This is a genomic window from Pseudomonas sp. zfem005 (genome assembly GCF_032621735.1).
Classification (GTDB): domain Bacteria; phylum Pseudomonadota; class Gammaproteobacteria; order Pseudomonadales; family Pseudomonadaceae; genus Metapseudomonas; species Metapseudomonas solani.
In genome coordinates this window covers 54,834-110,599 of the sequence record NZ_JAVYJE010000018.1, presented here as the reverse complement: position 1 = coordinate 110,599, position 55,766 = coordinate 54,834, and the positions used below count along the sequence as shown (strand labels likewise).

At 67.6% G+C, this 55,766-nt stretch carries 49 protein-coding genes (2 of these 49 cut by a window edge); 18 read left to right on the top strand and 31 right to left on the bottom strand.

Annotated elements, in window-relative coordinates; genetic code table 11:
• On the bottom strand, positions 1 to 566 hold the 5' portion of the coding sequence (locus RTW82_RS30035; protein ID WP_316927370.1) for a hypothetical protein. The gene continues 67 nt to the left of window position 1, outside the view; 566 of the gene's 633 nt are visible here — the first part of the coding sequence; its start codon is at positions 564 to 566; its stop codon lies beyond the left edge, outside the window.
• A 154-nt stretch (positions 567 to 720) separates the two neighbouring features.
• Here RTW82_RS30035 and RTW82_RS30030 point away from each other — a divergent pair, with 154 nt between their 5' ends.
• Together RTW82_RS30030 and RTW82_RS30025 are read left to right on the top strand one after the other, a co-directional pair.
• Entirely contained in the window at positions 721 to 1,332 is a 612-nt protein-coding gene (locus tag RTW82_RS30030; protein ID WP_316927369.1) for a LysE family translocator, read from the top strand.
• On the top strand, positions 1,332 to 2,543 hold the full coding sequence (locus RTW82_RS30025; RefSeq protein ID WP_316927368.1) for a benzoate/H(+) symporter BenE family transporter: 1,212 nt from the start codon (positions 1,332 to 1,334) through the stop codon (positions 2,541 to 2,543). The genes RTW82_RS30030 and RTW82_RS30025 overlap by 1 nt, the downstream gene beginning before the upstream one ends.
• 299 nt (positions 2,544 to 2,842) lie before the next feature.
• On the opposite strand, the gene RTW82_RS30020 is transcribed toward RTW82_RS30025, so the two are convergent.
• The gene (locus tag RTW82_RS30020) at positions 2,843 to 3,727 is read right to left on the bottom strand and encodes a bile acid:sodium symporter family protein (protein WP_316927367.1); all 885 of its coding nucleotides are present in this window, start codon (positions 3,725 to 3,727) and stop codon (positions 2,843 to 2,845) included.
• Positions 3,728 to 3,868: 141 nt separating this feature from the next.
• Positions 3,869 to 4,633 carry an SDR family oxidoreductase gene (locus RTW82_RS30015; RefSeq protein ID WP_021220670.1) on the bottom strand — a complete coding sequence of 255 codons (765 nt, stop codon included), beginning with the start codon at positions 4,631 to 4,633 and terminating at the stop codon, positions 3,869 to 3,871.
• Between the two features lie 228 nt (positions 4,634 to 4,861).
• Between RTW82_RS30015 and RTW82_RS30010 the strand changes: the two genes are divergently transcribed.
• Positions 4,862 to 5,866: an NADP-dependent oxidoreductase gene (locus RTW82_RS30010; RefSeq protein ID WP_021220671.1), complete on the top strand. Its 1,005-nt coding sequence runs from the start codon at positions 4,862 to 4,864 to the stop codon at positions 5,864 to 5,866.
• A 128-nt stretch (positions 5,867 to 5,994) separates the two neighbouring features.
• Here RTW82_RS30010 and pyrF read toward each other — a convergent pair whose 3' ends face one another.
• Both pyrF and RTW82_RS30000 read right to left on the bottom strand, forming a co-directional pair.
• Positions 5,995 to 6,693 (bottom strand): orotidine-5'-phosphate decarboxylase, encoded by a 699-nt coding sequence (pyrF, locus tag RTW82_RS30005; protein ID WP_316927366.1) that lies wholly within the window; start codon positions 6,691 to 6,693, stop codon positions 5,995 to 5,997.
• 82 nt (positions 6,694 to 6,775) lie between these two features.
• Entirely contained in the window at positions 6,776 to 7,516 is a 741-nt protein-coding gene (locus RTW82_RS30000; RefSeq protein ID WP_316927365.1) for a hypothetical protein, read from the bottom strand.
• A gap of 307 nt (positions 7,517 to 7,823) precedes the next feature.
• Here RTW82_RS30000 and RTW82_RS29995 point away from each other — a divergent pair, with 307 nt between their 5' ends.
• The 3 genes from RTW82_RS29995 to RTW82_RS29985 all read left to right on the top strand — a co-directional run bounded on the left by RTW82_RS29995 (position 7,824) and on the right by RTW82_RS29985 (position 10,530).
• Positions 7,824 to 8,588, top strand: coding sequence for a response regulator (locus tag RTW82_RS29995; protein WP_410478878.1), 765 nt, complete (start codon positions 7,824 to 7,826; stop codon positions 8,586 to 8,588).
• Positions 8,585 to 9,616 carry an ATP-binding protein gene (locus RTW82_RS29990; protein WP_316927381.1) on the top strand — a complete coding sequence of 344 codons (1,032 nt, stop codon included), beginning with the start codon at positions 8,585 to 8,587 and terminating at the stop codon, positions 9,614 to 9,616. Before RTW82_RS29995 ends, RTW82_RS29990 begins: the two co-directional genes overlap by 4 nt.
• Before the next feature lie 113 nt (positions 9,617 to 9,729).
• The gene (locus RTW82_RS29985; protein ID WP_316927363.1) at positions 9,730 to 10,530 is read left to right on the top strand and encodes an EF-hand domain-containing protein; all 801 of its coding nucleotides are present in this window, start codon (positions 9,730 to 9,732) and stop codon (positions 10,528 to 10,530) included.
• A gap of 577 nt (positions 10,531 to 11,107) precedes the next feature.
• On the opposite strand, the gene RTW82_RS29980 is transcribed toward RTW82_RS29985, so the two are convergent.
• The 13 genes from RTW82_RS29980 to RTW82_RS29920 all read right to left on the bottom strand — a co-directional run bounded on the left by RTW82_RS29980 (position 11,108) and on the right by RTW82_RS29920 (position 23,006).
• Complete coding sequence (locus RTW82_RS29980) at positions 11,108 to 12,640, bottom strand: YdgA family protein (protein ID WP_316927362.1); 1,533 nt, start codon at positions 12,638 to 12,640, stop codon at positions 11,108 to 11,110.
• Positions 12,641 to 12,804: 164 nt separating this feature from the next.
• Positions 12,805 to 13,878: an AI-2E family transporter gene (locus tag RTW82_RS29975; RefSeq protein WP_021220678.1), complete on the bottom strand. Its 1,074-nt coding sequence runs from the start codon at positions 13,876 to 13,878 to the stop codon at positions 12,805 to 12,807.
• Positions 13,879 to 13,953: 75 nt separating this feature from the next.
• On the bottom strand, positions 13,954 to 14,778 hold the full coding sequence (locus RTW82_RS29970) for a DUF4892 domain-containing protein (RefSeq protein WP_081672290.1): 825 nt from the start codon (positions 14,776 to 14,778) through the stop codon (positions 13,954 to 13,956).
• Between the two features lie 2 nt (positions 14,779 to 14,780).
• The gene (locus RTW82_RS29965; protein ID WP_184490849.1) at positions 14,781 to 15,443 is read right to left on the bottom strand and encodes a glutathione S-transferase family protein; all 663 of its coding nucleotides are present in this window, start codon (positions 15,441 to 15,443) and stop codon (positions 14,781 to 14,783) included.
• Between the two features lie 50 nt (positions 15,444 to 15,493).
• Complete coding sequence (locus tag RTW82_RS29960) at positions 15,494 to 16,357, bottom strand: alpha/beta fold hydrolase (RefSeq protein ID WP_263403550.1); 864 nt, start codon at positions 16,355 to 16,357, stop codon at positions 15,494 to 15,496.
• A complete protein-coding gene (locus tag RTW82_RS29955; protein ID WP_184490847.1) occupies positions 16,354 to 17,163 on the bottom strand; it encodes an alpha/beta fold hydrolase in 810 nt (269 codons plus the stop codon). Before RTW82_RS29955 ends, RTW82_RS29960 begins: the two co-directional genes overlap by 4 nt.
• Positions 17,164 to 17,272: 109 nt before the next feature.
• Entirely contained in the window at positions 17,273 to 18,082 is an 810-nt protein-coding gene (locus RTW82_RS29950; RefSeq protein ID WP_316927361.1) for an AraC family transcriptional regulator, read from the bottom strand.
• 61 nt (positions 18,083 to 18,143) lie between these two features.
• Positions 18,144 to 18,587: a hotdog fold thioesterase gene (locus RTW82_RS29945; RefSeq protein WP_021220684.1), complete on the bottom strand. Its 444-nt coding sequence runs from the start codon at positions 18,585 to 18,587 to the stop codon at positions 18,144 to 18,146.
• 55 nt (positions 18,588 to 18,642) lie between these two features.
• On the bottom strand, positions 18,643 to 20,310 hold the full coding sequence (locus RTW82_RS29940; RefSeq protein ID WP_316927360.1) for an AMP-binding protein: 1,668 nt from the start codon (positions 20,308 to 20,310) through the stop codon (positions 18,643 to 18,645).
• 376 nt (positions 20,311 to 20,686) lie between these two features.
• The gene (locus tag RTW82_RS29935; protein ID WP_263403554.1) at positions 20,687 to 21,121 is read right to left on the bottom strand and encodes a hypothetical protein; all 435 of its coding nucleotides are present in this window, start codon (positions 21,119 to 21,121) and stop codon (positions 20,687 to 20,689) included.
• A gap of 23 nt (positions 21,122 to 21,144) precedes the next feature.
• Positions 21,145 to 21,609 (bottom strand): phosphohistidine phosphatase SixA, encoded by a 465-nt coding sequence (gene sixA, locus RTW82_RS29930; protein ID WP_316927359.1) that lies wholly within the window; start codon positions 21,607 to 21,609, stop codon positions 21,145 to 21,147.
• Positions 21,606 to 21,953 (bottom strand): DUF4389 domain-containing protein, encoded by a 348-nt coding sequence (locus RTW82_RS29925; RefSeq protein WP_021220688.1) that lies wholly within the window; start codon positions 21,951 to 21,953, stop codon positions 21,606 to 21,608. Before RTW82_RS29925 ends, sixA begins: the two co-directional genes overlap by 4 nt.
• Before the next feature lie 30 nt (positions 21,954 to 21,983).
• Complete coding sequence (locus tag RTW82_RS29920) at positions 21,984 to 23,006, bottom strand: NAD(P)H-dependent glycerol-3-phosphate dehydrogenase (RefSeq protein ID WP_043246165.1); 1,023 nt, start codon at positions 23,004 to 23,006, stop codon at positions 21,984 to 21,986.
• A gap of 320 nt (positions 23,007 to 23,326) precedes the next feature.
• Between RTW82_RS29920 and RTW82_RS29915 the strand changes: the two genes are divergently transcribed.
• From RTW82_RS29915 to RTW82_RS29900, 4 genes are all read left to right on the top strand, one after another.
• Entirely contained in the window at positions 23,327 to 25,255 is a 1,929-nt protein-coding gene (locus RTW82_RS29915; protein WP_021220690.1) for an ATP-binding protein, read from the top strand.
• A 209-nt stretch (positions 25,256 to 25,464) separates the two neighbouring features.
• Positions 25,465 to 25,980 carry a 3-hydroxyacyl-[acyl-carrier-protein] dehydratase FabA gene (gene fabA, locus RTW82_RS29910; RefSeq protein WP_021220691.1) on the top strand — a complete coding sequence of 172 codons (516 nt, stop codon included), beginning with the start codon at positions 25,465 to 25,467 and terminating at the stop codon, positions 25,978 to 25,980.
• 11 nt (positions 25,981 to 25,991) lie between these two features.
• Positions 25,992 to 27,209, top strand: coding sequence for a beta-ketoacyl-ACP synthase I (fabB, locus tag RTW82_RS29905; protein ID WP_316927358.1), 1,218 nt, complete (start codon positions 25,992 to 25,994; stop codon positions 27,207 to 27,209).
• Between the two features lie 33 nt (positions 27,210 to 27,242).
• Positions 27,243 to 29,045, top strand: a complete 1,803-nt coding sequence (locus RTW82_RS29900; RefSeq protein WP_410478877.1) for a methyl-accepting chemotaxis protein — start codon at positions 27,243 to 27,245, stop codon at positions 29,043 to 29,045.
• Positions 29,046 to 29,191: 146 nt separating this feature from the next.
• Here RTW82_RS29900 and RTW82_RS29895 read toward each other — a convergent pair whose 3' ends face one another.
• The 6 genes from RTW82_RS29895 to RTW82_RS29870 all read right to left on the bottom strand — a co-directional run bounded on the left by RTW82_RS29895 (position 29,192) and on the right by RTW82_RS29870 (position 38,248).
• Positions 29,192 to 29,923 (bottom strand): hypothetical protein, encoded by a 732-nt coding sequence (locus RTW82_RS29895; RefSeq protein WP_316927356.1) that lies wholly within the window; start codon positions 29,921 to 29,923, stop codon positions 29,192 to 29,194.
• Positions 29,924 to 30,014: 91 nt separating this feature from the next.
• Complete coding sequence (locus tag RTW82_RS29890) at positions 30,015 to 32,840, bottom strand: PAS domain S-box protein (RefSeq protein ID WP_316927355.1); 2,826 nt, start codon at positions 32,838 to 32,840, stop codon at positions 30,015 to 30,017.
• 190 nt (positions 32,841 to 33,030) lie between these two features.
• Positions 33,031 to 33,765 carry a response regulator gene (locus tag RTW82_RS29885; RefSeq protein ID WP_316927354.1) on the bottom strand — a complete coding sequence of 245 codons (735 nt, stop codon included), beginning with the start codon at positions 33,763 to 33,765 and terminating at the stop codon, positions 33,031 to 33,033.
• Positions 33,766 to 33,921: 156 nt separating this feature from the next.
• Entirely contained in the window at positions 33,922 to 35,292 is a 1,371-nt protein-coding gene (locus RTW82_RS29880; RefSeq protein WP_316927353.1) for a DUF1329 domain-containing protein, read from the bottom strand.
• A gap of 55 nt (positions 35,293 to 35,347) precedes the next feature.
• Positions 35,348 to 37,303, bottom strand: coding sequence for a DUF1302 domain-containing protein (locus tag RTW82_RS29875; RefSeq protein ID WP_316927352.1), 1,956 nt, complete (start codon positions 37,301 to 37,303; stop codon positions 35,348 to 35,350).
• Positions 37,304 to 37,783: 480 nt separating this feature from the next.
• A complete protein-coding gene (locus RTW82_RS29870) occupies positions 37,784 to 38,248 on the bottom strand; it encodes a DUF3859 domain-containing protein (protein ID WP_111263454.1) in 465 nt (154 codons plus the stop codon).
• A 614-nt stretch (positions 38,249 to 38,862) separates the two neighbouring features.
• On the opposite strand from RTW82_RS29870, the gene RTW82_RS29865 reads away from it, so the two are divergent.
• Positions 38,863 to 39,204, top strand: a complete 342-nt coding sequence (locus RTW82_RS29865; RefSeq protein WP_316927351.1) for a hypothetical protein — start codon at positions 38,863 to 38,865, stop codon at positions 39,202 to 39,204.
• 187 nt (positions 39,205 to 39,391) lie between these two features.
• Here RTW82_RS29865 and RTW82_RS29860 read toward each other — a convergent pair whose 3' ends face one another.
• The gene (locus RTW82_RS29860; RefSeq protein WP_316927350.1) at positions 39,392 to 40,423 is read right to left on the bottom strand and encodes an amidohydrolase family protein; all 1,032 of its coding nucleotides are present in this window, start codon (positions 40,421 to 40,423) and stop codon (positions 39,392 to 39,394) included.
• Positions 40,424 to 40,514: 91 nt separating this feature from the next.
• Between RTW82_RS29860 and RTW82_RS29855 the strand changes: the two genes are divergently transcribed.
• The 4 genes from RTW82_RS29855 (at position 40,515) to RTW82_RS29840 (ending at position 44,352) form a co-directional block, all read left to right on the top strand.
• The gene (locus RTW82_RS29855; RefSeq protein ID WP_316927349.1) at positions 40,515 to 41,405 is read left to right on the top strand and encodes an ABC transporter substrate-binding protein; all 891 of its coding nucleotides are present in this window, start codon (positions 40,515 to 40,517) and stop codon (positions 41,403 to 41,405) included.
• Between the two features lie 129 nt (positions 41,406 to 41,534).
• Positions 41,535 to 42,923, top strand: coding sequence for a methyl-accepting chemotaxis protein (locus RTW82_RS29850; RefSeq protein ID WP_021216873.1), 1,389 nt, complete (start codon positions 41,535 to 41,537; stop codon positions 42,921 to 42,923).
• 78 nt (positions 42,924 to 43,001) lie between these two features.
• Positions 43,002 to 43,421, top strand: a complete 420-nt coding sequence (locus RTW82_RS29845; RefSeq protein ID WP_021216872.1) for an OsmC family protein — start codon at positions 43,002 to 43,004, stop codon at positions 43,419 to 43,421.
• 67 nt (positions 43,422 to 43,488) lie between these two features.
• Positions 43,489 to 44,352: a pirin family protein gene (locus tag RTW82_RS29840; protein ID WP_316927348.1), complete on the top strand. Its 864-nt coding sequence runs from the start codon at positions 43,489 to 43,491 to the stop codon at positions 44,350 to 44,352.
• Here RTW82_RS29840 and RTW82_RS29835 read toward each other — a convergent pair.
• Complete coding sequence (locus tag RTW82_RS29835; RefSeq protein ID WP_031286840.1) at positions 44,349 to 45,149, bottom strand: AraC family transcriptional regulator; 801 nt, start codon at positions 45,147 to 45,149, stop codon at positions 44,349 to 44,351. The genes RTW82_RS29840 and RTW82_RS29835 overlap by 4 nt on opposite strands.
• An 85-nt stretch (positions 45,150 to 45,234) precedes the next feature.
• Here RTW82_RS29835 and panB point away from each other — a divergent pair, with 85 nt between their 5' ends.
• Positions 45,235 to 46,065, top strand: a complete 831-nt coding sequence (gene panB, locus RTW82_RS29830; RefSeq protein WP_316927347.1) for a 3-methyl-2-oxobutanoate hydroxymethyltransferase — start codon at positions 45,235 to 45,237, stop codon at positions 46,063 to 46,065.
• A 64-nt stretch (positions 46,066 to 46,129) separates the two neighbouring features.
• On the opposite strand, the gene RTW82_RS29825 is transcribed toward panB, so the two are convergent.
• The 3 genes from RTW82_RS29825 to RTW82_RS29815 form a co-directional block, all read right to left on the bottom strand.
• Positions 46,130 to 47,137, bottom strand: coding sequence for a two-component system response regulator (locus tag RTW82_RS29825; protein WP_316927346.1), 1,008 nt, complete (start codon positions 47,135 to 47,137; stop codon positions 46,130 to 46,132).
• Complete coding sequence (locus tag RTW82_RS29820; protein WP_316927345.1) at positions 47,134 to 50,832, bottom strand: PAS domain S-box protein; 3,699 nt, start codon at positions 50,830 to 50,832, stop codon at positions 47,134 to 47,136. The genes RTW82_RS29825 and RTW82_RS29820 overlap by 4 nt, the downstream gene beginning before the upstream one ends.
• A gap of 150 nt (positions 50,833 to 50,982) precedes the next feature.
• A complete protein-coding gene (locus RTW82_RS29815; protein WP_316927344.1) occupies positions 50,983 to 51,708 on the bottom strand; it encodes a dienelactone hydrolase family protein in 726 nt (241 codons plus the stop codon).
• A gap of 264 nt (positions 51,709 to 51,972) precedes the next feature.
• Between RTW82_RS29815 and RTW82_RS29810 the strand changes: the two genes are divergently transcribed.
• Together RTW82_RS29810 and RTW82_RS29805 are read left to right on the top strand one after the other, a co-directional pair.
• Positions 51,973 to 52,575 carry a hypothetical protein gene (locus RTW82_RS29810; RefSeq protein ID WP_316927343.1) on the top strand — a complete coding sequence of 201 codons (603 nt, stop codon included), beginning with the start codon at positions 51,973 to 51,975 and terminating at the stop codon, positions 52,573 to 52,575.
• Positions 52,572 to 53,159, top strand: coding sequence for a hypothetical protein (locus RTW82_RS29805; protein WP_184490811.1), 588 nt, complete (start codon positions 52,572 to 52,574; stop codon positions 53,157 to 53,159). Before RTW82_RS29810 ends, RTW82_RS29805 begins: the two co-directional genes overlap by 4 nt.
• A gap of 200 nt (positions 53,160 to 53,359) precedes the next feature.
• On the opposite strand, the gene htpG is transcribed toward RTW82_RS29805, so the two are convergent.
• Entirely contained in the window at positions 53,360 to 55,258 is a 1,899-nt protein-coding gene (gene htpG / locus RTW82_RS29800; RefSeq protein WP_316927342.1) for a molecular chaperone HtpG, read from the bottom strand.
• 134 nt (positions 55,259 to 55,392) lie between these two features.
• Positions 55,393 to 55,766, bottom strand: partial view of an MFS transporter gene (locus RTW82_RS29795; protein WP_316927341.1) — the final stretch only. 868 nt of this gene lie beyond the right edge of the window; 374 of the gene's 1,242 nt are visible here — the last part of the coding sequence; its start codon lies beyond the right edge, outside the window; it ends in the stop codon at positions 55,393 to 55,395.

Here is a 55,766-nt window from a genome sequence, read left to right as displayed (position 1 = left end):
AGCAGCGGCAGCAGGGAAACCAGCACCAGCAATACCGTCGCCATCATCACCCCGCCCACCAGCAGCAACCAGGCCATGACGCGGAACGGCGGATAGACGTTCTGCACCTTGAGCAGGCGCACCGCCAGCCAGATGACCACGGCGCCATAGCCGACCATCAGCCCCAGGTACGCCCCCAGCTGCCAGCCCAGGCGCGCCATGGCCGCGTCGTCCACCAGCATCATCATCACCTGGGACACCACGCCCGCCAGGATCACCAGCCAGGTCGGCCAGGCCAGCCCGGTGGCGGCGAAGCGCGCCTCGGCGAAGCCCTTCAGGCGCAGGCTCAGGTAGCTGCCCAGGAGCATCACCGCCAGGCCCAGCCAGTCGGCGACCAGCGAGGCGCTGTGGATGCCGATGAAATCCCCCAGGAAGATGAACACCAGCACCGCCACCGACCCCAGGGCCGAGATCAGGCACAGCCAGCCCAGCAGGTTGAGCAGCCCCGGGCTCCAGTCCGGCAGTTCGTGAGGGGCTTGTGCGCCCACCAGATCAGTCTGGGGTGCGGCGTAGGGGTTTTCGTCCATGTGGCGGGGCTCCTGGGGAAACTCGAAACCGGAACAGTACTGGCTGTATCCACGCGCGTCACGCGACTGTATCGCTTTTTGCGCGCTTCGCTGTACGGGGCGCGGCAACGCGCCACGCCGTAGGCTTCCAGCATTCCAACAAGAGTGCCCCGCCATGAGCCCGGAACTGCTGCTCGCCTTCGCCCTGTTCGCCTTCGTCACCTCGATCACACCGGGCCCCAACAACATGATGCTGCTCGCCTCCGGGGTGAACTTCGGCGTGCGCCGCAGCCTGCCGCACATGCTCGGCATCAGCCTGGGCTTCATGGTCCTGGTGATCGCGGTCGGCCTCGGCCTGCACCAGGTCTTCGAGCAGGTGCCGGTGCTCTACACCACCCTGCGCTACCTGGGCGCGGCCTACCTCCTTTACCTGGCCTGGAAGGTCGCCGGCTCCGGCGCCCCCGACAGTCGCGACAGCGGCGCGCGGCCCTTCACCTTCCTCCAGGCGGCGGCCTTCCAGTGGGTCAACCCGAAGGCCTGGGTCATGGCGATCGGCGCCATCACCACCTATACCCCCCAGGAGAACTTCGTCACCAATGCCCTGCTGATCGCCGCGCTGTTCGCCCTGATCAACTGCCCCAGCGTCGGGCTCTGGACCGTGGCCGGCAGCCTGCTGCGCCGCTGGCTGTCCTCGCCACGGGTGCTGCGCGCGTTCAATATCGGCATGGCCCTGCTGCTGGTGGCCTCGCTCTATCCGATCCTCGTCGACTTCAAGGGAACCGTCTGATGACCCAGGCTTCCGACTCCAGCGCCGCCCTGCCCCGCCTGCGCCCGCTGGCCGACTCCTCGCCCTCGGCGGTGGTGGCGGGCTTCATCGCCATGCTCACCGGCTACACCAGCTCCCTGGTGCTGATGTTCCAGGCCGGCCAGGCCGCCGGGCTCAGCGCCGGGCAGATTTCCTCGTGGATCTGGGCCCTGTCCATCGGCATGGCGGCCTGCAGCATCGGTTTGTCGCTGCGCTACCGCACGCCCATCACCGTGGCCTGGTCGACCCCCGGCGCGGCGCTGCTGATCACCAGCCTGCCGGGTGTCTCCTACAACGAGGCCATCGGCGCCTTCATCGTCTGCGCCGTGCTGCTCACACTGGTCGGCCTCACCGGCGGCTTCGAACGCCTGATGCGCCGCCTGCCCGGGTCCCTGGCCGCCGCACTGCTAGCGGGCATCCTGTTCAAGATCGGCAGCGAAATCTTCGTCGCCGCGCAGCACCGCACCGCACTGGTGCTGGCGATGTTCTTCAGCTACCTCCTGCTCAAGCGCCTGCAACCGCGCTACGCGGTGCTGGTGGCGCTGCTGGTGGGGTGCGCCATGTCGGCGGCGCTGGGGCTGCTGGACTTCAGCGGCTTCGACTTCGCCCTGGCGCAGCCGGTGTGGACCACGCCGAGCTTCTCCTTCACCGCCATCATCAGCATCGGCATCCCGCTGCTCATCGTCGCCATGGCCTCGCAGAACATCCCCGGCATCGCCGTGCTGCGCGCCGACGGCTACCAGGTACCGGCCTCGCCGCTGATCTCGGTCACCGGCTTCGCCTCGCTGCTGCTGGCACCCTTCGGTTCCCACGGCATCAACCTGGCGGCCATCAGCGCCGCCATCTGCACTGGCCCCCACGCCCACGAAGACCGCAACAAGCGCTACACCGCCGCCGTCTGGTGCGGCATCTTCTACGGCATCGCCGGCACCTTCGCCGCCACCCTCGCCGCGCTGTTCGCCGCCTTCCCCAAGGAACTGGTGCTCTCGGTGGCCGCCCTGGCGCTGTTCGGCTCCATCAGCAACGGCCTCACCGTGGCGATGAACGAACCCAAGGAACGCGAAGCGGCGCTGATCACCTTCATGGTCACTGCCTCGGGCATGAGCCTGCTGTCCATCGGCTCGGCCTTCTGGGGCCTGGTGGCCGGGGTGCTGACCCTGGTGATCCTCAACTGGAATACCGGCAAGAACTGAAGCACGGGCGGCCTGGCATCGGTGCAACGACCTGCACCGCCGGTGGATGAAAAGAGCGCCATCCACCCTACACATCGATCAGCTTCATAGGTTGGCGCCGAGCGCAGCGAGGCCCAACGGTGCGATGTCCGGCCTCGCGACGTTGGGCTTCGTACCTCAGCCCAACCTACGGTGTCTCCTGTTCCCCGGCCGGCACCGCTTGGGAATGTAGGGTGGACCACGCTTCATCGGTCCACCGCAGCGGAGCCCGGACCCGCACCGTAGCCCGGGCCTCAGCCCGGGACACTGGCACGCACCCTTCAGGCCTCCGACGTCAGCTCGCGCCCGTGCACGCGGTTGACCCACCAGCCGAAGGCGGCGGCGGTGAAGAACATGATGATGCTGTAGATGGCCGCCGGGATGGCCATGGTCGGGTTGTTAAGCAGCATCGGGCTCAGCGCCAGGGCGATGGCCAGGGTGCCGTTGTGGATGCCGATCTCCATGCCGATGGCCACCGCCTGGCGTTGGCTGAGGCGGCACAAGCGCGGCACGAAGTAGCCCACCGCCAGGCTGATGAGGTTGAACGCCAGCGCCGCCAAGCCCACCACCGGGGCGTAGTCGACGAAGGTGCGCCAGTCCTTGGCCACCGCCAGCACGATGATCAGCAGCAGGAACAGCGCCGAGATGATCTTCACCGGCGTCTCCATGCGCGCGGCGAAGCCGGGGAAGCGGCTGCGCAGGAACATGCCGATGGCCACCGGGCCGAGGACGATGGCGAACACCTGCACCACCTTGGCGAATTGCAGCGGGATGGCCTGGTCGCCGGTCATGAAGTGGGCCAGGGACAGGTTGACGATGAAAGGCATGGTGAGGATGGCGATCACCGAATTCACCGCCGTCAGGGTGATGTTCAGCGCCACGTCGCCGTGGGCCAGGTGGCTATAGAGGTTGGCCGAGGTGCCTCCGGGGGATGCCGCCAGCAACATCATGCCCACCGCCAGCGCCGCTTCCAGCTGGAAGCCCTTGGCGAGCAGGAAGCAGGCCAGCGGCAGCAGGAGGATCTGGCAGCCGAGGCCAATCAGCACCGGTTTGGGGAATTTCACCACCCGGGCGAAGTCCGCCAGGGTCAGGGACAGCCCGAGGCCAAGCATGATGATGCCCAGTGCCAGGGGCAGGAAGAGGGTTACCAGGGGGCTTGCGGTCATGTTGTTCTCCTTGTCGGACCTTGGCGGATTCTGCGCACGCGACGCGTGGCTGGATAGTGGCCCCGCAGGCCAGCCCCGGCCCGACCTGTAACAGAATGCAAAAAGGCGCCCGAAGGCGCCTCTGCATGACCGCGTAACGGGTCAGATGGCGGTGGCGCCACCGTCCACGGCCAGGGAATGGCCGGTGGTGAAGCCCGCAGCGTCGCTGCACAGGTAGAGCACCGCGCCGGCGATCTCCTCGACCTTGCCGATGCGACCCACCGGGTGCATGGCGGCGGCGAACTCGCCCTTCTTCGGGTCCGCCTCGTAGGCGCGGCGGAACATGTCGGTGTCGATCACCGCCGGGCACACCGCGTTGACGCGGATCTTCTTCTTCGCGTACTCGACGGCCGCCGATTTGGTCAGGCCGATCACCGCGTGCTTGGAGGCGGCGTAGATGCTCATCTTCGGCGCGGCGCCGAGGCCGGCGACGGAGGCGGTGTTGACGATGGCGCCGGCGCTGCCCTGGGCCAGCATCTGCGGGATCTGGTACTTCATGCACAGCCAGACGCCCTTGACGTTGACGCCCATGATGGCGTCGAACTCGGCCTCGGAACCCTCGGCCAGCTTGCCCTTCTCGATCTCGATGCCGGCGTTGTTGAAGGCGTAGTCGAGGCGACCATAGGCGGCGACGGTGCCTTCTACCAGGGCCTTCACCTCGGCATCGACGGTGACGTTGCAGCGGATGAAGGTGGCGTCGCCACCGGCATCGCGGATCAGTTGCACAGTGCCTTCGCCACCGGCGGCGTCGACATCGGACACCACCACCTTCAGGCCTTCGGCGGCGAATGCCTGGGCGGTCGCGCGGCCGATACCATTGGCGGCGCCAGTCACCAGGGCGACCTGGCCGGAGAAAGTCATGCTCATCTATGCAACCTCGGTTGGAATGGGGGAACCGGGCTGGAGTCTAGTCACTGGAGGGGACTCGGCGTCAGCATCATCAGGTCCGTGGTGGGTGCTGCATCCAATCTGCTGATGAAGCACCCCCGCAATGATCATTGCCATTCATGGCCGGACATTCCTTGCCGCGACTAAGCTTGCCCTCCACCGCCGTGCAGACTAAACCGGTGGTTTCCCTATTCGGAGTGCCCTGCCATGTCCCAGCTCAACCGCCAGTTCCTGCTCGCCAAGCGTCCGGTCGGCGCGGCCACCCGCGACACCTTCTCCTATGTCGAGAAGCCGGTGGCCGAGCCCGGGCCGAACCAGATAGTCGTGGAAAACCTCTACCTGTCCCTCGACCCAGCCATGCGCGGCTGGATGAACGACGCCAAGTCCTACATCCCGCCGGTGGGCCTGGGCGAAGTGATGCGCGCCCTGGGCGTGGGCAAGGTGATCGCCTCCAACCACCCGGACTTCGCGGTGGGTGACCACGTCAACGGCGCCCTGGGCGTGCAGGACTACTTCGTCGGCGAGCCCCGTGGCTTCTACAAGGTCGACCCGAGCCGCGCACCGCTGCCGCTCTACCTCTCCGCCCTGGGCATGACCGGCATGACCGCCTACTTCGCCCTGCTCGACGTCGGTGCACCCAAGGCCGGTGACACCGTGGTGCTCTCCGGCGCCGCCGGCGCGGTCGGCAGCATCGCCGGGCAGATCGCCAAGATCAAAGGCTGCCGCGTGGTCGGCATCGCCGGTGGCGCCGACAAGTGCCGCTTCCTGATCGACGAACTCGGCTTCGACGCCGCCATCGACTACAAGAACGAAGACGTCGCCGCCGGCCTCAAGCGCGAGTGCCCGAAAGGCGTGGACGTGTACTTCGACAACGTCGGCGGCGACATCCTCGACGCCGTGCTCACCCGCCTGGCCCCGCGCGCGCGCATCGTCATCTGCGGCGCCATCAGCCAGTACAACAACAAGGAAGCGGTGAAGGGCCCGGCCAACTACCTGTCGCTGCTGGTCAACCGCGCGCGCATGGAAGGCTTCGTGGTCATGGACCACGCCGCCAACTTCGCCAGCGCCGCCCAGGAAATGGGCGGCTGGATGGCCGCCGGCAAGCTGAAGAGCAAGGAAGACATCGTCGAAGGCCTGGAAACCTTCCCGGAAACCCTCGGCAAGCTGTTCAGCGGCGAGAACTTCGGCAAGCTGGTGCTGAAGGTCAAGTAACCCTTCCGCGCCAATAGAAATGGCCCGGGCTGCAGTGCAGTCCGGGCCATTTTATTTGGGGCTCATGTAGGTCAGGTGCAACCCGACCAACCATCGCGCGACACCAAATGGGGCGCGCCGATCGAGCCTCAGGCGAGTTCAGCGACCACGGCGGCCAGGGCCTTGGCCGGGTCGGCGGCCTGGCTGATGGGGCGGCCGATCACCAGGTAGTCGGAGCCGGCGTCCAGGGCCTGGCGCGGGGTGAGGATGCGGCGCTGGTCGTCCTGGGCGCTGCCCGCCGGGCGGATGCCGGGGGTGACCAGTTGCAGGCTCGGGTGCGCCGCCTTCAGTGCGGTGGCTTCCTGCGCCGAGCACACCAGGCCGTCCATGCCGGCCTTCTGCGCCAGGGCGGCCAGGCGCAGCACCTGCTCCTGGGGCTCGATGTCCAGGCCGATGCCGGCCAGGTCCTCGCGCTCCATGCTGGTGAGCACGGTCACGCCGATCAGCAGCGGCTTGGGCCCGTTGAACTGCTCCAGGGTCTCGCGGCAGGCCGCCATCATGCGCAGGCCGCCGGAGCAGTGCACGTTGACCATCCATACGCCCATCTCCGCCGCCGCCTTCACCGCCATCGCGGTGGTGTTGGGGATATCGTGGAATTTCAGGTCGAGGAACACCTCGAAGCCGCGGTCACGCAGAGTGGTGACGATGTCCGATGCGCAGCTGGTGAACAGCTCCTTGCCCACTTTCACCCGGCACAGCTTTGGGTCCAGCTGGTCGGCCAGCTTCAGCGCGGCTTCGCGGGTGGGAAAATCGAGGGCGACGATGATGGGCGTCTGGCAGGCGGACATGGGCGGGCTCTCTGGCAAGTCGAAAACGGCGCGCATTGTAGCGGAAGCCCGCGCCCGCCGCTGCCCCGGTGATCGCCCGCGCTCACGCCAGGTGATCGAGGACGAAGGCGGTCATGAAGCCGGCCAGGGTGATCAGCCCGGTCCAGGCATGGGTGCTTTCGAAGGCCTCGGGGATCAGCGTATCCACCAGCATGCACAGCACCGCACCGGCGGAGAACGCCAGGGCGAAGCCCAGCCAGGCCGGCGGCAGGTCGCTCATCAGCCCCGGGCCGGCCATGGCCGCCAGGCCCGAGAGCAGCACGATGACACCCCACAGGCCGAACACGAACAGGCCGCTGCGCTTCTCCTCGCGCAGCCCGGCGGCGCTGGCCAGGCCCTCCGGCAGGTTGGAGAGGAAGATCGCCACCAGCATCAGCAGGCTCACCTCACCGCCATCCAGCAGCCCCAGGCCGAGCCCCAGGGACTCGGGAATGCCATCGAGGAAGGCACCGACGGCGATCAGCAGCGCCACCATGGAGCCCACGCCGCCGCTGCGCTGGCGATGATGCGCCTCCCAGCGGTCCAGCAGTTGGCTGGCGAGGACGAACAGCGCACCGCCAGCGAGCATGCCCGCCAGGGTCGGCCCCAGCCCGCCGAGGCGCTCGGCCTCGGGGATCTGGCCGAAGCACAGCGCGGCGATCAGCACCCCGCTGCCATAGGCCATCACCGAGGCGGTGACCGCCTTGGGCAGGGACACCCAGAAGCCGATGGCGGCACCGAGCAACAGGCTGCTGGCGGCCAGCCAGCCCCAGAAACCGGCGAGCAGGGTGGTGGAAATCTGCATGACAACTCCTGTGGGGGAAGCGCATCCGAGCGCGGCGCGACATAAGTAACCCATCCAGCCCGGGAAAGCAGCCATGGCCTTTCCCCGGGTTGCGAGCGCCCTTTCCGAGATGAACGCCGCGCCTTTGTATCGAGTCCGATACAAAGCCGACACGCTGGCGACACCGCCATCGGCGAGCCTCTCGCCGCGATGGCCGGCAGCAGGACGGCGGAGTAGCATGCGCCCGATGGATGCCGACGGCCCGCCGCTCGACGCCCCGCCGCCAGACGCGAAGCACAGTGGTCCACCGGCCCGGTGAACCCGCCAGATGGCAAGAACACCCATGCACAACCAAGCCCCCGCCCCCGCCGACAACCGCCGCTGGAACACCCGCGCCCTGCTGGTGGACGACGACGTGCCGATCCGCGACCTGCTCTGCGACTACCTCGCCCGCTTCAATATCGAGGCCGTGGGCGTCGACGATGGCGAGGCGATGCGCGAGGCACTGGCCAATGCCCCCTTCGACGTGGTGGTGCTGGACCTGATGCTGCCAGGCGAAGACGGCCTCTCCCTGTGCCGCTGGCTGCGCGGCGAGTCCGATATCCCGATCCTCATGCTCACCGCCCGCTGCGAGCCCACCGACCGCATCATCGGCCTGGAACTGGGCGCCGACGACTACATGGCCAAGCCCTTCGAGCCCCGTGAGCTGGTGGCGCGCATCCAGACCATCCTGCGCCGCGTGCGCGACGACCGCGAAGGCCTGCGGGCCGACCAGCGCGCCAGCATCCGCTTCGACGCCTGGCGCCTGAACGGCGTGCTGCGCCAGCTGCAATCCCCCGAAGGCCTGGTGGTACCGCTGTCCAATGCCGAGTTCCGCCTGCTCTGGGTGTTCCTCGAACGCCCGCGCCGGGTGCTCAGCCGCGAACAACTGCTCGACGCCGCCCGGGGCCGCTCCATCGAAGCCTTCGACCGCAGCATCGACCTGCTCGTCTCGCGCCTGCGGCAGAAGCTCGGCGATGACCCCAAATCCCCACGCCTGATCAAGACCGTACGCGGCGAGGGCTACCTGTTCGACGCGAGGGAGATTGGCTGATGCGCCAGGCCGACACGCTGTTCGCACGCCTGTTCGGCATATTCCTGGCCGCCATCGTCCTCGCCCACCTGCTGGCCTTCCTCTGGTTCCAGCAATACGGCAACCCGCCACCGCCCCAACCCATGCCGCCCCATGCAACAGACGGCCCGCGCGCCGGCCAGCCGCCGCCCCCGCGCCCGCTGTTCGGTGGCCCGCTGGTGCCGCTGACCTTCCAGCTGCTGACCCTGATCGTTGCCGCCTGGTACGGCGCCCGTGTGCTGTCGCGGCCCATCCAGCGCCTGGCCAGCGCCGCCGACCGCCTCAGCGAAAACCTCCAGGCCCCGCCCCTGGATGAACGCGGCCCGCGCGAGGTGCGCCAGGCCGCCCATGCCTTCAATCTGATGCAGCAGCGCATCCGCGAGCAGGTGGCCCAGCGCAGCCGCATGCTCGCCGCCGTCTCCCACGACCTGCGCACCCCCATCGCCCGGGTCAAGCTGCGCGTGGAGCAGGTGCCGGACGCCCAGCTGCGCAGCCGCATGGACCAGGACCTGGGGGAAATGGTCGCCATGCTCGACGCCACCCTCAACTACCTGCACCAGCAGCGCGCCGACGAGGCGCTGCAGCTGTTCGACCTCCAGGCCCTGGTGGAATCCATGGCCGAAGACGCCCAGGACCGTGGCGCCGATGTGCGTGCCGAAGGCCAATGTGCGCCGCTGCGGGCCCAACCCATGGCGCTGCGCTCCTGCGTCAGCAACCTCGTGGAAAACGCCCTGCGCTACGCCGGCCATGCGCGGGTCCGCCTCGAAGACGGCCCCACCGAGGTGCGCATCCACGTCAGCGACCGTGGCCCCGGCATAGCCCCCGAGCAACGCGAAGCGGTGTTCGAACCCTTCTTCCGCCTCGAAGGCTCGCGCAACCGCAGCTCCGGCGGCGTCGGCCTGGGCCTGACCATCGCCCGCGAAGCCGCCCGACGCCAGGGCGGCGACCTGGTGCTGGGCGACAACCCCGGCGGCGGCCTGCTGGCCACCCTGACCATCCCCCGCGCCTGAGCCCCGTCTCCACGCTGATACAAAGCGCATAAACCCCCGACACGCTTGCGCCTGAACCTGCGAGAACCGGAGAACCCACTCCGGCCTTGCCATCACGCACAGGAGTGACTCCCATGATCAGTGGCGTCAGTGGTTACTCGGGCTATAGCAGCTACAGCAGCTACAGCTCGGCGCTCTCCTCGAAAAGCACCGCCAGCAGCAGTAGCAGCAGTGGCGGCTGCGCTTCGGGGCAATCGAAACTGCAGGAAAAGCTGTTCAGCCTGCTGGACAGCAACGGCGACGGCAGCGTCGCCAAGGACGAACTGAGCACCGCGCTGGCCAACGCCAAGGAAAGCGACAGCGGCATCACCCTCGATATCGACGAGCTGTTCGCCCAGCTGGATGCCAACAGCGACGGCTCCATCGACCTCGACGAAACCGCCGCCCTCACCCCGCCTCCACCGCCCCCTCGCGGCGGCCCCAACCCCGAGGACCTGTTCGCCGAACTGGATGCCGACGGCAATGGCGCCATCGACCAGAGCGAGCTGACCAGCGCCCTGGGCGACGACAGCGGCATCGACAGCAGCGAGCTGTTCGCCAGCCTCGATGCCAACGGTGACGGCAGCCTCAGCGTCGACGAAACCGCTGCCCTAGCCCCCCCGCCTCCCCCGCCGCCGGGCGCGGGCTTCGGTGGCGACAGCGACGAGCTGTTCAGCTCCCTGGATGCCGATGGCAACGGCAGCATCAGCCAGGACGAGTTGAGCAGCCTGTTCGGCCAGAGCGGCAGCCAAAGCGACACCAGCAGCACCAGCAGCACCAGCGCCAGCAGCGATGACGTCTACGCGCGCCTGGCCGCCGCCCTGCTCAAGCAGTACGAAAGCAGCGCCGGCACCTACGAGGCCCGCGTCGGCAGCCAGCTCAGCATCGCCGCCTGAGCCCGTCCCGCGAAAAGAAAACCGGCCGCTGCGTGAGTGCGCAGCGGCCGGTTTTTTGTTTCGGCGATCAGCCCGATGGTGGGTTTGAATCGATGGGTTTCGCTGCGCTCTACGCCATCCTACGGAAGTGGTTCCACGGAGTTCGTAGGATGGGTAGAGCCGTGCGCAACCCATGCTGTGTCAGCCGGCGTACACGATGGGACTGGAGGCTTCGAATCGATGGGTTTCGCTGCGCTCTACACCATCCTACGGAAGTGGTTCCACGGAGCTCGTAGGATGGGTAGAGCCGTGCGAAACCCATGCTGTGTCAGCCGGCGTACACGATGGGACTGGAGGCTTCGAATCGATGGGTTTCGCTGCGCTCTACRCCATCCTACGGAAGTGGTTCCACGGAGCTCGTAGGATGGGTAGAGCCGTGCGAAACCCATGCTGTGTTGGCCGACGCTCGCGGTGTGGCTGAAGCATTCGAATCGATGGGTTTCGCTGCGCTCTACGCCATCCTACGGGGCGGTATTCCAGCCATGAAAAAGGGCCGGCGCCTGGTGGCGGCCGGCCCTCTGGGAATACCGAGGGAGGGTTATTCCTCGATCGGCATCGGGGTTTCTTCGTCCGGGAAGGCCGGCTGCTCGCCGCCCATGGCGCCGCCCAGGCCACCGGCGCTGGCCATGACCAGGCCGGCGAATTCCTCGACCGTCATCTTCTTGCCGTTGAAGTCCACCTGGCCGTCGGCGTAGTGCAGGCGGGCGCGGATGTCGTTGCCTTCCAGGGCCACGAGCTGGGTGGACAGCAGCATGCCGCTGGCCATCTCGGTGGTCATGGAGGCCTGCTGGGCGATGGCTTCCTGGTCGTCCTGGCCCTGAAGCACGGCCTGCACGCTGACCAGGTCGCTGATCATCGGTTTGGACAGGCTCAGGTCCAGGTCGAGGCTGGTGATGGCTTCACGGGCGATCTGGTCCGGCGGCAGGTCGAAGGACGCCGGCTTGGCCAGTTGCATGGCCAGGCTGAAGCGGCTCTCGCCATTGGCGGTCTTCAGGCTCAGGCGCTCGAGGGCGAACTGCGGCCTGCCTTCCAGCAGCTTGATGAGGTCGGCCTTGGCCTGCTCCTGCTGGGCTTCGGTCAGGTCCTCGAGGGTCGATTCGCCGGCCTGGCCCACCTGGCCGACCTGCTGGTACAGCGCGCCGTAGAAGTCAGCCAGGGACTTCAGCGCCACCGAGTCGAGGCTCTTCATGGTCCAGACCATCTGCGCGCTGCCGATGGGCTTGTCGGCGTAGCTGATGCTGCCGGCGTCCAGGGTCAGGCTGCCTTCGATGTTGCTGCCGTTCTCGCGGGTGTCCTGGCGCTGGGCCAGGTCGGTGAGCCGCACGCCCGGGTTTTCACCGACGATGACATTGGCGGTCTTCAGGGTGAAATCGCTTTTGCCCACGTACAGGCCGCTGGCGGCGCGGCTCTGGTCGCTGGCCAGGGACAGGCCCTGGAACAGCACGTGCACCGGCTCGCCCTGCTCGGAAACGGCGTCGACCTTGAGGCTGTCCATGGTGCCGATGGCGGCGACGCGGTTGCCGCCGGCATCGCTGCGCACTTCCAGGTTCAGGCCGGAGAAGCTCAGGTGGGACTCGTCCTCCATCTGCATGTCCAGGGGCAGCAGGGTCAGGCTGCCGCTCATGGAGCGGTCGTAGCCGATGCTCACGTCACCGACCAGGGGCGAGGCGCCCTTGCTGGCGGCGAACCACTTCTCGACGCTGGGGCTGGATTCCAGGGCGTAGTTGCTGGCGGCCATCACCGGCGCCAGCTTGAAGGCCTTGAGGCGCGACAGCGGGAAGGGGCCGTGCTCGATCTTGTCGACGAACAACAGCTCCGCGCCCTCGCCTTCCCCACCGACGTGCACGCGGTAATGCGCGGTGCTGGTGAACACGCCCTGCTCGAGGGAGACCAGTTCCAGGGTGGCGGAGGTGCCGAAGGCCGGCGCGGACTGCTTCAGTTGCGCGTTGGCTTCCTTGATGGAGGTGTCCAGCACGGCGGGCAGCTGGGTGCCGGTGTACCAGGCACCGGCGCCGGAAACGGCGGCGATGGCGACGACTGCGCCCAGGGCGATCTTTGCGGTTTTGCTCATGGTTCGACTCGCGGAATATCCGTGTGAATTGTTGCTTCCCTGCATCCGCAAGCGGAGCCGATGCAAAGCGGCGCGGAAAAATGCGGCGAAAAGGCTATCACCGTGCCACTGCGCTTCCAAGCCAGCAGAGCCCCCAGATTGCGGTTCTGCTGGCCAGTCGTGGTTTAGCTGGGGTCCGGCTCCCGGGGCTTGTCGGTCGACTCGGGCAGGGGCCGGCCGATCCAGTCGGAAATCAGGCTGTAGGCCACCGCCAGCAGGGTCGGGCCGAGGAACAGCCCCATGAAGCCGAAGGCGAGGATGCCGCCGAACACGCCGAGCAACACCACCACCAGCGGCAGGTTGCCGCCCCGGCTGATGAGGTAGGGCTTCAGCACGTTGTCCACGCCGCTGATGATGAAGAAGCCCCAGATCGCCAGGAACACGCCGTAGCCGTACTCGCCGTGCCAGAACAGCCAGGCGGTCGCGGGCACCCACACCAGCGGCGGGCCCATGGGGATCAGGCTCAGGGCGAAGGTGACCAGGCCCAGCACCAGCGCCCCTGGCACACCGGCGATCCAGAAGCCGATCAGCGCCAGCAGGCCCTGGGCGGCGGCGGTGCCGATCACGCCGTTGACCACCCGCTGCACGGTGCCGGCCACCAGCTCCAGGTAGTGCGGGGCGCGGTCGCCGATCAGGCGTTCCAGGGCGCGCTCGGCGAACAGCGCCATGCGCGGGCCGTCGCGGTAGAAGAAGAACACCAGCACCAGGCTCAGGGCCAGCTCCAGCATGCCGCCGCCGAGCTGGGCGCTGCGCGCCAGGATCCAGTTGCCGGCCTGGCCCATGTAGGGTTTGAGGCTGGTGAAGAAGGCCGCGCCCTGGGCGTCCACACGTTGCCACAGGGCCACCAGGCGGTCGCCCACCAGGGGCATCTCGGCCAGCCATTCCGGCGGCTGCGGCAAGCCCTCCACCTGGACGTTCTTCACCAGTTCGTTGGCATCGCGGATGTGGTCGGCGAGGTTGAAGCCCATCCACACCAGGGGCACCGCCACCAGCAGCATCCAGCCGGCGGTGAGCACGGCGGCGGCCAGGGACACGCGCCCGTCCAGCCCGCGGGTGAGCAGGCGCATCAGCGGCCAGCTGGCGAAGGCCAGCACGGCGGCCCAGAACAACGCCGACCAGAACGGCGCCAGCACCCAGATACAGGCCCCCAGCAAGGCGAGCAGGAGTATCTGCACCAACAGGCGATCGTTATTCAGCATGAACAAAACACTCCGTGGAAAAACGCAAACGTGGCGCCATCGGGCGCCACGTCAAGCAAGCATGGACGCTGTGCCTCAGCGCAGCCACTCCAGGTGCAGGCCGTCGTTGGCCGCATCACCCAGCTCCAGGCGCGCGGCGCGCACGCCCTGCTCCACCAGGGCCTGGCGCCAGGCTTCGGCGCCCTCGCCGGAGAGGCTCGCGCGCAGGGTGCTGTCGAGGTTGAGGCTGCGCGCCAGCAGCGTCGCCCAGGCGGGGGTCGGCGCTGCCGGCAGGCCGGTCAGGTGCAGCTCGCCGCTGGTCTTCAGCTCGCGCATCAGGGTGGCGGGTGTGGGCAGGATTTCGCCCAGCGGTGTGGCGGCGTCCAGTTGCTCGGCATGCAGGTAGGCGCGGCGGTTGCCCCGGGTGATGGCGTAGAGCGCCAGCAGGCTGTCCTGCTGCGGCTCGGCCAGGCGCACCAGCAGGTAGGCCTGCTGTTCGTCCGGGCCGTAGAGGCGCGCGTTGCCGAACACCGAGTTGGCCCACAGGCTGCTGGAGCCGCAATCACGGCCCTGGCACCAGTAGAGCGGCACCGCGCCCTTGTCGAGCAGGGCGGTGCGCGCGCCGTCGAAGGCCTCGCCCGAGCTGTGGCCGCTGGGCAGCAAGTAGGTGACCGACGTCTGCCGGCCCTGGGCGTCGACCTTCTGTTCGAAGCGCAGCTGGTTGCTGATGCGCCGGATCGAGCCCTGGGGGTAGATGCGTTCCTGGTCGGCGGCTTCCTTGAAGTCGACGATCTCGGCGTGGGGGAAGCGCGGCAAGGCGCTGAGGTCGTGGCTGTCGGGCAGGTCGGCGGCGTGGGCGGCAGCCACCTGCAGGGACGCGGCCAACAGCAGGCCGGTAACGATGAGAGAGCGCATGCGCATCCTTAGCGAATCAACATGGACTGGCCGGTCTTGACCACCGTGTCGGCGGACTCCTGGCGCTTGGGTACCTGCAGGCCCCGCTGCACCGCCGGGCGGGCCTCGATGGCCGCGAGCCAGCGTTGCAGGTGGGTGAGCCCCTCCACCGACACACCGGCCCAATCGTGCAGGCGCACCCAGGGGAAGGTGGCGATATCGGCGATGCCGTAGTCGCCCGCCAGGTACTCCACCAGCGCCAGGCGCGAGTCGAGCACCTCGTACAGGCGGCGGGTCTCGTGCTGGTAGCGGTCGATGGCCGGTTGCAGGGTTTCCGGGAAATAGCGGTAGAAGACGTTGGCCTGGCCCTGCATCGGCCCGACCCCGCCCATCTGGAACATCAGCCATTGCATGGCCACGGAGCGGCCCTTGGCGTCGGCGGGCAGCAGTTGGCCGGTTTTTTCGGCCAGGTAGACGAGGATGGCGCCGGATTCGAACACCGCGAAGTCGCCGTTATCGCGGTCGACAATGGCCGGGATGCGGCCGTTGGGGTTGATCTCGAGGAAGGATGGCGCCTTCTGTTCCTTGCGCTCGAACGAGAGGCCATGGGCCCTGTAGGGCAGGCCCAGTTCTTCGAGGGCGATGGAGACCTTGTGCCCGTTGGGCGTGGCAGCGGTGTAGAGGTCGATCATCCGGGCTCTCCTTGGGAAGGCGCCCAGCCTTCCCGGTTGCCCCGATCAAGTCAAGGCGAGGCGAAGAAGCTATTGAAACAGTCTGCTACGGCCTGGGCGCCGCTTTCATCGTTGAGGTGCAGGTGATGGCCACCGGGTTTGTGATGCACCTCGAAGCCTAGACCCTGGAGCAGCTCGGCGATACGCGGTTCGGCACGGATCTGCCCCTCCTCCGCCAGCACCAGGGACGTGGGGCAGCGCACCGCGCGGACGAACTCGGTGGCGTGGGCGAAGGTCAGGCGCATCAGCGAAGGCAGGGTCAGGCGCATGTCGGTGCGCCAGGTGTAGCCACCCGGCACCGGCATCAGGCCGCGCCCGGCGAGCAGTTCGGCGGCCTCGCGGCTGACCGCCACCACGCCCTTCATGCGTGCTTCCACGCCGCGCTCGACATCGGCGTACACCGGCTTGCGCTTATCGCGCAGCGCCAGCCGCGCCTTGAGCGCATCGCCCAGGCGCTTGGGCGCGCCGTCGGCTTCGCCGGTGTAGGGGATCAACCCGTCGATCAGCGCCAGGCGCTCGATGCGCTCGGGCAGGGAGCCAGCCACCAGCACCGAGACGATGGCGCCCAGGGAGTGGCCCATCAGCGAGAAACGCTCCCAGCCCAGTTGCTCGGCCACCAGCAGCACGTCCTCGGCGTATTCCCACAGCTGGTAGCTGGAGCCCGGCGGGTAGTGCCCGGAATGGCCATGGCCGGCGAAATCCAGGGCGACGATGCGCAGCCCCTGGAGCTTCGGCGCCAGGCGCGCGTAGGTCATGGCGTTGTCCAGCCAGCCGTGCAGAGCCAGCACCGGCTGGCCGTCCTCGGGCCCGAAGATGTGTGCCGCCAGCTCGACGTGGGGCAGGTTCAGGCGGATTTCCTCGACGTGCGCGCTCATGCGGGCTCCCGGTCGGTGCGCTGGCCCTGCCAGCGGTTGAAGAGGTTCTTCAGCAGTTCGGCGGTGTCCTGCGGGCGCTCCAGGGGGAACATGTGGCCGCCGGGCAGGGACAGGTATTCGCCCTTGGGCACGCGTTTCACCAGGCGCGCATGGTGGGGCAGCACCACGCGGCTGTGGCGCCCGCGCACCACCGCCAGGGGCACGGCGAGCTGCTGCGGGCGGCCCGGGCTGCTGTGGGGCACGCTGCGGTAGATGCTGATCTCGGTGGCGGGGTCGAACTTCAGCCGCAGGCCGCTGCCGGTTTCGGTGAAGCCGTGGCGCACGTAGGCGTCCAGGCAATCCGGGTCGAAGCGGCGGAACAGCGATTTGCCGGAGAAGTACAGGCGCGCCTCGTCGAGGTCGGCGAACTCCTCGCGCCGGCCCAGGGTGCGCCCGGCCGGGGTGATGCGGTCGATGAAGCCGAAGCGCTTGGCCGCGCGGATGACGATGCGGTCGGCCAGGGTCAGCACAGGCGAGTCGAGCATGGCCACGCCGCGGTACAGGTCCGGGCGGCGCAGGGCCGCGTGGTAGTGCAGCACGCCGCCGAGGGAGTGGCCGACGCCGAACACCGGCTCGCCCTGGGCTTCGAGGTGGTGGATGAGCTCGTCCACCAGGTTTTCCCAGTTGTCGTTGACCGGGAAGCGCGGGTCATGGCCGTGCTGCTCCAGGTGCTGGATGCGGAAGTCCGGGCCCAGCGCCGCGAACAGCTTGGCGTAGGTGGCCGACGGGAAGCCGTTGGCATGGGCGAAGAAGATCGTCTGGGACATGGCAGTGCCGGCTGTTTGGGGACTGCCGGGGATTTTCCGGCAGCCCGGCGATGCCGGCAATGACCGTAACTGCCAGTGATGATGGCGCTATTGCCACCGCCGGGGTGCGTCAGTGCCCGGCGCGCAGGCGAGCGGGCGGCAGGCCGTAGGTGCGGCGGAACAGCCGGGAGAAGTGTGCCTGGTCGTAGAAGCCCAGCTGCAGCGCCACCTGGCTCAGGGGCTGGGTGCCGCGCAGCACCAGCGGCAGGGCCCGTTCCAGGCGCAGCTGGGTCAGCCACTGCTGGGGCGGCAGGCCGCAGTGATGGCGGAAACGCCGCAGCGCCTGCCAGGGGCTGAGGCCGCAGAACGCCGCCAATTCTTCCAGGGACGGCGGCGACTCCAGGCGTGACTCCAGCCACTCGCGCAGGCGTTGCCAGGTCGGTGCATCGAACCCCCGTTCCGGCTCACGCACCCGCAGCGTCGAGCCCTGCCCCAGCAGGCAGGCCAGGGCCGGCCACAAAGCGCTTTCCAGGGCCAGGGCCGAGCCCCCGAAGAACCCCGCATGCACCGCCTGCAGGTGCCGCTGCAGCACCGGCTCGCGCAAGGTGCTGCTGGTAAGGCGCGGTGCGCCCTGGTGGCCATCGCTGAGGCTGCGGCTGGCGGCGTCCAGCCAATCCGGTTCGATGGCCAGGATGCGGATGCGGTAGCCCTCCCCGCCCAGGCTGGCGCCGTCGTGGATCTGCTCCGGCGCCATCAGCAGGGTATCGCCACGCCCGGCCAGGCAGCGCTCGCCACCACTGACGAAGCGCTGCTGCCCGCTCAGCAGCAGGCCCACGTGGTACTCCAGGTGGAAATGCCGCGGAAAGGCGAAGTCGTGGTACTCGGCGTCGATCAGGCGGACGCCGGGCAGCGCGCTGGGAAGGTGGCTGGTGTGCTCCATGGCGCCACTCTACCGCGCGGAACGGGTGCTCGGCTTGGATGAAATTGCAGCCGGCCCCCACTCACCCCTTCGGCGGCTGCTCGCCCAGGGGGACGATGGCCATGGTCAGGCGCGAGATGCAGCTGGGCTTGCCGTCGTCGCCGCTGAGGCGGATGTCCCAGACGTGGGTGGTGCGGCCCAGGTGCACCGGGCGGGCGACGGCGGTGACGCGACCGCTGCGCAGGCCGCGCAGGTGGTTGGCGTTGACCTCCAGGCCCACGCAGTAGAAGCGGCTGGTGTCGATGCAGAGGAAGCTGGCGGTGGAGCCGAGGCTCTCGGCCAGCACCACCGAGGCGCCGCCGTGGAGCAGGCCATAGGGCTGGTGGGTGCGGCTGTCGACCACCATGCTGGCAGTGATGGATTCGTCGTCGAAGGCTTCGAAGCGGATGTCCAGCAAGCCACCGATGGTGCCCTGCTGGGAGGCATTGAGTTTTTCGAGATCAGGGGTCTGGCGCCACAGGCTCATGTCGGCTCCTTGGAAGATTGCCGCCGGGGCGGCCAGGGCACCCGGCGGTCAGGGGTCACTCGTGCCAGAGCACCGCCTGGCGGCGCTCGATCCATTCGGGGAAGCGCGAGCCGTAGGTGCCTTCCACCACGCTGCGCTTGATCTTCAGGGTAGGCGTGAGGAAGCCGTTGTCGACCGCCCAGACCTCCTTCACCAGCACCAGGCCGAGCAACCGCTCGTGCTTGTCGAGCGCCTCGTTCACCTGCTCGAGCAATTCGCGCAGGCTGCCCTCCAGCTCGGCGCGGGTGCCGTTGGCGGCTTCGTGGCGGCCCACGTCGGAAAGCACGCACAGCGCCATCGGTTGCGGCAGGCCATCGCCCACCACGCACACCTGCTCGATGCGGGTGTGCACCGCCAGGCGGTTCTCGATGGGCGCCGGGGCCACGTACTTGCCCTTGCTGGTCTTGAAGATTTCCTTGATGCGCCCGGTGAGGCGCAGGTTGCCGGCGGCGTCCTGCTCGCCCTTGTCGCCGGTGCGCAGGAAGCCGTCGGGGGTGATGGTCTCGGCGGTCTTCTCCGCATCCTTGTAATAGCCCTGCATGGTGGCGCCGCTGCGCACCTGCACTTCGCCATCGTCGTGAATGCGCACTTCGACGCCGGGGCTGTTGCGGCCGATCCAGCCGGTCATCTGCTCACCGGGGCGGCACACGTGGGAGTAGCCGCAGTTCTCGGTCATGCCGTAGACCTCGAGCACGTCCAGGCCCAGGCGCTTGTACCAGTGCAGCAGCGCCTCGGGCACCGGCGCGGCACCGCACAGGGCCACGCGCACGGCATCCAGGCCGAGGCCGGCGAGCACCTTGCGGCCAACGATGCGACCGATGATCGGCAGCTTGAGCAGGCGTTCGAGCTTCTGCGCCGGCATCTTCGCGTAGACGCCCATCTGGAACTTGGTCCAGATGCGCGGCACGCCGAAGATGGCCGTGGGCCGCGCCCGCTTGAGGTCTTCGAGGAAGGTATCCAGGCTCTCGGCGAAGAACACCGTCTGCCCTGCGTAGAGGGAAGCCATCTCGACGAACATGCGCTCGGCCACGTGGCACAGCGGCAGGTAGGACAGTAGGCGGTCTTCTTCACCGGTCTTGAACAGGTCGACACCGTGACCGGCGGCGAAGGCGAAGTTGCCGAAGGTCTGCATCACGCCCTTGGGCGTACCGGTGGTGCCGGAGGTGTAGATGATGGTGGCCAGCTGGTCGGCGCTGGTCTTGGGGTTGTCGCGGATCGGCGACTCCGCCTGCAGCTCGCTCCAGTGGTAGCTGAACTCGCCTTCGGGGTGGATCGGCAGGGCGATGGTCGCCACGCCTTCGGGAATGCCACCGGCCATGGCGGGCCAGTCGTCCAGCTTGCCGATGAAGGCCAGCGCCGTTTCCGAGTGGGCCAGCACCTGGTTCACCGACTCGGCAGTGAGGTTCGGGTAGAGGGGAACGGAGATGTGCCCGGCCATCCAGATCGCCAGGTCCGCGACTATCCAGTGGGCGCAATTCTTGGAAATGATGGCGATGCGGCTGCCGGGCGGCAGGTCGCGCCCTCTCAGCCAGCTGGCGGCGCGTCGCGCCTGGTCGCCGACATCACCCCAGGTCAGCTCCTCGACCCTGCCGCCGGACAGCGGTTGGACCAGGTAGCGTTTGTTGGGATGACGTGCTTCTCGCTCGAAAAACATCTCAAGCGGCAAACGGACTGCATCAGCCACAGGGCCTCCTCCTTTTTTGTTTTTCTGGGGACAACCAAGCACTTGCTTGGGCGAATATTCCACGCAGTACGGAGCGGCGCAAGTTAAGAAATGTATCGGGCTCGGACACAGCTTCCGAGAGGCTCTGGGGCGGGGGGGTCAGCGGGAAAACAGAAGAAAATCGATGGTTGTGCGGAGATTGCGTCGGCCCGATCGAGGCGGCGCAGTGACGTGTTTCGCGGAAGGAAACACGTCAACTCGCGGTTGCAGGAACGCTCGAGCACGCCCGGTATGAGCGCCCGCATCGAACACATACCCATGACTCCTACAGCATGGGTTTCGTACCTCTACCCATCCTACGAATCATGGCGACGCGCCCGTCCAACCGTAGCCCGAATCAGTTCGAGGGGGAGATGAACCAGGCTTCCAACCCGGGTTTGTCGGTCTGCTGGCCGGGGCGGTAGATATAGCCGGAGACCCGCGCGTAGTTATCCCAGTCGGTGCGCCAGAGCATGGTGCCCTGGTACTCCTGGCCGTTGCGCTTGAAGTCGATGCGCAGCCCCGAGGCGCCATCCACCAGCTCGGAGTCCTCGAAGTGCGCCTTGCCGGTCCAGCTTTCCTCGCCCACGGTCCAGGCCAGGGAGAGTTCGCCCTCGTCCTGGTAGATGTCCAGCTCGCCGGTGTAGGGCTTGCCGGTGTCGATGTCGCGGCCGACGATCCAGTAGTTGCCGACGAAGAAGGACGCGTCGGGATGGTCCGCCGCCTGCACGGCGGAACCGGTGAACAGGGGTACCAGCGCCAGCAGGGCGCGGAGGGTGATGCGTCTGAGCATGGGGGTCGTCCTTGAGGGCGGGGTCAGATCCGGTGGGCGTGGTGCAGGGAGCGCAGTTCCATCAGCCCCGCCAGGGCCATGTCGCCCTCCAGCTCGGCAAGGCTGGCGGTGCCCATGGGCAGCGGTTGCTGGCGGTGGCCATGGAGCAGCAGGCCGGCGAGTTCACCGACGAAGGGGTTGTGGGTCACCAGCAGCAGCTCGCCCTCCTCTCGCTCGGCCAGTTGCGCAAGGGCTTCGCGCGGGTCGCTTTCGGGCGTGAGCCAGGGCAGCGTGATGATCGAGCCCTGGAAATCCAGCGCCTCGCGCACCAGTTCGGCGGTCTGCTGGGCTCGCAGGTAGGGGCTGGCGATGATCCGCTGCAGCGGCCGGCCGGCCAGGCGTGCGGCGGCATGCAGCACTTCCTGGCGGCCATTGCGGGTCAGCGGGCGCTCGGCATCGGTGGCGGCGCGGGGTTCGGCCTCACCGTGGCGCAGTAGCCACAGCCTCACAGCTTGGGCTCTTCGTCTCGTACCGGGTGCGGCGCCGGCGGCACCGAATGGGCGGCCTCGCCTTCCGGCGCGCGCGGTGCGGGCCAATCGGCGAAGGGCCAGGGCTTCTCTTCGGTGTTGAAGGTGCCGAAGCGGCCGATCTGCATCAGGTACTGGCTGAGGCTGTCGCCGAAGCCCATCAGGCCGCCATTGGGCGCGCCATAGAAGGCGCGGTAGCCAAGCTGCGCCAGGACCACCACGCCGAGGACGATCTCGGCCAGTTGCCAGACGACGACGAAGATCAGCATCCACAGCACGCGCAGCAGGATGGACTCGCGCTGCAGGTCTTCGCGCTCTTCACTCATGGGAATCTCCTTGTCCTTGATCGGCAGGGCTCAGAAGCCGCTGGTGGGAATGAAGTCGACGTCGGTCTTGGGCTCGGCGCGCATCAGCGCTTCGATCACCTGGGCCAGCGTACGCCCCTCGAAAAGAATGGCATGCAAACCCGCGACCAGCGGCATATACACCTGCAGCTCTTCGGCACGGGCCTTGAGCACCTTGAGGGTGTTGACGCCCTCGGCCACCTCGCCGAGGCGGGCGACAGCGTCTTCCAGGCTCAGGCCTTCGCCCAGGGCATGGCCGACCTGGTAGTTGCGGCTCTTGGGCGAGGAGCAGGTGACGATCAGGTCGCCGACGCCGGCCAGGCCGAGGAAGGTCATGGGGTTGGCGCCGAGCTTCACCGCGAAGCGGGTCATTTCCGCCAGGGCGCGGGTGATCAGCATGCTCTTGGTGTTCTCGCCCATGCCCAGCGCGGCGGCCATGCCGGCGATGATGGCGTAGACGTTCTTCAGCGCGCCGCCCAGCTCGACGCCGAAGCGGTCGGCACTGGCATAGACGCGGAAGGTCTTGCCGTGCAGCGCGGCCTGCACCTGCTGGCACAGCTCGGCGTCCTCGCTGGCGACCACGGTGGCGGTCAGCGCATGGTCGGCCACTTCGCGGGCCAGATTGGGACCGGACAGCACGCCGATGCGCGCCTCGGGGGCGATGTCTTCGAGTATCTGGCTCATCAGCAGGAAGCTCTGCGCCTCGATGCCCTTGGTCAGGCTGACCAGCATGCGGCCCTTCAGTTGGCCGGCCACCGGTTCGAGCACCTTGCGCAGCGCGCTGGAGGGGATGGCGACGAAGATCAGCTCGCAGCTGGCGAGCACCGCATCCAGGTCGGTGGTGGGCTCGACGCCGGGGTGGATCTTCACCCCCTTGAGGTAGCGCGGGTTCTCGCGGTTGGCGCGGATCGCCTCGGCCTGCTCCGGGTCGCGCATCCACTGCTGCACGCTCTTGCCGTTCTCGCCCAGGAGGTTGGCGATGGCGGTGCCGAAGCTGCCGCCGCCCAGCACCGCGATCGATTGCTGTTGAGTCATAACCAGTCCATGTAGAGCCATCGGGGATGGCGGGTTGCGCGCATTATACGGAGGGCCGAGCGACCAGCCAGTCTCAAACTCGCCATCTGCCACTGGTCAAGTCCGAATCCAGGCACGACAATCCAGCCCTCTATGACCGCAGCGGACGAACGAGGTGCCACACCCGCCGCGACGGATGCCATTCGACCAGAGCGCAGGCCCAGCTAGAGTTTCACCATGCCATCACCTTTTCCATGGACGAGCCTGTCACGAGGCACACGGATGATCCGCCGCCCAGCCCTCCCCCGCTCCACCGCCAGCGCCTGTGCCGGGAGCTGCCGATGAGCCTGCGCCGCGGCTGGGACATCCACACCCGTACCCAGCTGATCAGCCTGGGCCCGGCCCTGCTGCTGACGCTGCTGCTCACCGGCTTCTTCACCTTCGCCCGCCTCCAGGACCTGCGCCAGGAGCTGAACCACACCGGCCAGCTGATCGCCAACCAATTGGCGCCGGCCGCCGAATACGGCGTGATCGCCGGCAACCTGCCGGTACTCGAAGGCCTGCTCAAGGCCACCCTGGACACCCCCCACGTGCGCTTCCTCGAAGTGCGCGACCGCGAGGACAACATCCTCGTGTATGTCGAGCAGCCCGGCAGCCTGGATCGCGCCGGGCCCCAGGTGGAAGTGTTCCACGCGCCCATCCGCATGCAGCAGATGAAGCTGGACAGCGAAACCCTGTTCCACAGCGAACGCAGCAACGGCAAGCTCGCCAGCGGCTACCTGGGCCGCGTGGTAGTGGGCATGTCCAACGATGCGTTCAGCAGCCGCCAGCAGGAAATCCTCCTCAAGGCCACGGTGCTCGCCCTCTTCGCCCTGGTGCTCACCTTCCTGTTGGCGCGGCGCCTGGCCACCCGGCTGTCGCAGCCCATCAGCGCCATGGGCGAGGCGGTGGAGGCCATCCAGGGCGGCAACTACCAGGCCAGCCTGCCGGTGGTGGACGAAGGCGAGCTGGGCGACCTGGCCCGGCACATCAATAACCTCGCCAGCGGCCTGGACAAGGCCAGCCGCGAGCAGCAGCAAGCCATCGACCAGTTGATCACCGCCCGCGAAGAGGCCGAGCAGGCCAACCGCGCGAAATCCGACTTCCTGGCGATGATGAGCCACGAGCTGCGCACGCCCATGAACGGCGTGCTGGGCATGCTGCAACTTCTTGAAACAACGGAACTGAACCAGGAACAGGCCGAATACGCCGCCCTGGCCGCCGAGTCCACCGAGCACCTGCTCAAGGTGATCAACGACATCCTCGACTTCTCCCGCATCGAGCGCGGCGCCCTGGAGCTGGAGCGCATCTCCTTCAACCTGCTGGAGCTGGTGCAGGGCTCGGTGCAGGTGTTCCAGCACAGCGCCTCGCAGCGCGGCCTGGCGCTGACCCTGGAGACCCAGGAAGGCCTGGAGCAGATCGAGGTGCAAGGCGACCCGACGCGCATCCGCCAGATCCTGGTCAACCTGGTGGGCAACGCGCTGAAATTCACCGAGGACGGTGGCATCCGCGTGCTCACCCAATGGCAGCCGCTGGACGACGAGGTGCTCTGGCTCACCTGCGCCGTGCACGACAGCGGCATCGGCATCCCGCCGGAACGCCTGGAGCACATGTTCGACGCCTTCCAGCAGGCCGACAGCTCCATCTCCCGGCGCTACGGCGGCACCGGACTGGGCCTGCCCATCGCCCGCACCCTGGCCGAGCGCATGGGCGGCACCCTGCGCGCCGAGAGCCTGGAAGGACGAGGCTCGATCTTCACCCTGGAAATCCCTCTGCCGTTCCGCCAGCAGGAGCACCGCGCCAGCCAGGGCAACGGCAACGAAGCCAGCAACGGCGCGGGCCAGCAGGTGCTGCTGGTGGAAGACAACCCGGTCAACCAGACGGTGATCGAAGCCATGCTGCGCAGCCTCGGCTACCGCGTCAGCCTGGTGGGCGACGGCGCCCAGGCGGTGCAGAGCGCCTCGCGGCAACACTTCTCGGCGATCCTCATGGACTGCCGCCTGCCGGTGCTCGACGGCTACGAAGCCACCCGACAGATTCGCAAGATGAATGGTGGCGCCCGCACGCCGATCATCGCCCTCACCGCCAACGCCCTGCAGGGCGACCGCGAAGCCTGCCTGGAAGCCGGCATGAACGACTACCTGGCCAAGCCCTTCAAACGGGCCGACCTGCAGCGCGTCCTGCAGCGCTGGCTGGGCGGCGCGACGGATTGCCCCCCCGACCTTCGGTGAGTGGGCAACAGTGCTAAAGTGCGGCAGGCTTGCGTCACAAAAGCGCCAGGGCAAAGGCGCAAGCGTCCCTGATTCAAGTGAACGACTGTACTCTGTGACTTTCACCGCAACGCAACAGTCTATGACTAGTCTGCCGATTCGACGCCTGTGCGCGCGGCGGTGTGGACGTAATGCCAAGCCCTGCGTACGGGGACCATTGAGGAGCTCGCATGACAAAACAAAACGCCTATTCCCGGGAAGATCTGCTGCGCTGCAGTCGCGGTGAGCTGTTCGGCCCCGGTAATGCGCAACTGCCCGCCCCCAACATGTTGATGATCGATCGCATCGTCCATATCAGCGAAACCGGCGGGAAGTACGGCAAGGGCGAAATCGTCGCCGAGCTCGACATCAACCCGGACCTGTGGTTCTTCGCCTGCCACTTCGAAGGCGATCCGGTGATGCCGGGCTGCCTGGGCCTGGACGCCATGTGGCAACTGGTCGGCTTCTACCTCGGCTGGCAGGGCAACCCCGGCCGCGGCCGTGCCCTGGGTTCGGGCGAAGTGAAGTTCTTCGGCCAGATCCTGCCCACGGCGAAAAAGATCACCTACAACATCCAGATCAAACGCACCATCAGCCGCTCGCTGATCCTCGGCATCGCCGACGGCACCGTCAGCGTCGATGGCCGCGAAATCTACAGCGCCGAAGGCCTTCGCGTCGGCCTGTTCACTTCCACTGACAGCTTTTAAGGGTTATCCGCATGCGTCGCGTCGTGATCACCGGCCTGGGCATCGTTTCCTGCCTGGGCAATGACAAGGAAACCGTTTCTTCCAACCTGCGTGCAGGCCGGGCCGGCATCCGCCACAACCCGTCCTATGCCGAAATGGGCCTGCGCAGCCACGTTTCCGGTTCGGTCGACCTGAACCTCGAAGAGCTGATCGATCGCAAGATCTTCCGCTTCATGGGCGACGCCGCCGCCTACGCCTTCCTGGCGATGGAACAGGCGATCCAGGACTCGGGCCTGCAACCCGAGCAGATCTCCAACCCGCGTACCGGCCTCATCGCAGGTTCGGGCGGTGCCTCCACCGTCAACCAGATGGAAGCCATCGACACCCTGCGCGAGAAGGGCGTCAAGCGCATCGGCCCATACCGTGTGACCCGCACCATGGGCAGCACCGTATCCGCCTGCCTGGCCACCCCCTTCCAGATCAAGGGCGTGAACTTCTCCATCTCCTCCGCCTGCGCCACCAGCGCCCACTGCATCGGCCAGGCCATGGAGCAGATCCAGCTCGGCAAGCAGGACGTGGTCTTCGCCGGCGGCGGTGAAGAAGAGCATTGGAGCCAGAGCTGCCTGTTCGACGCCATGGGCGCCCTCTCCACCCAGTACAACGACACTCCCGAGAAGGCCTCCCGCGCCTACGACGCCAAGCGTGACGGTTTCGTCATCGCCGGTGGCGGCGGCATGGTGGTGGTCGAGGAGCTGGAGCACGCCCTGGCGCGTGGCGCCAAGATCTACGCGGAAATCGTCGGCTACGGCGCCACCTCCGACGGCTACGACATGGTCGCTCCGAGCGGCGAAGGCGCGATCCGCTGCATGCAGCAGGCGCTCTCCACCGTCGACACCCCGATCGACTACCTGAACACCCACGGCACCTCCACCCCGGTCGGCGACGTCGCCGAAATCCGCGGCGTGCGTGAAGTGTTCGGCGACAAGGCCCCGGCCATCAGCTCCACCAAGAGCCTGTCCGGCCACAGCCTGGGCGCCGCCGGCGTGCACGAGGCGATCTACTGCCTGCTGATGATGGAAGGCAACTTCATCGCCGGCTCCGCCAACATCGACGAGCTGGACCCGGAAGTGGCCGACCTGCCGATCCTGCGCGAGACCCGCGAGAACGCCAAGCTGGACACCATCATGTCCAACAGCTTCGGCTTCGGCGGCACCAACGCCACCCTGGTACTCAAGCGCTTCTCGGCCTGACGCCCGCGCCGCAAGGCGAACGCAACACCCACCATGCCCGTATCACCGATACGGGCATGGTCGTTTCAGGGCCATGGAAAGTCCCGCCACTACCGTCCCAGAGGCTCGCAAGCCCAGCGAAGCGGTGAAGTTCACGCGTATTCCACAGGGCTTCCTATACTTTTTCCGAGCCTCCCTGGTCCGTCCCGCAGCCACCCCGGAGAAGTACCCATGTTCCTGCGCCAGTTCCCCATCGCGCCACGCGCCGCCTTCGGCTTCGCCATCATCACGTTGCTGCTGGTGTTGACCGGCCTGTTCTCGCTCAACCGCATGTCGGTGATCAACGACGCCTCCACCGAGATCAGCCAGAGCTGGCTGCCCAGCGTGCGCACCATCGCCCAGATCAACCTGTCCCTGACCGAACTGCGCCAGGTGCAGCTCGGCCATGTCCTGGCGACGGATCAGTCCTCCCAGCAGTTCCTCGAAACGCGCATGCGCGAAATCATCGCCCAGCTCGACAAGGCCGAAAGCACCTACAAGGCCGGCATCGACCCGGGCCGCGACCAGCAGCTGTTCGACCGCTACACCCAGGAGCGCCAGGGCTTCATCGCCGGTGTCGACAAGCTGCTCGCCATGTCCAAGGGCGGTGAGAAGGCGGCCGCCACCGAACTGGTCCAGGGCCCGCTGCTGGACAACTACCGCACCACCCTCAAGGCGCTCAACGAACTCTCCGACTACAACACCCAGGGCGCCGACGCCGCCAACACCCAGGCGGACGAGAACTACGCCAGCGCCACCACCGCCGTCATCAGCGTGCTGGTGATCGCCGCACTGATCACCGTCGTCCTCGCCTGGGCCCTCACCCGCAGCATCACCCTGCCCCTGAGCGAAGCCGTGCAGGCGGCCGGCGTGGTGGCCAGCGGTGACCTTACCGGGCGCATCGACACCGCCGGCAAGGACGAACCGGCGCAGCTGCTCACCGCCCTGTTGCGCATGCAGCAGCAATTGCGCGGCACCATCCAGCAGATCGGCACCTCCGCGACCCAGCTGGCCTCCGCCGCCGAGGAGCTCAACGCGGTGACCGAGGAAGGCAACCGCTCCCTCACCCGCCAGCACGACGAAATCGAGATGGCCGCCACCGCCGTCAACGAGATGACCGCCGCTGTGGAAGAGGTCGCGCGCAACGCCAGTTCCACCTCCGACGCCTCCCGTGCCTCCGAGGAATCGGCGCAGGACGGGCGCGACCGCGTGCAGCAGACGGTGCAGGCGATCCGCAGCATGAGCCAGGAAGTCGCCCACACCTCCACCCTGGTGGAAGGCCTGGCCGACCGCGCACAAAGCATCAGCAAGGTGCTGGACGTGATCCGCGCCATCGCCGAGCAGACCAACCTGCTGGCCCTCAACGCCGCCATCGAGGCCGCCCGTGCCGGCGAGCAGGGCCGAGGCTTCGCCGTGGTCGCCGACGAGGTCCGCGCCCTCGCCCACCGCACCCAGGAATCCACCCGCGAAATCGAGCAGATGATCGGCAGCATCCAGAGCGGCACCGGCGAAGCCGTGGGCGCCATGAACCAGAACGACCAGCGCGCCCGGCAGATGCTGGAAATCGCCGAAGCCGCCGGCCGCGCCCTGGTGGAGATCACCGAGCAGGTCAGCCAGATCAACGAGCGCACCCTGGTCATTGCCAGCGCCGCCGAAGAGCAGGCCCAGGTGGCCCGCGAAGTGGACCGCAACCTGGTGAACATCCGCGACATTTCGGTGCAGACCGCCACCGGTGCCAACCAGACCGCCGCCGCCAGCCACGAGCTGTCGCGCCTGGCCGTGGAGCTCAACGGCATGGTCGCGCGCTTCACCGTCTGATCGCGCCCGCAAGACTCATTGCCAGGGAGACGAAGGGCCGGCTGCAAACGAAGAACCCCAGCACCTCGCGGTGCTGGGGTTCTTTCGTATCGGCAGCGCACGCATCCAGGCTAGAGCCTCGACGCAGGGCGGACCGGGCGGTCCACTTAGGCGGCACGCACCGGGTCGATCGGTGCCCCGGCCTTGCGCGAGGCCACCAGCACCGGACGCCGGGGGTGGCTCGCTTCAGGTTGCTTGGCCCCCTCCTGCGGCTGGCCATCGAGCACCCGGCGCCGAACCAGGTAAACACCCAGGCTCGCCAGCAGCGCCAGCACCAGGTGGGTGACGCTCAGCTCCGGCGTGGCCCACGCCAGCAGCAGCACGCCCAGGCTCAGCGCATCACCGCGCTGGCGGCACCATTCCTCGCGCGCCTCATCGCTGCCCTCGTCGGCCAGGCCGAACAGGCGCCGCGCGGCGGCATGCAGGCCGCCTGCGGCCAACTGGTCACTGAGCAGCACCCCATAGAGCAGCAAGGCCCCGCCGAAACCGAAGGCCGCCGCCAGCACCTGGCGCAGCGCCGGGTTCTGCAGACGCCATGCCTCGCCGCTCAGCGGCTGCCACAGCACCAGCAACGCCAGCGCCGCCAGGCTGAACAGCAGTACCCGCCCGTTCTGGGTAACGCCGCGGCTCGCCCAATAGACCAGGCCAACGGCGACGAGCAGTGCGAAATCGACGGCCAGCGCCCAACCAGGCACCAACAGCGGCTCGCCGTCGAGACGGGCCGGCGCCCAGGGAAGATTGGCCACGAAGGCGATGGAAAGGCTGAACGCGGCGAGAAAGACCAGGTAGCTGATAACGCCGAAGGTAAAGGTCGCGGTACGTCCGAGTGTGCTGTTCATGATGCGGTCCTGCCAGGGGTCTGGGGCTGCAGGGCTCTGCAGTCAGGGCCAGATTGCCGCCCCCCTGTATCTGCCCGATGGCAGTAACCGCTCAGTTTGTTTCAGTCTGGTATCCGTGGCCTGCCGCCGGCAGCCAGTTGCGCAACAGGCGATGCAGGCGCGCCTGGTCCAGCGGCTTGGTCAGCAGCGCCTTGACGCCCTGGGCCTGCACCTCCGCCTCCACCAGGCTGTCGCTGAAGCCGGTGTAGAGCACGATGGGCAAATCGGCCCGCGCCGCCAGCAGGCGCCGCGCCAGTTGCAGCCCGGTGAGGCGCGGCATGCTCTGGTCGAGGATGACGAAGTCCCAGGCATAGGCATCGGCGCAGAGCTGCCGGCTGGCCTCCTCCGGGTCGCCGAACAGTTGCGCGGCCACGCCCCAGTTGGCCAGCAGCTCGCCCATGAACTCACCGACCACGGGGTCGTCGTCCACCACCGCCACCCGCCCGCGCAGGGCCGAACGCGGCGGCAGCGCCTCATGGCAGGCGATGACGTTGAACGCGGCCTCCGGCGCCTGGTGATGGGCCGGGATGAGGATGCGGAAGGTGGCGCCCTGCCCCGCCGGGCTGTCCAGCTGGATGTGGCCGCCGTACTCGTGGACGATGCCGTGCACCATCGACAGGCCCATGCCGCTGCCCTGGCCGCTGGCCTTGGTGGAGAAGAACGGCTCGAAGATCTGCGCCCGCAGCGCCCCGTCGATGCCCGGCCCGCTGTCGCTGACGGTGAGGGTGACGAACTGCCCGTCGATGCGCTGCTGGCACGAGGCGCACACGTCCGCCTGCACCTGCACCTGGCCCAGCCCCACCTGCAGGCGCCCCGCCCCACCCATGGCGTCGCGGGCGTTGATGCACAGGTTCATCAGCACCTGCTCCAGCTGCACTGGGTCCACCAGCACCGCCGGCAGGTCGTGGGCCAGGCGCGTCTCCAGTTCCACCGTGGCCGGCAGAGTGGAATCCACCAGGCGGATGAAATTGCCCAGCAGCAGGTCCAGCGCCACCACCTGGGGCGTGCCCCGACTGCCACGGCTGAAGGTGAGCATCTGCTGGATCAGGTCGCGGGCCTTCTCCGCCGAGCGCTGCACCCGCGTGAGGTACTTGCCCAGGAGCTCGTCATGGAGGGATTCGGCGTGCTCCTGGGCCATCACCGTGTAGCCCAGCATGCTGGTCAGCAGGTTGTTGAAGTCGTGGGCGATGCCGCCGGTAAGGTGCCCGATGGCCTCCATGCGCTGGGCCTGGCGGAGCTGTTGCTCCAGGCGCGCCTTTTCCTCTTCGGCCTGGCGCCGCTCGGTGATGTCGCGCAGGTAGCAGATGTAGCGCGGGCCCTCGTCGCCGCGTACCTGGGTCAGCGCCAGCTCGGCGGGGAACTCCTCGCCCGAGGCACGCTGGGCGACCACCTCCATACGCTTGCCGAGGAAGTCACCGGTGCCGGTCTGGGCGTAGCTCTCAAAGGCGCGCTCGTACACCTCGTGGAAGCGCTCGGGGATGATCAGCTTCAGCAGCCACTGACCCAGGGCGTCGTCACGGGCGATGCCGAAGCAGCGCTCGGCCGCCGGGTTGAAGGCAAGGATGCGCCCGGCGCGGTCCATGCCGATGAAGCAGTCCAGCGCCGTGTCGGCGATGGCACGGTGTTGCTGCTCGCTGGTGCGCAGGGCCTGCTCGGCCTCCTTGCGCTGAGTGATCTCGCGGCAGAACACCAGGATGCGGTCGACGCCGGACAGGGTCACGCGCTTGAGCGAGACGTCGTCCCAATGCAGGCTGCCGTCGCGGTTGCGCCGGTGCCACTCGAAGCGCTGCGGCTCGCCGGCCGCCGCGCGGGCCAGGAAGCCGGCGGCATGCCTGGCCGTGTAGGGCTCGTAGCCGGCGCTGAAGGCGTCCATGTCCAGCCCGAGCATTTCCTCGTAGCTGTAGCCGACGGTGGAACAGGCGCGGGGGTTGGCGTCCACCAGTGCGCCGCTGTCGATATCCAGCACCAGGATGGCGTCCTCGGAGCCGGCGAAGATCGCCCGGTAGCTGGCCTCCGCCTCCAGCCGCTCCATCTCCGCCGCCGCCCGCACCGAGAAGATGCGCAACACCGACTCGGCCCGCTCGCGCTCCTTCATCGGCCCCAGGCGTCCGGCGGCGATCAGCCCCAGCGGGCGGCCGTCGCTGGCGAACAGCGGGTAGCCGGCGAAACTGTCCACGCCCGAGGCGCGGAACACCGCATCCCCCGGGTAGCACTCCAGCAGGTTGCTGCCGACGAAGTGGAAGGCCTTGCCCAGCACGTCGCTGCAGGCCGTGCCTTCCAGGTCATAGGTGGAGTTGGCACGCAGCTCGCCAGCGTAGTACATGGCCAGGGTGGTGAGCTTGTGCGGGCCCTCGTCGCTGATGCGGCTGACGTAGGCGAAGTCGGCGTGCAGCGAACGCACCATGTAGCGGGCGATGGCCTCGAATACCTCGTTGCCGGTAGCCGCCGAGATGCCCAGGGCGACGTAGCGCAGCACCTCTTCCACGCTCTTTCGCGAGCTGATGTCGGTGGAGATGCCGCACACGGCGGTGACCCGGCCCTCGCTGTCGAACAGCGGGAACTTGCTGGACAGGTAGGTGCGCACCACGCCGTTGAACGGCAGGCGCTCCTCGAACTCCTGCTCCTGGCCCAGCTCCGCCACCTTGAGGTCGTTGGCGCGCAGCACATCGGCCAGTTCCCTGGGGAAGTACTCGTGGTCGGTGTGGCCGATCACCTCCTCCGCACGCACCCGGAACAGCTGCTCGAAGGCACGGTTGACCAGGCGCAGGCGGCCTTCCAGGTCCTTCACGTAGATGACCGCGCTGCTGTTGTCGACGATCTGGCGCAGCTGGTGCTCGGCGGCGCCATCGAACAGCGGGCGGGGTGCCGTCTGGCTCATCGGAAGGCCTCCACGAGCCTGGGTGATGGCTGGAGTATAGAGAGCCGGCCCCGGCCTTTTGAGGGGGTACAACGCGGTTGAAACAATTGAAACAAAGGCGGCCAACCGGCGTCCTGAAGCTGCGGGGAACACCGGAGCTTCGTGAGCAGAGCTCGCTCCTAGGGAGAGGTTGGCGGAGAGGCCGGGAGAATCAGCCCGGCACGAACATGTAGCCCACTCCGCGCAGGGTGCGGATCACCTGGGGTTTGTCGGGGTCGGTTTCCAACTTGCGGCGCAGGCGGGCGATGCGGATGTCGATGGAGCGGTCGAAGGGGTTCCAGTCGCGGTTCTGGGTGAGGTTGAGCAACTGGTCGCGGGACAGCGGCCGGTTGGGGCGCTGGGCGAAGGCCTGGAGCAGGTCGAACTCCATGGCCGTGAGGGGGATTTCCGTACCGTTGCCGTCGAACAACTGGTGGCGGTCCAGGTCCAGGCGGCAGGCGCCCAGTTGCAGGCTGTTGCCGGCGTCGACAGGGGCAGTGGGAGCCGCGGTGGCCGGCACCCGCTGGTAGCGGCGCAGCACGGTCTTGACCCGCGCCAGCAATTCGCGCGGGTCGAAGGGCTTGGCCACGTAGTCGTCGGCCCCCACCTCCAGGCCGATGGTGCGGTCCACCGGGCTGCCGGCACCGGAGACCATGATCACCGGCAGGTCGTGGTGCTCGCGCAGGTAGCGGGCCAGGCTGAGGCCGTCCTCGCCGGGCAGGCCGACATCCAGCAGCACCAGGTCCGGCAGGCCGGCGGCCAGTGCCGCGCGCATGCCGGTGCTGTCGCAGGCCGGCTCCACCTGATAGCCGTGGCCACCCAGGTAATCCTGCAGCAACTCACGTATCTCGGCGTCGTCGTCCACCACCAGAATCTTGACCTGCCCGGCCATGGGTCCCTCGCTCATCGGTCAATGCGAACGCGGGGAATATAGCGCGCCGTTGCGGCGACGAGCAGCCTCCCGTTCGAATGACGCAACGAACCACAACCGTAGCCCGGGCTTCAGCCCGGGAGCGCAGACGATTCCGCTCCCCGCGTTGAAGCACGGGCTACATGCACCCCGTCAGCGCGAGGCCTTGCGTCGCAGTGCGGCGGGGTTGAAGGCGGCGTCACCCGGGGAGGGTTTGCTGAAGTCCACGGTGCCGGCCTCTTCGTTGTCCAGCCACTGCACGCCGTAGCGGCGCGCCTGCAGATCGTGGAAGGTATCCAGCGCGGTCCACACGGTGGGCAGCTCGTAGAAGTTCTTCAGGTAGGCCAGGGAGACGCGCCAAAGGTCGCCGCGGCCGTCGTACTGGTCCACCACCGCCGCGCCCCAGCTGTCCTCGTCGAGGTAGAGAGTGCGCTTGGAGTAGATGTGCCGCGCGCCGGCCTTGAGCTTGCCTTCCACCACCCAGACGCGGTGCAACTCGTAGCGGGTGTATTTCGGGTTCACGTGGCCGGGCAGCAGCAGGTCCTTGTACTTCACCTCGGGGCTGGTGATCTTGTAGTTGTTGTAGGGGATGTAGATTTCCTTCTTGCCCACCAGGGTCCAGTCGTAGCGGTCCGGCGCACCGTTGTACATGTCGGTGTCATCGGCGGTGCGCAGGCCGTCGGTGGACTCGATCGGCGTGTCGTAGGCCAGGGTCGGCGCGCGGCGCACGCGGCGCTGGCCGGGGTTGTAGCCCCAGGCCTGGCGCGGCTCCTTGACCTGGTCGAGCATCTCCTGCACCAGCGCGCCATTGCCGGCCAGGCGTGCCGGGGCGGTGGTGAAGGTCATGTAGTAGAACAGGGTGTTCTGCAGGTCGGCGTAGCTGCCCTTGGGGTCATAGAAACGGAACAGCGCCTCGTCCTCGGAGGTGACCAGGGAGTAGGCGCCGTTGCGCTGCACCCCCGCCTCCGCCGAGCGCCGCACGATGTAGGTGCCGCGGTAGCGGGTGATGTGGTTCCAGATCGCTTCCAGGCCGTTCTGCGGGATGGGGAACGGGATGCCGCCATAGGCGTCGGCGAAACCGTTGCCGCCATTCAGCAGCTTGCCCGTAGTGGCGTTCTTCAGGGTGTTGTCGTAGACCCACTGCGGCGCCGAGCCCGAGCGCCGGGTCGGGTAGACCGGCATCTGGAAGCTTTCCGGGTAGGCGTTGAACAGGGCGATCTCGCCGTCGGTGAGGTTGGCCTTGTACTGCTCGAGGTTGGCCTTGGTGATGGTGAACAGCGGCTGGTCGGCAGCGAAGGGGTCGATGTGGTGCTGGCCCGAGCCCTTGTAGCCTGCCGGCGCCTGGGTGATGCCGCCGGTCCATGCGGGGATGGTGCCGGCGGCGTTGCCGGCCCGCTCCGCGCCCAGCGGGGTGAGGGTCGACTTGAGCGTGGCGGCCTGCTCGGCGGAGACCGCGGCCAAGGCGTCGGTGGCGCTGCCGGCGAGCACGATGGCGGCCAGCAGCAACGAGTATTTCTTCAACATGGGTTGCATCTCCCTGTCTTGTACGGCCCGGCGTTCTGCCGCCGGGCGCTCGGCATCAGAACGAATACTTGGCGGTGAGCGAGACGTTGTCGCGGTCGCGGGTGCTGTTGTTGCGCCCGGCGCCGTAGTACTCGGTGTACTGCAGGCCCACCTCGAAGCTGTTCAGGTAGGTGGCGTCGATCCCCAGGGTGTGCGCCTTGCGGCCTTCGATGAAGTTGCCGGTGCGGTCCGAGTTGCCCTGGAAGTCGTGCTGGAAGACGGCGTACGGCGACAGCTTCACCCCGGCGTAGACGTCGTTCCAGCTGCCGGACACCAAGAGCGTGTAGCCGTAGCTGTCGCGGCTGATCTGGTCGCTGTCGGTGGTGCGATCGTCCTCGTAGGCCTTGTCGGTGGTGCTGGAGAACTTGCGCACCGAGCCGTCGAAGGCGGTGTACTTCAGGCTGCTGCCACGGATGTGCTGCGAGGCCACCTCGGCGACGCCGATCACCGAGTCGAAGCTCAGCGCCGGGCCGAAGTTGTAGATGGTGGACAGGGAGAGGTTGTAGGTCTCGGCCCGCTCGTAGTTATCGAAGATCGAGCTGCGGCAGAGCTGCTTGCCGGAGACGGCTGCGCACGCGGCATCGTTGGCGACCCCGGAATTGACCAGGTCGGAACCATTGATGCCCTGGAGCAACAGGTCGCTGAGCAGGTCATCGGTGGCGGAAATGGCGATGGGCGCATTGGGCCGGTAGGCGATCTCGCCGGAGACGGATGCGTCCCCCAGCGTGGTGTTGAAGCTGAAGCCGTACATGCGGATGTCTTCGACATAGCGGCGACGGGCCTGGGCGTTGCTGGCCAGGTCGAAGGTCGCCAGCGCGCCGGCATACTCGGGCGGCAGGCTGTTGCCCGCCAGTGCACCGCCCAGGGTGGCCAGGTCGACGCCCTGGTAGCCGTTCAGGTCGATGGCGATCTGCGGTTCCTTGGCGTGGTAGTTGACGAAGTAGAAGCCGAATTCGGTGGAGTTCAGTTCCTCGGCTATGTAGCGGAAGGCCACGCCGAACTGGCCGCTGTCGTCCGCCTGCAGGTCCTTGCCGATATTGGCCACCTTGAATACACCGGTATCGCCATTGAGGTAGGCGTTCGGGCCATTGGCGCCGTTGCCGAGCAGGCCGGCACCAGCGAACAGGTCATACAGGGGCATCAACGGCGCCAGGTCCGTCGAGGTCGTATAGGCCGTATGCCCCCCATCGGCGAACAGGTCGGTCTCGGAGAAGTAGGTGCCCACCGGGTCCAGGCGGGTCTCCTTCCACTTCCACTGGTAGAAGGCTTCCATGGACAGGTTGTCGGTCAGGCCCAGGTTGAAGCTCAGCGCCTCCATGGGCACCAGCACTTCCTTGAGTTCGGAGCCGGGCAGGTGGAACTTGGCCGCGTCCACCGGGTTCACCGTGTTGACCCCGCCGCGGTAGAACACGCCCTCGCCCCAGTTGATCACCTGGCGGCCCACCTTGGCGCCGAGGGGCATGGCGCCCACATCCCAGCTGCCGTAGAGGTAGGCGTCGAGGATCTCGCCCTTGCGCCCGGCGATGTGGCGGGTGTCCTGGGTGAAATGGTCGTCATCGGGGAAGGACTGGCTGGGCCGCTCCACGCCACCGGTGGTGCCGTAGTAGTCGTTGCGCTTGTCCATGATCTGGGTGTCGTAGTACGCCGTGCCCCGGACGAAGGCGCCGTAGTTGTCGTACTTCAACGAGAGGTCGGAAGTGGCCTTGTACACCTCCGATACCAGGCCGGTATCGAAGTTGCGGTTGCCGTCATCGGCGTTGATGTCGCTGATGTTGTCCGCGTCGCGCCCCTGCACCCGCCACATGGCGCCGTAGGAGAGCGTGGTGTCGATGGAGCCGCTGAGCTGGTTGTCCAGCAGGCTGAACTCGACGGCCTGCGCGGAGCCGGCGATCAGCAGCGGCAACAGCCCGAAAGCTGCCCCCGCCTGCAGGGGCCTGCACCCGATCGCGGATAAGCGGATATGCCTCTTCATAGCAAACGTACCTCCCTTGACGGCCAAGATTTCTGGGCTGGATCTATGTCCGGCCCTTTTGTTGTTTTCTCTCGGCTGCGGAGCGGCGTCCGGGCAGTTCAGGCAGGCCTCGGCGGCGCTCTCGCAGGTATCCATCTTCGTCGCGGGAATGCACGCCGGCGACGGTCACGCTGTTGTTCTTGTAATGAGCGGGAATCGTTAATTGGTACGATAGTGCATGCAAGGTAACAAAGTGTGTACGCACTGCCAACCGTCCATTTCAGCTAGAAACGGTATATTTTCAAGAAAGAACTCACGGGAAAATGCCGCTTAAAAGCAGCGCGGCCGGTGATAAGCGGCCAGCGCCCTCTTCCATCGGCTGAGCCGCCCGAGCAACCGCGCAGCCCGCGTCGGCAGTGGGCAAGGGGTGAATCGCGGCCGCCGCCCGCCAAAACGAAAAGACCCGGCGCATGGCCGGGTCCCGTTCGACGCGAGGGTCGATCAGCGCACGTCGAAGCGCTTCTCGGCCAGCAGGCGGTCGCCCTGGAACACCAGGAAGCGCCACTCGCCGGGGACCACTTCGTGGGTCTCGGTGAACTCGTAGGCCATCACGTCCTGGGGCGCGCCGGGTGCCATCTTCTGGATCACCTCGAACTTGTCGTGGCGCACGCCGTCGGGGGTGGTCACGCCCGGGGTGAGGTACAGCAGGGTCAGCGGGGTGTCGTTCTCGTGCTTGCCCACCAGCTTGTAGCGCATGCCGAACTTGGTGCCGAGCTTCGCCGGAACCTGGTCGGTGGGCAGGATGTTCTGGGTGCTGCTGGTGAGCACGCGCTCACCGGGCTGGTAGTCCTGGTAACGGCTTTCGAATACGCCGAACTCGATCGGCCCTTCGACCCGCACGTCGGCCATCGCCACGCCGGATGCCAGGCCGAGGGCGATCAATGCACTCAGTCGGGTTGCTTTCATGTCTCGCTCCTTGGTTGGGATGGCGCGAGGCTATGACACCTTCATGACTAACTGATGACAGGTTGAGACCCGGCTGCGAGGCTGACCGGTGCGTAGGGTGGATGGCGCTCTTTTAATCCACCGGCGGTGCTGCAGGGAAACACGACTTCCGTAGGTTGGGTTGAGGTACGAAGCCCAACGCGCGAAGTTGATCCCCGCACCGTTGGGCCTCGCTGCGCTCGGCGCCAACATACGGCACGGTGCCGTTGTAGGTCGGGTGCAACCCGGCAAGGACCGTGCACAAGGGCAACCCTGCGGGCTGCTTGGCGACTGAAGTCGCCCCTACGAATGTGCCGCCTGAAAATTCCTACGTGGCAACTGCATTGCCGGCCTACAAGAGGCTTGGCTAGGGTTCCCGCCGTTGTGCCCCTCGGGGCACAACCGGGTGTGGAAGCCCGCTACATAGCCAATCAATCGCCATAGCGACATGCAACACGTCGGCAGTCTATGGCGGACTGTGCGAGCGGGCTTCGGCCCGGCCCGGTTTTGATTGGCCCGGTACTTCCACACTCGCACGGTCCGCCACCCTTCAAGGATTCGGTGGCGGCTCCCCAGCCTATGGACGGAGCATTGCCATGTCCCTTCCCCAGATCACCCCGCGCAATTTCCTGCGCTACCGCCGCCAGTTGCGCGCCTTTCTCGTCGGCCACGAAGCCTGGTTCTCCACCCGCGACCTGCGCCGCCTGCTCAACACCGATATCCACGAGCGCCTGCTCGCCAACCTCTGCGACGACCAGCGCCAGCGCGTGCACCTGCGCACCGCCAATGGCGGCTTCGAAGAGGAAACCGTGGTGAGCGAATCCGGCCTGCACGCCCTGCTCTTCACCTACTGCTACCACCCGGAGAATCGCAACCTGCGGCGCTGGGTCAGCCAGGCCGTGGTACCGGAGCTGTGGGCCTCCCGCGCCCTGAGCTGAAGCCCGGGCTACGCACCGTTGTAGCCCAACGCGCGGAACCGAGCCTGGCACCGTTGGGCCTCGCTGCGCTCGGCGCCAACCTACGGCACGGTGCCCGACCGGAACCACGAAACCGACCGTTGCGTAGGGTGGATGACGCTCTTTTCATCCACCGGCGGAGTGGTCGGGAAACACGGTGTAGGGGGCGCTACGGGGCGGCGACATGTTGCAGGTGCTTGGGGTTGCGCGGCAGCACGGCGAGGAAGTTGTCCCGGGCCACGCGCTTGGCGACGTCGGCAGGCAGGGCGTCGAGGAAGGGGTCGTAGGCGCGCAGGTAGTCACCCAGGCCTTCGAAGCGCCCCACCACATCGGAGCCGAGCATGAAGCGCTCGGGGTACTTCTCCACCAGCTTGAGCCACTCCGGGTCGGGCGTGCCGTTCTTGTCCACGAGGTAGGGCTGGAGCACGGTCCAGGAGAGGTCGACGTAAAGGTTGGGGTAGTCGCCGAGCATGCGCTTGAGGGTGGGCAGGAGGAAATCGAGTTTCTTCTGGTGGCGGTGGATTTCCATACTGGTGCCGGCGTGGGCCCAGATGAAGCGCACGTGCGGGTGGTTGCGCAGGGGTTCCTCGATCTCCTGCAGGTACAGCGGGTTGCGCTCGCGCTTGGAGGTGATGTTGGAGTGCAGCATCACCGGCAGGTCGTACTCGGCGGCGAGGTGGTAGATGCGCGCCATGGCCTCGTTGTTGGCGCGCGGGGTGTCGCCGTCGATCAGCGCGGTGAGGTCGTCGTGGCGGGTGAAGACCTCGCCTATGCCCTGCCACAGCCCCGGGTCCAGCTCCAGCATGCGGCGGATGTGCGCGTCGGAGTTCTTGTCGTTGGGGTTGAAGCCGCTGAGGAACGGGTGGAAGCGGTGGCGCTGGTCCTCCGGCAGCTTCTTCAGGGCGGCGGCCACCAGCACGTCGGTGGCGGTGTACCAGTAGGCATCGGCGTCATCGCCAGCGTAGTAGCGCGGGCGCTTGGGCTCGTCCTCGTGCCACTTCTTGGCCACCGGGATGCCGGAGATCATCACGTGGTCGATGGCCCCCGCATCCATGGCTTTCAGCAGTCCCTGCATGCCCTCGCTCTCCTGGAAGAAATCCACGTAGTGCAGGTGCGAGTCGCTGTAGTGGTAGTCCCGCGCCTGGCTGGCGCAGGCACTGAGGGCGAGGATGGCGGCGAGGCAATGGCGGGCGATGGGCAAGGGGCGTCCTCCTGACGATCATTCATGGCAAAGGTAGACCGGCGACACGCTTGGCGGGTTCAGGCGGATGCTCTGATGGCCTTCTGAGACTATGCTGCAGCAGGCCCGCCACAAGAACGCCAACATGCCGCGCTGCGCCTTTCTCCTGCTCTGCTTCGTCGCCCTCGCCTCGAACGCCGGCGAGCGCCTGGTCTATCCCCTGCACTCCAAGGGCGAAGACCCGGAAGCCTACGTGGTCGAGTTGCTGCAACTGGCCCTGGCGCACAGCGGCGGCGACTACCAACTCGAGCCCACCCTCGAACCCATGCCGCAATCCCGCGCGCAGCTGTCCCTGGAGCGCAACGACGGCCGCGTGCAACTGATGTGGACCATGACCACCCGCGAACGCGAAAGCAGCCTGCTGCCCATCCGCGTGCCCATCTACAAGGGGCTGATCAGCTGGCGGGTGTTCCTGGTGCGTGCCGACCAGCGCGACCTGCTCGCCGGTGTGACCCGACGCGAGCAGCTGCAGGCCCTGCGCATGGGCCAGCGCCACGACTGGCCCGACACCGCCATCCTCCAGGCCAACGGGATGAATGTGGTGACCACCCCCGGCTACGAGAGCCTGTTCCGCATGCTCGATGCCGGCCGCTTCGAGCTGTTCCCCCGGGAAGTGGTGGTGGCCTGGGACGAACAGCGCCGCGCCGAGGCCGATGGCCTGCACCTGGCCGTGGACGAGCACCTGGTGCTGCACTACCCGACGGCCTTCTACTTCTTCACCTCGCGCCAGCGCCCCGAGCTGGCCGCCGCCATCCAGCGCGGCCTGGAAGCGGCCATCGCCGATGGCAGCTTCGAGCGCCTGTTCCAGCGCTACCACGGCGAGACCCTGCGCCGCGCCCGGCTCGACAAACGCCAGGTGATCGAGCTGGAGAACCCCGACCTGCCCGCCGCCACGCCCTTCGACCGCCAGGCGCTCTGGTACCGGCCGGCTGCACCCAAGTAGCGCCTGACCGCGTCGACCGACCCGCACCGGTGCAACCCCGCCAGGGCGAGGCCACGGGAGGCGCGGCCCCGCAGTAATGGCACTTCGCTTGCAACACTCCCCGAAAACCGAGAAGAAAGGGAGATCGCCATGCTGCAGCTTCTGCGTCCCGCACGCCGCGCCACGGATGAAGGCGCGCTCGACGCGTTGTTCACCGCCCACGACCTGACCACCCGCCTGCCCGCCGGCAGCCCGCTGATGGGCCGCCTCAACGGCTTCGTCGAGGGCCTGCAACAGCGCATCCGCACCAGCCTCGGCGCCGCCGTCGGCATCGCCGCCCATGCCCCGGAGCTGGCGCGCATTGCCGCTGCCAACCAGCAGAGCGGGCAGCTGCTGGCGCAATCCTCCGAGCTGATCGCCAGCGCCAGCGAAGAGGTCACCACCACCCTCGACGCCGAGCTGGTGCCCGGTGCGGCCGAGGTGGCACGGCTCTCCGGCGACGTTTCCAGCACCCTGCGCCAGTGCCAGCGCAACGGCCAGGACGTGCTGCGCCAGGTGGACGCCATCGGCACCAGCGAGCAGCAGCTGGGCAGCGTGATCGGCAACCTCACCGGCCAGCTGGAGGAAGTCAGCAAGGTGATAGGCGTCATCGCCAGCATCTCCCAGCAGACCAACCTGCTGGCACTCAACGCCGCCATCGAGGCCGCCCGCGCCGGCAGCCACGGCCGTGGCTTCGCCGTGGTCGCCGAGGAAGTACGACGCCTGGCCGGGCACACCACCGACGCCACCACCCAGGTGAGCGGCATCATCGAGCGTTTCCGCGATGGCATGGCGCAGCTGGCCGACGCCGGCGAGCGCATGCACCAGGCGGTGGCCGAGGGGCACCAGGGCATGCTCCAGGTGGGCGCCGGGCTGGACAGCACCCGCGCGGCCATGGACAAGCTGGACGGCCGCGTCGGCCAGATCGCCTCCGGCACCGAGCAGATCGGCCAGGCCGTGCGCTCGATCAACGGCGACGTGCAGAACATCGCCCAGGTGGCCGCCGAGCTGCTGGGCAAGGCCGGCCAGGTGCTGCGCCACAGCCAGGCCGTGCGTGAGGATGGCGACCGCCTGTTGCAGGGCCTGGGCGGCTTCCGCCTGGAGATGCACCGCGACATCCAGCGCAGCATCGAGCGTCTGGCCTGCGAGCCGGCGCTGCTGGGCGACGCGGCCCAGGCCGAGGGGCTGCTGGCCGATACGCTGAAGCGCGATGCGCGCATCGAACTGTTCTACCTGGTGGACCGCACCGGCACTCAGCTCTCGGAGAACGTCTTCGCCCTCGACGTGCCGCACCAGGGCGAATCCTGCAAGGGCCGCAACTGGGGGCAGCGCCCGTGGTTCCGCGCGGTCGCCGATGGCCTCGCCAGTCACATCACGCCGGTGTACCGTTCGTCCGCCACCGACGACTTCTGCTTCACCGTCTCGGTGCCGGTTTTCGGACCCCGTGGCGAACTGCAGCGCGTGCTCGGTGCCGATGTGCGCCTCAGCGCGCTGATCTGAACGGTCACGGGAACACTCAGGAGGTGGGCGGCCTCTAACCAGCAGGACCGCCTACCCAAACCACGCAGAGGACTGCCCATGACCATTACCGTCACCACCGAATCCGCAGACGGCTATCGCCACAGCATCAACGTCGGCGACGAGCACCAGCTGTTCACCGACCTGCCCAAGGCCCTGGGCGGCGAAGGCAGCGCGCCGGAACCCCACGACTATTTCGACGTCGCCCTGGGTGCCTGCAAGGCCCTCACCGTGACCCTCTACGCCCGCAGCCACGACATCCCGCTGACCGGCATCGGCGTCGACGTGACCCACGACAGCAGCAAGGAGAAGCAAGGCCAGTACGGCATGAGCGTGAAGCTGACCCTGCGCGGCGCCCTCACCGATGACCAGCGCGCCACCCTGCTGCGCATCGCCGACAAGTGCCCGCTGCACAAGCTGATGACCACCACCGAGGTGACCATCGAGACCCGCCTGGCCGAAGGCGATTTCAGCCAGTAAGCCTGCCCCTCTGGGCTTCCCGCGTGGACGCGTTATGCTTGCGCCTCCACCGCGCCGGAAGCCCAGCATGAACGACATCCTCACCCTCCGCCCCCGTGCCGAAGAAGTCGCCGGGCTGCCCATCCTCCGCCCCCTGCCGTCGGCCCAGTGCCGCAGCGTCGGCCCCTTCGTGTTCTTCGACCACATGCTCGCCAGCGCCTACCCGGCCGGCCAGGGCATGGACGTGCGCCAGCACCCGCACATCGGCCTGTCCACCCTCACCTACCTGTTCGAGGGCGAGTTGCAGCACAAGGACAGCCTCGGCTCCGACCAGCGCGTGCAACCCGGCGATGTGAGCTGGATGACTGCCGGCGCCGGCGTCGCCCACGTCGAACGCACCCCGGCGGAACGCGTGGCCAGCGGCTCGCGCATCCACGGCCTGCAGGTGTGGCTGGCGCTGCCCCGGGAGGAGGAGGAACGCGCGCCCAGCTACAGCCACCACCCCGCCGCCAGCCTGCCGCAGCAGGACGCCCTCGGCGTGCGCATCCGCCTCATCGCCGGCAACGGCTTCTGCCTGGAGTCGCCGGTACCGGTGCTCTCCCCCACCCTCTACGCCGACGTGCAGATGGAGGCCGGCACCACCTTGCTGGTGCCCACCGAGCACCCACAGCGTGCTGTCTACCTGCTGGAGGGCGAGGTGCTGCTGGACGACCAGCCCCTGGCCATCAACACCCTGACCGTGCTGCCCGAAGGCGTGGAATACAGCCTCGCCGCCTGTGGCAGCGCGCACCTGGTAATCATCGGCGGCGCGCCGCTGGACGGCCCCCGGCGGATGAACTGGAACTTCGTGTCCAGCGACCCGCAGCGCATCGACGCGGCACGCGCCCGCTGGGCCGCCGCCGACTGGCCGCAGGTGCCGGGCGAAACCAGCCGCATCGAACTGCCGCGCTAGCTGCGCAGGCGATTGCCGTAGGCGCCCGGCGTGCAGCCGTAGTGGCGCTGGAACAGGGCGATGAAGGCCGAAGTGGAGTCATAGCCCAGCTCGCTGGCCAGGGTGGTGACGCTCATGCCGTCGGCCAGCAGGGGCAGCGCCGCCAGCAGGCGCAGGCGCTGCCGCCACTCGCGGAACGACAGCTGCGTCTCGGCCTGGAACAGCCGCACCAGGGTGCGCCGTGACGCCCCCACCTGCCCGGCCCACGCCTCGATGCCCCGGTCGTCCGCCGGGTCGGCGCGCAGCGCATCGGTGATCCGCCGCAGCCGCGCATCCCGGGGCAGCGGCAGGCTGAAGGGCGCCGCCTCCAGGTTGCGCACTTCGTCCACCAGCACCCGCAGCAGCCGGGCCTCGGCGCCCTGCTCCGGGTAGTCGCGGGGGAAGCCCGAGGCACGCTCCATCAGCTCGCGCAGCAACGGCGTCACCTGCAGCACGGCGCAGTCGCGCTGGTAGCCGTCCAGCACCGAGGCGTCCAGGTACAGGCTGCGGAATTCGATGGCCCGTTCGCTGTAGGCGGTGTGGCGCACCCCGGCGGGAATCCACAGCGCGCATTGCGGCGGCAGCAGGTAGCTGTGCCCCTCGGTGAGCACCTGCATGACCCCGGCGCGGGCGTAGGTGAACTGCACCCAGTCGTGGCTGTGCATCTCGATGGGGTGGCCGGCGGGGATGTCGAACATGCGCAGGTACACCGGGCGCGGCAGGCGCGGGTACTCCGGGATCGGGGGAATGGCGGGCGGCACTTGTCTCGCTTGCGGCATCGACTGTCCCTTTTGCTCAAGTGAGCGGGAAAACGCCGATGGTAGCCTGCGCCACGCCAATCCGTGCACTGCCCAGGAGTCCCCCATGAGCACCCATGCCCCCATCGCCCGCCTTACGGTCCCGGCCATCCGCCAGCGCAAGGGCGCCGGCAGCCTGGTGTCGCTGACCGCCTACAGCACGCCCATGGCGCGCTGGGTGGATGCCCACGCGGACCTGATCATCGTCGGCGACTCCGTCGGCATGGTGCTCTACGGCATGCCCAGCACCCTGGGCGTGACCCTGGAGATGATGATCGCCCACGGCCAGGCGGTGATGCGCGGCTCCAGCCGCGCCTGCGTGGCGGTGGACCTGCCCTTCGGCAGCTACCAGGCCAGCCCCGAGCAGGCCTTCGTCAGCGCCGCGCGGCTGCTGCGCGAAACCGGCGCCGCGGCGGTGAAGCTGGAAGGCGGCGAGGAGATGGCCGCCACCGCGGCGTTCCTGGTGAACCGGGGCGTGCCGGTGCTGGCCCACATCGGGCTGATGCCGCAACAGGTCAACACCATGGGCGGCTTCAAGGCCCAGGGGCGCGATGCGGCCGGTGCCGAACGGGTGCGCCGCGATGCGTTGGCGATGCAGGCGGCCGGCGCCTTCGCCGTGGTCATCGAGGGCACCGCCGAGCCCCTGGCGCGGCAGTTGAGCGAGGAGCTGGAGATCCCCACCATCGGCATCGGCGCATCCCCCGCCTGCGACGGCCAGGTGCTGGTGACCGAGGATCTGCTGGGCCTGTTCGGCGACTACCAGCCGCGCTTCGTCAAACGCTATGCCGAGCTGGCACCCAGCATCGAGCAGGCGTTGGCTGTCTATGCAGCGGACGTGCGCGCGGGGCGCTTCCCGGAGCCGGGGCATTGCTTTGGCGTGAAGGCTGTTTCGGGGTGAAGCGGCGGTGGGTCGAAGCGGAGCGCTGCCCGGCCCACCCTACGCGACTGCGTGCCGGCGGCGGCTACGCCACCCGCCCTTCGGCCCAGCGTTCCTTCACCTCCAGCACCGCCGGCATCTGGTTGATGAACAGCTCCACCAGGCTCGGATCGAAGTGGCGGCCGCTCTGCTCGCGGAGGAAGGCGATGGCGTCCTCCACCGACCAGGCCTTCTTGTAGGGGCGCTCGCTGGTGAGGGCGTCGAAGACGTCGGCGATGGCGACGATGCGCCCTTCGATGGCGATCTCCTCGCCCCGCAGGCCATTGGGGTAGCCGCTGCCGTCCCATTTCTCGTGGTGGGTCAGGGCAATGCTGCGGGCCATGCGCAGCAGGCCGCTTGGGTGCTCACCGATGATCTCGGCGCCGATGCGCACGTGCTCGCGCATCACCACCCATTCGTCATCGTCCAGCTTGCCGGGCTTGCGCAGCACTGCATCGGGGATGCCGATCTTGCCGACGTCGTGCATGGGCGCGGCGTTGAGCAGGTCTTCGCAGGCGGCTTCGCTCCAACCCAGGGCGCGGGCGAGGATGCGCGCGTAGTGGCTCATGCGGATGACGTGCAGGCCGGTCTCGTTGTCCTTGTATTCGGCGGCCAGGCCGAGGCGCTGGACGATCTGCAGGCGCGTCTGCTTGAGCTCGTCGAGGCGCACCAGGGACAGGTGGGTGCGCACCCGCGCACGGACGATGGGCGGGCTCACCGGCTTGGTGATGTAGTCCACCGCGCCCACTTCGAAGCCGCGTGCTTCGTCTTCGACATCGGCCAGGGCGGTGACGAAGATCACCGGGATGGAGGTGGTGGCTTCGTCGGCCTTGAGCCGCGCACAGACTTCGTGACCGGTCATGCCCGGCATCATCACGTCCAGCAGCACCAGGTCCGGCGCCTCGCGCTGGGCCAGTTCCAGGGCCTTGGCCCCGTCCTTGGCGAACAGCAGGCGGTAGTCGTCCTGGAGGATGTGGCGCAGCACCTGGAGGTTGGTGGGCTCGTCGTCCACCAGCAGCAGGCAGAGGCGGTTGTCCTGGGGGGTAGCGGTCATGCGGAAATCTCTCCCGTTTCGAGCCAGGCCAGCAGGTCGTGGAGGTGCCGCAGCGCCTGGTCGAAGTCGAAATCATCCATGGCGCCCTGCAGGTCCTGCAAGCGCGAATGCCCGGGCCGGCCTTCCAGGCCCTGGCGCAGGGTCTCCAGCGCGGCGTCGTCGAGCCCGCCACGGGCGAGTTCCTGGGCCAGGGCACGGCCGGCCTGGATCAGGGGGGTGAGGTCCACCGGGCCCGAGGCAGCCGGCACCGCGGCGCTGCCGGGGAACAGCGGCAGCGCGTCGCGTACCGTGTCCAGCACCCGCTCCAGGGTGTGCAGCAGCGGCTCCAGGTCGGCCAGCTTGCCGGACAGCCCGCAACGCTCCAGGTCACCGGCGCAGCTGGCCATCTGGCCCAGGCCGAGGTTGGCGGCGGCGCCGCGCAGGCGGTGGGCGATGGCCGCCACATCCGCCAGGGCCTGGCGTTCCAGCGCCGCGCGCAGCTGGGCGAGCAGGTCGTCCTGCTCCTTGAGGAAACGGGCGATGGCGGCGGCCATCTGCACCGGGCCGCCCCAGAGGTCCTTGCCGCGGTTCCAGTCGAACAGCGCGGCCACCTCGCGTTCCAGGGGCACGGTGTCGATGACGACGGCCTGTCGGCCCTCCAGCAGGCGGGCCATCTCGGCCACCAGTTCGGGGACGTCCAGGGGTTTGCTGGCGAAGCCGTTCATGCCGGCATCGAGGGCGTTCTGCCGATCACGGTCGAGCACGCTGGCGGTCAGGGCGATGATGGGCACCGGCGGGCGCCCTTCGCGGCGTTCGAAGCCACGGATCAGGCTGGTGGCTTCCAGGCCGTCCATGCCGGGCATCTGCACGTCCATCAGCACCAGGTCGAAGGTTTGCGCGGCAAAGGCCTCGACAGCCGCGCGGCCGTCGCTGACGCCACTCACTTCGTGGCCGAGGCGCTTGAGGTTGATCTCCAGCAGTTCGAGGTTCTGCGCCACGTCGTCGGCGGCGAGGATGCGCAGGCGCGGCAGCTGCGGGATCGCCACCGGGCGCTGCTCGCCCTGGCGCACCTGGGCGCCACGGCCGAGGGGGACCTCGACTGTGAATACGCTGCCCTCGCCTTCGCGGCTCTGCACGCGGATGTGCCCGCCCATGAGCTCCACCAGCTGCCGGGAGATGGTGGTGCCCAGGCCCGTACCGCCGAAGCGCCGGCTCATGGAGGCGTCGGCCTGGGCGAAGGGGTCGAAGATCTTTTCCAGGCGGTCCTCGGCGATGCCGATGCCGGTGTCGTGGATGGCCAGGCGCAGGGCGCCGGGGGCTCCGTCCACCACCAGGCGCACCTGGCCACGCTCGGTGAACTTGACGGCGTTGCCCAGCAGGTTGGTGATCACCTGCTGCAGGCGCAGCGCGTCACCCTTGAAGAAGTCACCCAGGTGCGCGGCGTACTCCAGGTGCAGCGCCAGGCCCTTTTTCTCGGCGCCCAGGCGCTGGGCCGCGCAGACCTGCTCGCAGAGCTCGCGCAGGGAAAAGTCCAGGTGCTCCAGCTCGATGGCGCCGCGATCCAGCTTGGCGGTGTCGAGGATGTCGTTGAGCAGCCCCAGCAGCGAGCGCGAGGAGTGCTGCACGGTGCGCAGGTGGCGGCGCTGGCTCTCGCTCAGCGGTGTGTCCAGCAGCAGTTCGGAGAAGCCGATGATGGCGTTCATCGGGGTGCGGATCTCGTGGCTCATGTTGGCCAGGAAGCTGCTGCGCGCCGCTGCGGCCTGTTCGGCACGATCGCGGGCGTTGCGCAGGTCCTGCTCCATGATCCGCCGGGGGGTCAGGTCGGTGGCCAGCTTGAGCACCTTGAAGGGGCGGCCGTCGGCGTCGAGGATCGGGTTGTAGGTGGCCTGGATCCACACGTCCTGGCCGCCCTTGCCGAAGCGCCGGTATTCGCCGGAGCGGAACATGCCCTGGCGCAGGTCCTGCCAGAAGCGGGCATAGCGCTCGCTGGCCACCAGTTCGGGGTCGCAGAAGAGGCCGTGGTGCTGGCCGAGCAGTTCCTCGCGGGAATAGCCGAAGAGGTCGAGGAAGTTTTCGTTGACCTCCAGCACGTGGCCATCGAGGTCGTACTCGATCATCGCCATGGCCTTGCTGATGGCGTTGACCTTGCCTTCGTACTCGGCGTTGCGCAGCTTGGTCTCGGTCTGGTCCAGCAGCACGCCATCGACCCAGCGCGCCTGGCCCTGGTCGTCGAGTTCGACGCTGCCGCTTTCCCATACCCAGTGCTCCTGGCCCGCGCGGTCCAGCAGGCGGTACTCCACCACATAGCTGCGGCCCTTGCGGGCGGCGGCGTAGACCTCGTCGGCGACACGTTCGCGGTCGTCGGGGTGGGCCAGTTGCGCGAGGGTGCATCGACGGGCGATGAAGTCATCGGCCGGCCAGCCGGTGAGGCGCTCCACCGCGTCGCTGATGAACAGGGTGGTCCAGTCGTCGTCCAGGAGGCAGCGGAAGGACACGCCGGGGATGTTGCGGATCAGCGAGCGGTACTGCTGCTCGCTGTCGCGCAGGGCGGCCTCCATGCCCTTGCGCTCGCTGATGTCGGCGACGAAGACCACGAACCAGGGCCGGCCCTCGCGGTGGGAGACGCCGAGGCTGAGGCGCACGGGGATCTCGCGGCCATCACGGGTCAGCCCGACCAGCTCCAGCTCGGAGCCGGAAAGGCGGCTCTCGCCGGTGCTGCGGTACTGCTCCAGCGCGCGTTCGAGGTCCCGTGAGTAGGCGCTGGGCAGCAGCACGCTCATGTGCTGGCCGATCAGCTCCTCGGGGGGCCAGCCGAACAGGCCGAGCACCGCGTGGTTGACCGAACGCACCACGCCTTCGTCGTCGATGGTGAAGATGGCCTCGAAGGCCGCGTCCAGCAGCGAGGACAGGTGGCTGCGCCCGGCCTCCAGCTCGCGGAACAGGTGGCGATAGCGCAGCAGGCCATTGGCGGCACCAACGAACACGCTGAGGGAAATGGTGGCCATGGCCACGGCCAGCGCCAGGTAGAAGCTGCCGCGCACGCCCTGGGGCATGGCGAACTCCTCGGTGCCGACGAAACGCGCCGCCGCCATGCCGGTGTAGTGCATGCCGGCGATGGCGAGGCCCATCACCGTGCCGCTGACGACGATGGCCGGGACGCCGCCGAGGTGGCGGCGCAGGCCGAAGCGCACCCACAGGGCGATGATCGCCAGCACCACCGCCACCAGGATCGACAGGGCGAAGCCCCAGGGGTCGTAACGCAGCAGCGGGGCCATCTGCATCGCCGCCATGCCGCTGTAGTGCATGGCACCGATGCCGGCCCCCACCAGCACACCGCCGCCGATGAACTGCACGGCGCTGACCTGGTTGCGCGCCAGCAGGTTCAGCGCCACCCAGGAGGCGAACAGGCTGGGCAGCACCGAGAGCACGGTGACGGCCGGGTCGTAGCGCACCGCGGCGCACAGCTGGAAGGCCAGCATGCCGATGAAGTGCATGGCCCAGACGCCACCGCCCAGCGCGGCGGCGCCGGTGATGATGGCCACCTGGCGATACAGGCGGCTGCTGCTGAGGCGCGCGACGCCGGCCAGTTGCAGGGCCATGCCGGAGGTGAAGATGGCGATCAGGACCGACAGCAGCACCATCCAGGGGTCGTGCTGGCCGAAGACCAGCAGGCTGGGCTGGTTGGCATCAAAGAAGAACGGGGACAGATCGGGCATCGAATCCGGGTCTCGCGGGCGGGGCGGGCATCTGGAGAATCAACACGGTCGCGGCCCGTCAGTCAATGTCGGGCCGGCCAGTGGATATGCGCGCATGACCGGCAAAATGCCATCATCCGCGTGCGAATGCAAAACCACCTGTCCGGCCGGTCAGGTGAAGACTTCGTCCAGCAATGCATCCATGGCCGCGAAGGCCCGCCGGGCGACCCGCGGGTTGTACTCGGCCACGCCGGGGCGCTTGGCCTCGGGGTCGGTGAAGGAGTGCACGGCGCCACCGTAGCTGAGCAGTTGCCAGTCCACCCCGGCGGCACTCATCTCGGCGGCGAAGGCCGGCAGCTGCTCACGGGGCACCAGCGGGTCGGAGGCGCCGTCGAGCACCAGCACCGCGCCCTTGATGCGCTTGGCGTCGGCGGGGTCGGGCGTATCCAGCGCGCCGTGGAAGGAGACGAAGGCCTTGAGGTCGGCGCCGGCGCGGGCCAGCTCCAGGGCACAGGTGCCACCGAAGCAGAAGCCGAAGGCGGCCTGGCGGGCCGGGTCGATATTCACCGCGTGCTGTTCGCGCAGGGCCTGCAGCGCGGCGACCATGCGCCGGCGCAGCAGCTGGCGGTCTTCCTTGAGCGGTGCCATGGCGGCCCCCGCTTCGTTGGCACCGGCAGGCCGCACCCCGGCGCCGTAGAGGTCGACCACCAGCACCACCCTCCTCTCCTCGGCCACCTGGCGCGCGGTGTCGATGGCGCTGTCGGTGATGCCGAACCAGTTGGGCGCCATCAGCAGGGCCGGCCGCGGGTCTTCGACATTGGGGTCATAGACCAGTTGCCCCTCGAAGACCTGGCCGTCGACTTCATAACTGATGGCATGGGCGCGGATCTGACTCATGGATCACCTCGTTTACCGTGGATGGGATCGGCCGTCCGCTCTGGCCTGGGGCTTCTGGCCCAAGCGCAGGAGCTTAGCCGTGCTTGGCGGCGAACGCACGGATTGGCTGACGATTGCTCGGCCCGGGAACTGCGGGACCGATCGCGTTTCGGGGGCAAGAACGGAACGGCGACTTGCGATTGCGCCATCAGAACGGCATCATCCCGCCGCCGGTTTTCCGGCACCGATGATTTCCAACCAAATTCTTCTCACAAGGAGCGTGATATGAAGGGGCCTTTCGCCGCTGTCCTTCTTTCCCTGTCCCTGCTGGGTGGCTGCGTGACCGTGCCCCAGGGCACCGACTTCCCCGCCCCCGACAAAGCCGCCAGCCCTGCCCAGCAGAGCGTCGCCCTGGCTCCGGTCGAAGTGACCGACAAGACCTTCGTCAAATGGAATGCCGGGCAGACCCAGTCCAGCGGCATGACCCTGAGCCTGGGCAACTACCTGAAGGCCAGCAACCGCTTCAGCAACGTGCGCATGCCCGGTCAGACCCTCGCAGCCGATGACCAGGTGCTGTCGTTCAGCTTCGACACCTACAACGTCCACCGTCGCCCCTATGGCGGTTACTTCCCCTTCGCCCTCGTCACCCTCACCGGCTACATCTGGTTCGGCGGTACCTCCCACATCGACGAATCCAACGTCAGTGGCCGCCTCCAGGTGAGCGATGCCCAGGGCAAGCTGCTGCACAGCTACCAGACCCACCAATACGGCGAGCGCAGCATCTCGCTTTATTCCATGGGCCCGGTGAACGGCAGCCCCGAGCGCCAGAGCGCCGTTGCCGACCTGCTCGACCAATACCAATCCGATCTTGGAAAACAAACCAAATGACCCAGTTCCTGCGTATCACCACCCTCTTCCTGGGCCTGGCCCTGCTCACCGGCTGCGCCGGCTTCCGCTCGGGCGAAACCGCTGACCTCGGCACCTGGCCGCAAGCCAAGGAACAGAAGCCCTCGCTGCGCTACGTGGTGGAAGGCAAGGTCAAGATGAACGACGTCGATGGCGCCGTGCAGCCGGCCACCGTGAAGGCCTGGTCCGACATCACCGGCAAGGCGTACAAGGAATCCAACCTGTTCTCCTCGGTCAACGAAGGCTTCGGCGACGCCGACATCACCGCCGAAGTGAAGGTGACCAACGACGGCCACGGCAGCATGGCGCTGGCCTTCATCAGTGGCCTGACCCTGATGGTGATACCGTCCACCGCCGAAGATCGCGTGATCACCCAGACCACCTACCGCAACCGCGACGGCAAGGTGCTGGCCGAGGTGACCAAGCAGGACAGCGTGCGCACCTGGATGCAGATCCTGCTGTTCCCCGGTGTCGTGGTCGCCAACCCCTTCAGCAAGATCAACCAGATCCACTACGACAACAACAAGGCGACCATCCTCGACGCCAGCAAGAACGGCGTGTTCTGAACGCCCGCTGTCTAGTCCTGAAAAAGGCCCGCACTTGCGGGCCTTTTTTCGTTTGGGGTGATGTGCCGGCGAATAGGTGAGCCTGGGGCTTTGCAATGGTGGGTTTCGCTGCGCTCTACCCACCCTACGAAGAGCACCGTCATTCTGCGCCCATGAAAAAGGCCCGCTGATGCGGGCCTTGTTCTTAAGCCTTGCAAGCCTTAGGCGGAGAGTTCCACCAGCAGCTTGTTGAGGCGGCGCACATAGGCGGCCGGGTCCTTGAGGCTGTCGCCAGCGGCCAGGGCAGCCTGGTCGAAGAGGATGTGCGAGAGCTCGCCGAAACGGTCTTCGTCCTGCTCGCCATCGAGTTTCTCGATCAGCGGGTGGGCCGGGTTGAACTCGAAGATCGGCTTGGAATCCGGGACCTTCTGGCCGCTGGCTTCGAGGATCTGGCGCATCTGCAGGCCGAGGTCCTGTTCGCCGATGGCGAGGATCGCCGGGGAGTCGGTCAGGCGGTGCGAGACGCGCACTTCCGAGACTTCCTCGCCGAGGGCGGTCTTGAGGCGCTCGACCAGCCCTTCCTTGGCCTTGGCGACTTCTTCCTGGGCCTTCTTGTCCTCTTCCGAGTCCAGCTTGCCGAGGTCGAGGTCACCGCGTGCCACGTCGGCGAAGTGCTTGCCGTCGAACTCGGTGAGGTAGCTCATCAGCCACTCGTCGATGCGGTCGGTGAGCAGCAGCACTTCGATGCCTTTCTTGCGGAAGACTTCCAGGTGCGGGCTGTTCTTCACCTGGGCGTAGGATTCGCCGGTGAGGAAGTAGACCTTGTCCTGGCCTTCCTTCATGCGGCCGATGTAGTCGGCCAGGGAGACGCTCTGCTCGCCGCTTTCGTCGCTGGTGGAGGCGAAGCGCAGCAGGCCGGCGATCTTCTCCTTGTTGGCGAAGTCTTCCGCCGGGCCTTCCTTGAGGACCTGGCCGAAGTTCCTCCAGAAGCCCTTGTATTGCTCGGGTTCGTTCTTGGCCAGCTTCTCCAGCATGTCCAGCACGCGCTTGGTCAGCGCGGACTTCATGGAGTCGACCACCGGGCCGGTCTGGAGGATTTCGCGGGAGACGTTCAGCGACAGGTCGTTGGAGTCGACCACACCCTTGATGAAGCGCAGGTACAGCGGCAGGAACTGCTCGGCCTGGTCCATGATGAACACGCGCTGCACGTAGAGCTTGAGGCCACGCGGCGCTTCACGCTGGTACAGGTCGAACGGCGCACGGGCCGGGACGTACAGCAGCGAGGTGTATTCCAGCTTGCCTTCAACCTTGTTGTGGCTCCAGGACAGCGGGTTTTCGAAGTCGTGGGCGACGTGCTTGTAGAACTCCTGGTATTCCTCGTCCTTCACCTCGGTGCGCGGACGGGTCCACAGGGCACTGGCGCGGTTGACGGTTTCCCACTCGACCTCGGCCGGAGCGTCTTCGCCGTGGTGTTCCTTCGGCAGCTCGATGGGCAGGGCGATGTGGTCGGAGTATTTCTTGATGACGTTGCGCAGGCGCCAGCCATCGGCGAACTCTTCTTCGCCGCTCTTCAGGTGCAGGACGATACGGGTGCCGCGCTCGGCCTTCTCGACGCTGGCGATGTCGAACTCGCCCTCGCCTTTCGACGACCAGTGCACGCCTTCGCTGGCGGCGAGACCGGCACGGCGGCTGTAGACATCGACCTTGTCGGCGACGATGAACGCGGAGTAGAAGCCCACGCCGAACTGACCGATGAGGTGCGAGTCCTTCTTCTGGTCGCCGGAGAGGTTCTTGAGGAAATCGGCGGTACCGGACTTGGCGATGGTGCCGAGGTGGGCGATGACTTCATCGCGGCTCATGCCGATGCCGTTGTCTTCGAGGGTGACGGTCTTGGCGTCCTTGTCGAAGCTCACGCGGATCTTCAGCTCGGCGCCGCCTTCGAGCAGCTCGGGCTTGGCCAGCGCTTCGAAACGCAGCTTGTCGGCGGCGTCGGAGGCGTTGGAGATCAGCTCGCGCAGGAAGATTTCCTTGTTCGAGTACAGGGAATGGATCATCAGGTGAAGCAGTTGCTTCACTTCGGTCTGGAAGCCCAGGGTTTCTTTTTGAGTCTCCACACTCATGGTCATCTAACTCCACGGATGATTAGGCCGCGACTGCGGCGGATGTCACCCAGATGGGGGCTAGCTGTTCAATTTCAAGGGCTTGCACTGAGACGGCCGACGACCGCCTGGGTAGGCGGTCGTGGCGGGATGGCTCAGGGTTCGAGCAGCTCGATGCGGGCGATTTCTTCGGGGCGCAGCACGAAGCTGGCCTCGCCCTGCCCGGAGATGTTGCGGCGGATGATGATCTGGCCGTCGGCGTTGATGCCGTTGAAGCGCCCTTCCGCCAGGCTGCCACGCTGGGTCTGCACGCGCATGGTGAGGTTCTGGTAGTGGTTGGGGTTGTTCAACAGGCGCTCCAGGGAGAAGCGCAGGCGGCGATCGGCCGGGCGCGAGGGGCGTTCGGCGGGTGCGGGCTCGGCGTCGGCGGTTTCGGCCTTGGCCTGCACGCTGGGCAGCGGTGGGAAGTGGTCGCCCTTGATGGCCCAGCCGCGCAGGTCGCTGCGGGTGAATTGCAACGGCAGGTGCT

What these genes read in the sequence shown, in the direction of transcription:
- RTW82_RS30030 (WP_316927369.1), top strand. Translation starts at nt 721, where the DNA reads ATGAGCCCGGAACTGCTGCTCGCCTTCGCCCTGTTCGCCTTCGTCACC.
- RTW82_RS30025 (WP_316927368.1), top strand. Translation starts at nt 1,332, where the DNA reads ATGACCCAGGCTTCCGACTCCAGCGCCGCCCTGCCCCGCCTGCGCCCG.
- RTW82_RS30020 (WP_316927367.1), bottom strand. Translation starts at nt 3,727, where the DNA reads ATGACCGCAAGCCCCCTGGTAACCCTCTTCCTGCCCCTGGCACTGGGC.
- RTW82_RS30015 (WP_021220670.1), bottom strand. Translation starts at nt 4,633, where the DNA reads ATGAGCATGACTTTCTCCGGCCAGGTCGCCCTGGTGACTGGCGCCGCC.
- RTW82_RS30010 (WP_021220671.1), top strand. Translation starts at nt 4,862, where the DNA reads ATGTCCCAGCTCAACCGCCAGTTCCTGCTCGCCAAGCGTCCGGTCGGC.
- pyrF (WP_316927366.1), bottom strand. Translation starts at nt 6,693, where the DNA reads ATGTCCGCCTGCCAGACGCCCATCATCGTCGCCCTCGATTTTCCCACC.
- RTW82_RS30000 (WP_316927365.1), bottom strand. Translation starts at nt 7,516, where the DNA reads ATGCAGATTTCCACCACCCTGCTCGCCGGTTTCTGGGGCTGGCTGGCC.
- RTW82_RS29995 (WP_410478878.1), top strand. Translation starts at nt 7,824, where the DNA reads ATGGCAAGAACACCCATGCACAACCAAGCCCCCGCCCCCGCCGACAAC.
- RTW82_RS29985 (WP_316927363.1), top strand. Translation starts at nt 9,730, where the DNA reads ATGATCAGTGGCGTCAGTGGTTACTCGGGCTATAGCAGCTACAGCAGC.
- RTW82_RS29980 (WP_316927362.1), bottom strand. Translation starts at nt 12,640, where the DNA reads ATGAGCAAAACCGCAAAGATCGCCCTGGGCGCAGTCGTCGCCATCGCC.
- RTW82_RS29975 (WP_021220678.1), bottom strand. Translation starts at nt 13,878, where the DNA reads ATGCTGAATAACGATCGCCTGTTGGTGCAGATACTCCTGCTCGCCTTG.
- RTW82_RS29970 (WP_081672290.1), bottom strand. Translation starts at nt 14,778, where the DNA reads ATGCGCATGCGCTCTCTCATCGTTACCGGCCTGCTGTTGGCCGCGTCC.
- RTW82_RS29965 (WP_184490849.1), bottom strand. Translation starts at nt 15,443, where the DNA reads ATGATCGACCTCTACACCGCTGCCACGCCCAACGGGCACAAGGTCTCC.
- RTW82_RS29960 (WP_263403550.1), bottom strand. Translation starts at nt 16,357, where the DNA reads ATGAGCGCGCACGTCGAGGAAATCCGCCTGAACCTGCCCCACGTCGAG.
- RTW82_RS29955 (WP_184490847.1), bottom strand. Translation starts at nt 17,163, where the DNA reads ATGTCCCAGACGATCTTCTTCGCCCATGCCAACGGCTTCCCGTCGGCC.
- RTW82_RS29950 (WP_316927361.1), bottom strand. Translation starts at nt 18,082, where the DNA reads ATGGAGCACACCAGCCACCTTCCCAGCGCGCTGCCCGGCGTCCGCCTG.
- RTW82_RS29945 (WP_021220684.1), bottom strand. Translation starts at nt 18,587, where the DNA reads ATGAGCCTGTGGCGCCAGACCCCTGATCTCGAAAAACTCAATGCCTCC.
- RTW82_RS29935 (WP_263403554.1), bottom strand. Translation starts at nt 21,121, where the DNA reads ATGCTCAGACGCATCACCCTCCGCGCCCTGCTGGCGCTGGTACCCCTG.
- RTW82_RS29925 (WP_021220688.1), bottom strand. Translation starts at nt 21,953, where the DNA reads ATGAGTGAAGAGCGCGAAGACCTGCAGCGCGAGTCCATCCTGCTGCGC.
- RTW82_RS29920 (WP_043246165.1), bottom strand. Translation starts at nt 23,006, where the DNA reads ATGACTCAACAGCAATCGATCGCGGTGCTGGGCGGCGGCAGCTTCGGC.
- RTW82_RS29915 (WP_021220690.1), top strand. Translation starts at nt 23,327, where the DNA reads ATGAGCCTGCGCCGCGGCTGGGACATCCACACCCGTACCCAGCTGATC.
- fabA (WP_021220691.1), top strand. Translation starts at nt 25,465, where the DNA reads ATGACAAAACAAAACGCCTATTCCCGGGAAGATCTGCTGCGCTGCAGT.
- fabB (WP_316927358.1), top strand. Translation starts at nt 25,992, where the DNA reads ATGCGTCGCGTCGTGATCACCGGCCTGGGCATCGTTTCCTGCCTGGGC.
- RTW82_RS29900 (WP_410478877.1), top strand. Translation starts at nt 27,243, where the DNA reads ATGCCCGTATCACCGATACGGGCATGGTCGTTTCAGGGCCATGGAAAG.
- RTW82_RS29895 (WP_316927356.1), bottom strand. Translation starts at nt 29,923, where the DNA reads ATGAACAGCACACTCGGACGTACCGCGACCTTTACCTTCGGCGTTATC.
- RTW82_RS29890 (WP_316927355.1), bottom strand. Translation starts at nt 32,840, where the DNA reads ATGAGCCAGACGGCACCCCGCCCGCTGTTCGATGGCGCCGCCGAGCAC.
- RTW82_RS29885 (WP_316927354.1), bottom strand. Translation starts at nt 33,765, where the DNA reads ATGAGCGAGGGACCCATGGCCGGGCAGGTCAAGATTCTGGTGGTGGAC.
- RTW82_RS29880 (WP_316927353.1), bottom strand. Translation starts at nt 35,292, where the DNA reads ATGTTGAAGAAATACTCGTTGCTGCTGGCCGCCATCGTGCTCGCCGGC.
- RTW82_RS29875 (WP_316927352.1), bottom strand. Translation starts at nt 37,303, where the DNA reads ATGAAGAGGCATATCCGCTTATCCGCGATCGGGTGCAGGCCCCTGCAG.
- RTW82_RS29870 (WP_111263454.1), bottom strand. Translation starts at nt 38,248, where the DNA reads ATGAAAGCAACCCGACTGAGTGCATTGATCGCCCTCGGCCTGGCATCC.
- RTW82_RS29865 (WP_316927351.1), top strand. Translation starts at nt 38,863, where the DNA reads ATGTCCCTTCCCCAGATCACCCCGCGCAATTTCCTGCGCTACCGCCGC.
- RTW82_RS29855 (WP_316927349.1), top strand. Translation starts at nt 40,515, where the DNA reads ATGCTGCAGCAGGCCCGCCACAAGAACGCCAACATGCCGCGCTGCGCC.
- RTW82_RS29850 (WP_021216873.1), top strand. Translation starts at nt 41,535, where the DNA reads ATGCTGCAGCTTCTGCGTCCCGCACGCCGCGCCACGGATGAAGGCGCG.
- RTW82_RS29845 (WP_021216872.1), top strand. Translation starts at nt 43,002, where the DNA reads ATGACCATTACCGTCACCACCGAATCCGCAGACGGCTATCGCCACAGC.
- RTW82_RS29840 (WP_316927348.1), top strand. Translation starts at nt 43,489, where the DNA reads ATGAACGACATCCTCACCCTCCGCCCCCGTGCCGAAGAAGTCGCCGGG.
- RTW82_RS29835 (WP_031286840.1), bottom strand. Translation starts at nt 45,149, where the DNA reads ATGCCGCAAGCGAGACAAGTGCCGCCCGCCATTCCCCCGATCCCGGAG.
- panB (WP_316927347.1), top strand. Translation starts at nt 45,235, where the DNA reads ATGAGCACCCATGCCCCCATCGCCCGCCTTACGGTCCCGGCCATCCGC.
- RTW82_RS29825 (WP_316927346.1), bottom strand. Translation starts at nt 47,137, where the DNA reads ATGACCGCTACCCCCCAGGACAACCGCCTCTGCCTGCTGCTGGTGGAC.
- RTW82_RS29820 (WP_316927345.1), bottom strand. Translation starts at nt 50,832, where the DNA reads ATGCCCGATCTGTCCCCGTTCTTCTTTGATGCCAACCAGCCCAGCCTG.
- RTW82_RS29815 (WP_316927344.1), bottom strand. Translation starts at nt 51,708, where the DNA reads ATGAGTCAGATCCGCGCCCATGCCATCAGTTATGAAGTCGACGGCCAG.
- RTW82_RS29810 (WP_316927343.1), top strand. Translation starts at nt 51,973, where the DNA reads ATGAAGGGGCCTTTCGCCGCTGTCCTTCTTTCCCTGTCCCTGCTGGGT.
- RTW82_RS29805 (WP_184490811.1), top strand. Translation starts at nt 52,572, where the DNA reads ATGACCCAGTTCCTGCGTATCACCACCCTCTTCCTGGGCCTGGCCCTG.
- htpG (WP_316927342.1), bottom strand. Translation starts at nt 55,258, where the DNA reads ATGAGTGTGGAGACTCAAAAAGAAACCCTGGGCTTCCAGACCGAAGTG.